Origin of the sequence: Erwinia sp. PPS120, assembly GCF_047918655.1 — a bacterium.
In the GTDB taxonomy this organism is placed as follows: Bacteria; Pseudomonadota; Gammaproteobacteria; order Enterobacterales; family Enterobacteriaceae; genus Erwinia; species Erwinia tasmaniensis_A.
Genome location: NZ_JBLREF010000032.1, coordinates 1 through 56,939, shown reverse-complemented (window position 1 = coordinate 56,939; position 56,939 = coordinate 1). Strand labels below are relative to the sequence as shown.

The following is a 56,939-nucleotide window of genomic DNA, read 5'->3' as shown; positions in this document are numbered from 1 at the left end:
TACCAGGATAACCGTCGCAACAACCCTGCCGGCCTGGCGCGCAACCAGTAGCTGGAGATCGCCGCTATTCAGGCTGGCGATGACCCCGAGCCAGAAATGGCGCATCGGTTCAGGATCCAGGCTGACAAAGCCCACGCTGGCTCCCTGCGCTACGCAGGCGCTGAGCACGTTACAGAGCTCAGCCTGCGCAGCGCAGGCCTGATCAGCAGTAAGTAAATCCCATGAAAGCGTCATATAAGCGGCCTCAGTAGTGTTGAGTGGATGATTACCGGCGGGCATCCGCCCTGTCAGAGGCGTTGCTCACCCGATCGGACAGACACCTTAAGCGCCCAGAGGCGAAGGCAGTTTATTGAGCACGACAGACCACCAGCGCGTAGTGCGCCCCTTCTGCTTCTGGCGCATGAAACGAAGAGCGCCCAAAGAGATGAAACCGCAAAGAGTCGCCCGCCTCCAGACGCCACTGCCGATCGTTCATGCTGAATAACAGCACGCCGCTAAGTATCCAGAGATGCTGCTCGATTCCGGCGACTGGCGGGGCATCGTAGTTGATCAGTGCGCCCGCCTTGAGCCGTGCTTCCACCAGCTCGCCCAGAAAGCCTGTAGCAGGCGGCGAAACGCTACGTCTTTCAAAGCCGCTCTCGCGATCGCACCAGACGTTTTGCGCCGCCGGACGCAGATGCACAGGCCCCTCCTCATCAACACAGCTCAGCAACCGCGACAGGGTTAAACCGTAGGCGATGCACAGTCGGTTAAGCAGCGAGGCGGTCGGGCTGGTTTCAGCGCGTTCAATCCTGGAAAGTGATGCGCGGCTAATGCCTGTCAGTTCGGCCAGTGCCTCCAGCGACCAGTTCCTCTCCAGGCGAAGCTGAGCCAGGCGTTGCGCAAGACGGTGTTCAGCGAGCGAAAATTGCACTAATTTTTCTCTTTTATGGGAAATATTCTCTTAGATGAGATATAGCCGGTTTTCTAATCCGCTTCAACTTGTACAATAAAAAAATAGTTGTACAGCCGGGGAGAGTCCGCTACGGTTAGGGTGAGTAGAGAAAGATAAGAGGAATTGCATGGCATTGTACAGTATTGGTGACGTTGCCGAACGCTGTGGGATCAATCCCGTAACGCTTCGTGCCTGGCAGCGCCGCTATGGCTTACTGAAGCCGCAGCGGACTGAAGGGGGTCACCGGCAGTTTGATGAAGATGATATTCTGCGCATTGAAGAGATTAAGCGCTGGGTGGGAAGCGGTGTGCCCGTTGGCAAGGTTAAGGCTCTGCTTGAGGGGGAAAATATCAGCGTGGATGATGCCTGGTCCACCCTGAAAGAAGAGATGATGACCGTTCTTCGCCATGTTAAGCCAGCTAAAATCAGGAACAGGATCGCAGCCATTGGCCGTGAAAATCCGGCGGATGCGCTGATCGACAACGTTTTTCTGCCCATACGGCAGCGGCTCGGACTGGATCAAAATACCGCCCGCGCCATGTGCAGCCTGCTGGACGGCGCGTTAATCGACTATGTTGCTTTCTGCCTCACCGGCTCGCGCAAAAAGGCGGGTAAGGATGCACTACTGATGGGCTGGGGAACGGAGGACCGTACGCGGCTGTGGCTTGAAGCATGGCGTTTGTCGCAGCAGGGCTGGCGGATGGACGTTATGGCCGAACCGCTGGAAATGCCCCGCCCGGAGCTGTTTCCAGGCCAGAAGATCTTTATTTTTACCGGAAAAGCGCTAACCCATCGACAGCAGGAGATGATGAATCACTGGCAGGAACAGGGATTTACCGTCTCACATATCGGACACTAGCGAAGGTCGTTAAAAAGCCAGCAAAGGCTTAACGCGAGGGTGGGAAAGGCGATATACTCGTGCCCTCAGCGCTTCAACAAACGGGCACCGGCATGAACTGGCAAAAAATTGGCGTAATTATTATCTTCCTGATGATGGCCCTCGGTGGCATTGGCGGCGTGATGCTGACTGGCTACACTATCCTTATCCGTTCTTAAAACGCCGTATCAGCCGCTCGAAAAGCCGATCGGTAACGATGGCCAGCAGGGCGACCAGGCAGGCGCCCTGGATAACATAGGCCGTGTTAAATCCGCTTAATCCGATAATCACCGGCGTTCCCAGGGTTTTCGCCCCCACGGTAGAGGCAATCGCCGCCGTGCCAATATTGATAATCACCGATGTCCTGATCCCCGCCAGAATCACCGGTGCGGCCAGCGGCAACTCCACCTTACATAAAATCTGCCATGCGCTCATGCCCACGCCTTCGGCGATCTCCCTGGCGCTGGCAGGCACCGCATCAATACCGGCCAGCGTCCCCTGCAAAATCGGCAGCAGGCCATACAGCAGCAGCGCAATAATCGCCGGCGCTTCACCAAACCCCATCACCGGCACGGCAATGGCTAACACCGCCACCGGTGGAAAGGTCTGACCCGCCGCGACCAGCGTTTCAGTCAGCGATCGGAACTCCTTTCCGGCGCTGCGCGTGACCAGTACCCCGCCCCCCATACCAATAATGACGGCAAAAAAGCTGGAAACGGCCACCAGCCCGATATGCGATAGCGCCAGCTGAACAAAACTGTCCTGCTGATACAGGGGGCGTTCCAGCTGCGGAAAGGCGCGGGCAAACAGCGGACCGCTCAGGGGCATAGCCATTAGCAGGGCCACAAATAGCAGAATCAGCCATAATAGCGGATCGCGGAGCCAGCGCATCTTAAGCCCCCTTCTGCCGTAACAGATCGGTAAAGTGCAGCACGCCAAGCGGTTGATGCTGCGCGTCCGTTACCGCCAGCCGGTCGGTCTGTCGGGCGATGAACTGCGACAGCGCTTCGCGCAGGGTCATACTTTCGGGAATGGCCTCTTCATCCAGCCACTCTCCCCGCCGCGCAGCCGATCCGGCGTTGCCAAGTGACAGTAGTCTGACGCCCAGTTCACTACGGCCAAAAAAGTCCTGTACGAAGGCGTTTTTGGGGCGGGTCAGCATCTCCAGCGGCGTACCCTGCTGAATCACTTTACCGGCGTCCATAAGCACCAGACGGTCCGCCAGCGCCAGGGCTTCATCAATATCGTGCGTCACCAGCACGATAGTGCGGCCAGAGATCTGATGAATACGTGCGATCTCCTGCTGGAGCGCCGCTCGCGTTACCGGATCCAGCGCGCCGAAAGGCTCATCCATCAGCAGGACTTCGGGATCGGCCGCCAGCGCGCGGGCTACGCCTACCCGCTGCTGCTGCCCGCCCGAAAGCTGATGAGGGTAGCGGTGACGAAAATGATCCTCAAGATTCAGCAGCGCCAGCAGCTCGCTGACCCGTTCGGTAATGCGCGCCTTCGGCCAGTTCAGCAGCGAAGGCACGGTGGCGATGTTCTTCTCCACCGTCCAGTGAGGAAACAGCCCTATTGACTGAATGGCATAGCCCATACGACGACGAAGCACCTGAGGATTGAACTGGCGGATCTCTTCTCCGGCAAACAGGATCGACCCCTCATCATGCTCAATCAGGCGGTTAATCATCTTCAGGGTGGTGGACTTCCCCGACCCCGATGTGCCAATCAGCACCGTAAATTCCCCGTCGGCAATATTTAGCGTCAGATCGCTGACGGCCGGTATGCCGGCAAAATATTTACTCACTCCGTTAAAATGGATCATGGGCGCGTTGCCTCGGTCAGCGAAAGGAGAAATTTAAACAGCGCATCAACCACCACCGCCAGCGCAATGACCGGAATGACGCCCAGCAGTACCAACTCCAGCGCGCTGCTGAGAAGGCCCTGAAAAATGAGGGCACCAAACCCACCAGCCCCAATCAGCGCGGCAATCGCCGCCATGCCCACGGTCTGAACCGAAATAACCCGCAGTCCGGAAAGCAGCACCGGCAGCGCCAGCGGCACTTCGGCATGCCAGAAAATCTGTGCCGGGGTCATGCCCATGCCACGCGCGGTTTCAACCACCTCACGGGGTACCTGCTGTAAACCCGCTACCACGCTTCTCACCAGCGGCAGCAGCGCATACAGTACCAGCGCGATCAGCGCGGGCGCTACGCCGATACCGCTGATGCCTATTTCAGAAAGCGCCGGAAAGGCCTTTGCCAGGCCGGCCAGCGGGGCGATCAACAGGGCGAACAGAGCGATAGAGGGCACGGTCTGAATGATGTTCAGAACCGCGAAAACCGGGGACTGCGCCGATTTTTTTCGATAGCAGAGCCAGCCCAGCGGAATACCTATAATCAGGGTCGGCAGCAGCGTACCCAGCAGCAACAGCAAATGGCGGCTAAGCGCCTCATTAAAGACCTCATGCCGGTTGGCGTACTCCTTTAGCAGCGCCAGCTGATCGAGCTGTCCGCTCAGGATTAAAACGATGACCGGGATCCAGAGTTGTCCGTTCAGCAGCAGTCGCCAGAGAGGATTTTTCGTCAGCCGGGTCACGGCATCCGCTGCAGCCAGCAGACAAAGACCCAGCGCCAGCCAGCAGCCGCTGCCGAAGGCGCTACGAGCCAGCGGGCTGCCCTGCTGCGCGAGCCGGGCGGCCAGTTCGCCTCCCAGCGCGATCAATCCCACCAGCAGCAGTTCGCTCAGTAACAACGTCAGCAGCAGATTGCGTCGGGAGAGCGGCAGAAATGCCAGCAGCGGCAGCAGTAACAGCGCGGGCAGCCACCACCACCCGCCGCCACCGGGCATCAGCTGATACAGGGCAAAAGGCTGACCGGATACCAGCCGATTGGGCGCGTAGTTAAGGAACGGCAACAGGAGTAGCGCCGCGACCAACAGTAGGCCCAGCATCAGCAATACGCGATTATAAACAGTGAGGCGCACATTTTCCCCGCGATAACCGGCCATCAAACCGGCCTTTACTTAGCCTGTAGCAGCTGCTTTTGTTGCAGATAGTCCGCAGCCACTTTTTTTGCATCCTGCCCCTCAACGGCGATTTTTGCATTAAGCGATTGCAGCGTTTTTTCGTCGAGTGAAGCAAAGACGGGTTTTAGCCACTCCGCGATGCCCGGATAGCTTTTCAGTACCGCATCACGGATCACCGGGGCCGGTGCATAGACTGGCTGCACGCCCTTAGGATCGCTAAGCGTTTGCAGGCCAAGTGCGGCTACCGGGCCGTCAGTGCCGTAAGCCATCGCAGCGTTAACGCCAGAAGTATGCTGCGCGGCGGCCTTCACGGTAACCGCCGTATCGCCTCCGGCCAGCGACAGGAGCTGGTCCTGCTTAAGCGTGAACCCATAGGCTTTCTGAAAGGCCGGAAGCGCATCGGGCCGCTCGATAAATTCGGCTGAGGCCGCCAGCTTGAACTCGCCACCCTTTTTCAGCCAGGCGCTCAGGTCGTCCAGTGATTGCAGATGACCTTTCTTCGCCAGATCGCCGCTGACCGCAATGGTCCAGGTATTATTGGCCGGTGAAGGGGTAAGCCAGGTCAGATGATTTTTTCCCTCATCCAGTTTTTTTACTTTTTCATAACCCGCCTGCGCGTTTTTCCAGGCCGGGTCCTGTTCGTCATTAAAGAAGAACGCGCCGTTACCGGTGTATTCCGGGTAGATATCCAGTTCGCCCGCCGTTATGGCACCACGGACGACCTGCGTGGTACCCAGCTGGACCTTATTGATGGTTTTTACGCCGTGATTATCCAGAACCTGGAGGATAATATTGCCGAGCAGCGATCCTTCCGTATCAATTTTCGACCCCACTCTCACCGGATCGGCGGCCGTCGCCGATCCGGTCAGTGCCAGTAGAACGGCCAGCGTGATTACGCCGCCGCGCGCGGTTACCTTTGCCATTTTCTTTTCCTTTTCGTCAGGTTAGTAACAAGCGTAGCCTAATAAATTAACGGGTGAAGCCGGACGGCAAAAAACCGCGCGGGCCATCACCCTGCTGTTGTCCGGCGGGGAGTTTTTGTTAACTGAAGCCACTAAGGTTAAGGATATGAAGTATTTCCCCCGGCAGCGCTCGCGTGTATTCTCAGCGCTTATTCTAATAAAACTGAACACAACATTATGACGCTTTCAACCACCCCGGCGCACGTCGCCATGGCAGGGAATATCCCAACGGGCGAGCCCGTTATTATCCGCGAGGCATCCGATGTTTCGCAGCTGATTAATACCAGTACGCATTCGCGAAACAATGCGCGCATTGTTATTGGCATCGCGCTGGGCGGCGTTTTTCTGGATGCCTATGATCTAGGCTCGCTGGCTTTCGGTATGAAGGATATTACGCGGGAGTTTGGCCTCTCTCCGGGCGGCGCAGGAATGGTGGCATCGGCGATTGCCTTCGGCGCCATTGTCGGCGCGCTGGCAGGGGGCTATCTGACCGATAAAATCGGGCGCTATCGCGTCTTTATGGCCGATATGTTCTTCTTTGTGGTCGCCGCCATCGCCTGTGCATGTGCCCCCAACGAGTATGTACTGGCGGGCGCGCGCTTTGTAATGGGGCTGGGTGTCGGCATTGATTTACCGGTAGCGATGGCTTTTTTAGCCGAATTTTCGAAGCTAAAGGGGCGGGGGAATAAAGCCTCCAGTATCGCCATGTGGTGTCCCACCTGGTACGCCGCGATCTCGATCTCCTGGCTACTGGTGCTGTTTTTCTATGCGGTGTTGCCCGCTGAATATGCCGGCTGGCTATGGCGTATTATTCTCGGCTTTGGCGCGGTGCCTGCCCTGCTGATAATCGCTATTCGCAGTCGGTATATGAGCGAATCGCCCGTATGGGCGGCCAATCAGGGCGATCTGCAAGGGGCGGCGGCGATCCTGCGCAATGCCTGGGGCATTAACGCGCAGGTGGCGGCAGCGTCGGAACGGCCGCCCGTTAAGCCGGTGCGTGCGGCAAGCTGGCGTAATTACGGTGAACTGCTGAGGGGGGTTTACCTGCGCCGCACGATTCTGGCCACCGTCACTGCGGTAGCCTCGGCTTTCGCGTATAACGCCGTGGCCTTTGGCCTGCCGGTGATTATCTCCAGCTTTCTGGCGCAGTCAATGCTGACCACTATTCTGGTGTCACTGGCGCTGAATTTGCTTTTTGCCTTTACCGGCGGCCTGCTCGCCGTACGGCTGGTCCCACGCTTTGGTGCCTGGAAGATGACCGTGCTGGGCTACAGTTTCCAGCTGGTGGCGCTGGTGGGTCTGGCGCTGGTGGGCAAGCCGGACAGCGGCGCAGAGGCGGCCCTCTCTGTTGCCATGCTGGCGCTTTTCCTGCTGGGTCAGGGAGTCGGTCCGGGGTCCCATACCATGACCTTCGCCTCACTCAGCTACCCCACTTCGCTGCGCGGCGTTGGCGTTGGTTTTAACCAGACGCTGATGCGCGCCAGCTCGACGGTTTCGCTGTTTATGTTCCCGCTGCTGGCCGCCGCCCTCAGCACCCGCGTCTTCTGGATTATTGCGCTGGCACCGCTGGCGGGGCTGCTGGCGTTACTGATCGTTCGCTGGGAGCCGTCGGGCTATGATGTGGATGCAGAGGATTTCACTTCTGCCAGCCAGTGATGTGTTCATCTGAGAACTGGCGCTGGCCCGGCAACAGAAGCGGCGTGGCGGAATATTATCCGACCATCTGTTTTTGGCTGAACTGCTGAAACTGGGCGGGAATACGGGAAAAGGTGTGCAGAAACCACGGCGTAAAGCGTTCGGGATGCTGCACCATCTCAGTTTCCAGCTCGCCCAGTGAGATATAGCGGTAATCTTCTGCTTCGTCGGCATTCAGCTGCGGCAGCTCATCGCTAATCGCGAAAAAAACGTGACCGTACTCGTGTTCGGTCAGGCCGTTACTGAGCGGCAGGTTGTAACTCAGTTCAAATACCGGTTCCAGCGAAAGCCGCATACCCATCTCTTCGCGCAGGCGTCGCTCGGCGGCGTGCCGGGTTGCTTCTTCCGGATAAGGATGACCGCAGGTGGTGTTACTCCACAGCCCGCCGCAGTGGTATTTCCCACTGGCGCGCTGCTGTAGCAGCAGCTGATGCCGCGAGTTGAAGATATAGATGGTTACTGCGCGGTGCAGCAATCCCTTTTCATGAACCTCCAGCTTTTCCATGCGGCCCGTAGGGCGATCGTGACGATCGACCAGTATCACTTCGATTGCAGACATTCACCCTCCTTAAGATAATTCCCAGTTAGTGTGGCACATCTTTTTATCCTGATAACGTAAAATTCGTGCGAAATGAGAAAGGTTACGCAACTTTAACAGGATTGCGCGGGTAGAGACGTCGCTCGCAAGAGAGCGGATGGTGAGTCCGATCACCGTAAAGTATTGCAGCACGGGTGTCATCCCACTGGCAGGATCGCATCCAGACTCACGGGTAGTACCGGAGAGTTTTTATCGCGCCTCGCAATATTTGTATTTGCATCGATTGTCATTTTGATATGATGGCTGCCGATAATTTAGCCGGACAGGATAAGTAGAATAATGCTCCTTGTCTGCGAATGGCTCCAGGGACCAAATACGTAAGGTTTTTTTGTTTTGTCGGTATTAAGAAATTTCCAGCCGGTGCCGATAACGAGGAAGTTAATTTTTATTTATTAAATGGAGGTTTATATGTCTGGGATGGTTTTTTGCCGGGGTTGCGGTAAGGAAATTCACAGTTCTGCCAGAGCCTGTCCACAGTGTGGCGCGACGCAGGGTGCGGTGACGGGAGAAAAGAGCCGGATTGCAGCAGCACTGTTAGCCTTTTTCCTCGGCGGATTTGGCGTTCACAAGTTTTATCTTGGCCGGATTGGGCAGGGGTTTCTCTATCTGATTTTTTGCTGGACGTTCATTCCAGCGCTGATCGCCTTTTTTGAGTTTATTATTTACCTTTGCACATCTGATGAGAATTTCGCCAAAAAATATGGCTGATGGGTCAGGGCAACATAATTATCAACCGTACTGAATTGCATTATATCTGGGTAGTTGTGCTGGCTGCACTATATGCGCTGCCGGTGGATAATCCCAGCGTTTGCCGGGCGTCACAGCTACAGGCTTTGCCGGGTGCCTTTGGCTCCGACTCCAGGCCGGACGGCCCGGTCGCGAGCGGGCATCCCTGCCCGCCGCACCCTGAGTGCAGCATCCCTGCTGCCCTCGCCTGACCTTCCGTCTGCGCCGCAGCGCTGTGGATTGCCCGTCAATCGCAGGGATTATCCCCCTCTCAGGCTGATGAGCTGCTTTGAGTAAAACCGTTTATCTGTCCGCAGGTTTCCGAGCCTATCCCAGTTAAGATTTACTCGCGCGCAGGATTCGGCTCACTTTTCGATTTAGTTTTTGGTGCCGCTATTCAGGTCATTTATCTGCACCACGAAAATACCCGTCACAATAAACTGTGCACTCTCAGTCTTCTGAGCTTCTTCAAATCCCAACTATTTTGGTAATTGCATACTTCCTGTACGCATTCATATCTGGCAAAGCGTTTCCTGGAATCTCCGACACCGCCCTTAACCGCAGCCAGCACAATGCAATAAGCCGGCGGGTGGGGCCCTGTGACAGGCAATCCGCAGCGCTGAGCGCAGGGAGGAAGACCCGGATGGGCCAGCAGGGAGGCTGGCACCGGGCACCACACGTTGGCGACTACCCCAGCCTTGCAGCGCCAGGCACCGGGCACAACCCCCAGGTGATAGCACTAAGCCAGTAACGCGCAAGGCAATGCCCGTGCTTAACTCTCTGGATCGACAATTTGCTGGCGGGGCCGGAAAATATGACCGGCACCGGATTGCATCAGCCGCTCAACCAGCTGATACCCCCCATTCTCATCGGCCTGCGCAAACTCACGCTCGGCAGTGGTCACCGGCGTTGCCCATAGCAAATTAACCTTATCATCCTCGCGCTTAGGTAAGGCAAACTGCCCCTCCTCACGGCCCAGCTCACCCGACAGCAGAAAACCTTCAAAACCCACCGGCGCGACCGCCGACTCCAGCGTATGCCCCTCCCCCAGCCAGCTAAGCCGTGCCCAGGGAAAATGTACAAAACCTGCCAGCGCACTGGCCATCTGCACCGCATTCTCCTCGGTCATCACTTCGGCATCAATCGCCATCGCCAGCTCGGCGCGGCGATACTGCGGAGCCAGCTCCTGATACAGATAATCGACCCAGGGCATCGGGCGAATGCTCATCCCCAGCGTCAGGAAAAACCAGCTCCCCTGATGATAGTGCTGGGAAATGGCCATCGGCGGCCAGCTCCCCTGATCGATAGCATAATACTTAAGGGATCCGCCGTAGTGGGATTCATAACACTTAAGCAGATCGCGCTGCATGGGCTCCCACAGATGTGTGTCATGCCAGTCACGCCAGAAACGGCGGTTTTTTTCAGCCTGAGCATAATTAGCATTGGTCGATGCCGACCCCAGCGGCGCGGTCAGACGGTTTTCCCGGATGCAGCCGGCCGAAAAGCTCACCTGCTTATTCTGATACAAACTCCAGCCGGGTATCACGGCCAGCAGCTGCCCCTGATACCAGAGCGCCGCGCCGTCATCGGACGGCTCCCAGATGATGTGTAAACCGGCCGGGTCAAGAGCCGGTTCCGCCTCCAGCGTACGGCAGAAGCCGGCGCTCAACAGTGGCGCGATGCCCTGCTCCATGGCCTCTACGTCTTCGCGGGCAGGTGCGGGCAGAAGATTACGTAGCCAGCAGCCACGTACGGCAAACTGACTGCGGAAAGGCTCGGCGGGCCACAGGTAGAAATAAGCCGTGCGCTCATCCTGTTCAACCCTGGCGATCAGCGTTTGTTGCTGATTAGCCACTTCAGCAATCAGGTACGACGGTGTCATATAGCCTCGACGATGGTGGGAAGGATCCCTTTTCCGGAGAATAGAGCAGGATGTCCTGTTACGCCACGTCGCGACAAGAGGAAGAGTCTCAAAATCGGCCTTAGCGCCTGATGTCTCGCTTAGTCACGTCCCATTCGCTGCATGGCCCGATGGTAGGCCCCACGACGGATACACCAGCGCAGAACCCCGGCCAGCAGGCCAAGGCGCTGACGAATCAGCCGATGCCGCAGCGGCGAGAAGCGAAAGCCAAATGCCTGCTGCGCCCACTCGGGAAGCAGTTCAATACCGGCCATCATCATTGCGTGCATCGCCGGCTTTGCCTGCCAGCTGGGCGCAGGGGCATCCATCAGCAGAGCAAGCACTTCGCGGGTACGCGCATCGCAGCGCAGTTCGGGCCGCATACGCGCCAGATAGTCTTCTACCGCTGCCGCCGTTTTCGGCACGTCCTCCGCGCCCAGCGCTTCTGCGACTCTCGCCGCTTCCGCATAGTAACGGTCCTGCTCTGCCAGGCTCAGCTGCGGATTTTTATAGCGCAGGTGGGCAGCGAGAAAGCGGCTGGTTTCTGCCACATGGACCCAGGTCAGCAGCGCCGGATCGCTGGCTGCGTAGGGCGTACCCGCGGCGTCCACGCCGGTCACCCAGAGATGGATGCGCTTCACCCGCTCAATCAGCGTGGCGGCATCCTGGGTGTTCCCAAAAGTGGTTACGGCAATAAACTGGCTGGTGCGCCGCAGGCGACCCATCATGTCTTCCCGGAAGCGGGAGTGATCCCAGACGCCTGCCAGCGCCAGCGGATGCAGCATCTGCATCAGCAGGGCTGATATGCCGCCGCACAGCATCGACGAGAAGTCGCCGTGAACGCGCCATATTACGCTGTCCGGGCCGTAAAGACCCGGGTCACCAGCCGGTTGAGAAAGATCAAACTCATTCATCGCCAGCCCGTTCAGGCGAAAAACCTGCTGCTGGATCCTGTCGCGAACCGAAAGCATAGGAGTTCCTGATTAATACTAAGTCAAAATAATAAGGGGCGAAAATTCGCCCCTTATCCCGACCATTACCCCGGGTGATGTCAAGGGTAACCGCAGAGATTATTGGTAGGTGAACTCTGCATCCTGGGTCCGAACCGAGTCCAGGCCGATCATCACGCCAAATTTGCCCGGCTCGGCAGCGTACTGCATCTTCGCGTTCCAGAAGTTCAGCGCCTGCACGTCAATCGGGAAGGTCACCTGTTGTGATTCGCCTGCTTTCAGCATGATGCGCTTAAAGCCCTTCAGCTCTTTAACCGGTCTGCTGATGCTGGCAATTTCATCGTGCAGATACATCTGCACCACCGTAGCGCCGTCCCGCTTACCGGTGTTGGTTACCGTCACGCTGGCGTTCACCGTACCGTTATGCGTCAGGGTTGGCGCCGACATCACCACTGGCGACACCGTAAAGGTGGTGTAGCTCAGACCATAGCCGAAAGGAAACAGCGGACCGTTAGCCGCATCGTAGTAATGCGACGTGTACTTATTCGGCTTGTTGGCGTCGTAAGGGCGTCCGGTATTAAGGTGATTATAGTAAATCGGGATTTGACCTACCGAGCGTGGAAACGACATCGGCAGCTTACCAGAAGGATTGTAGTCGCCAAAAAGCACGTCGGCGATGGCATTTCCGCCCTCGGTGCCGCTAAACCAGGTCTCCAGCAGCGCATCGGCCTGCATATTCTCCTTCACCAGCGCCAGCGGCCGACCATTCATCAGTACCAGCACCAGCGGCTTACCGGTTGCTTTCAGCGCGTCGATCAGCGCCAGCTGGCTGGGAGGAATAGTAATGTCGCTGCGGCTTGATGCTTCATGCGCCATACCCTGGGCTTCTCCGACCACCGCAATAACCACATCCGCTTTCTTCGCGGTGGCAACCGCCTCATCCAGCATTTGCTGCGGGGTGCGCGCGTCGACGGTGACCGCTTTTTCATACAGATTAAGGAAATCCTGGATGCCTTTGTTGTCGGTCACGTTAGCGCCTTTGGCATACAGTATCGTCGCCTTGCCAGCGGTGGCGTTTTTCAGCCCCTGCAACACGCTTACCGACTGCGCGGCAACGCCCGCCGCCGACCAGCTCCCCATAATGTCACGCTGGCTGTCGGCCAGCGGCCCAATCAGCGCCAGGGTGCCGGACTTTTTCAGCGGCAGCGTATCCAGACGGTTTTTCAGCAGCACAATGCTTTTACGCGCCACATCACGCGCCTCTGCCCGGTGCAACCGGCTTTCGGCGTTGGTATCGGCAGGGTCGCTCCCTTTCGGTCCCAAATGGCTGTATGGGTTATTAAACAGCCCCATATCATATTTGACGTTCAGCACGTGGCGGACGGCGTCGTCGATTTCATTTTCACTTACCGCCCCGCGTCTAACCAGGCCCGGCAGATACTTACTGTAATATTCATCGCTCATGCTCATATTGACGCCAGACTGAATGGCGATGCGCACCGCGTCTTCCGGATCGCTGGCGACCCCATGCTTAATCAGCTCTTTGATCGCGCCGTGGTCGCTGATGGTGATGCCTTTAAACTTCCACGCGTTACGCAGCAGATCTTTTAACAGCCAGCCGTCTGCTGTAGCGGGTACGCCATTCAGCGAGTTAAGCGCCACCATCACGCCCCCGCTGCCCGCATCCAGCGCAGCTTTATAAGGCGGCAGATAGTCCTGCGCCAGACGCTGCGGGCTCATATCGACCGTGTTGTAATCGCGGCCCCCTTCCACAGCGCCATAGGCGGCAAAATGTTTTACGCTGGTCATTACCGAATAGCGATCCGCCGGGCTTTTACCCTGCATGGATTTAACCATGGCCCGCCCCATTGCTGAGGTCAGGAAGGTGTCTTCCCCAAACCCTTCGGAGACCCGACCCCAGCGCGGCTCGCGCGTGACGTCGACCATCGGCGCCCAGGTCATGTTCAGGCCATCATCTGCGGCTTCATAAGCGGAAATCCGCCCCACGTCAGCCACCGCCGCCAGATCCCAGCTGGCCGCGAGAGCAAGTGGGATAGGGAAGACAGTGCGCTGACCGTGCACCACGTCAAAGGCAAAAAAGAGCGGGATTTTCAGGCGACTGAGCTGCATCACCTGGTCCTGCATCGCGCGAATATCCTGTCGGGTCACGGTATTGAAAATTGCCCCCACCTGCTCATGCTGGATCATCTCACGGATAGCCTCTTTCGGATTATCCGGCCCGACGCTAATCAGTCGCAGCTGACCAATTTTTTCATCGAGGGTCATTTTTTTCAGCAGGTTAGTCACGAAGGCATCGCGGGCTTGCGGCGTCAACGCATGGGGAGCCGTAAGCTCCTCAGCAAAAGCCGGGTGCAGCGCCAGGGCGGCAGCAAGGCTGACAGAGCACATCCATTTCATCAGGTTGGTTTCTCTCAAATAACTGCGGAGCAGTGAGTGATTGCACGACAGGACACGGGTACGCCAGTGTGCCATAAGTTGATGATAGCAGATAGTATTCAAGCCACTGGCGGGATCGCGATCGATTTTTTTTAGCCCACCAATACCCGCGGAGTGGTGCTAAGGTTAAGCGGTGATTATGAAAAGGACAACGCTCATGCTTAATTCTTCCCGCCCGGACTCTCAGCAGCTGGTAGCAGAACTGAAGCGCATCGTCGGGCGCACACATCTTCTTACCGATCCTGGCGACACTGAACGCTATCGTCGCGGCTTTCGCTCAGGCGAGGGTGACGCGCTGGCGGTGGTTTTTCCCGGTACGCTGCTGGAACAGTGGCGCATTCTCCAGGCCTGCGTCAGCGCAGAGGTGATTATCCTGATGCAGGCGGCGAATACCGGCCTGACGGAGGGATCGACGCCGAATGGCAACGACTATGACCGCGATATCGTGATTATCAGCACGCTGAGGATGGACAGGATCCAGCTGCTGGACGGGGGAAAGCAGGTGCTGGCGATGCCGGGCAGCACGCTCTATCAGCTGGAGAAGCTGCTGAAGCCACTGGGGCGCGAACCTCATTCGGTGATTGGCTCCTCCTGCATCGGCGCGTCGGTGCTGGGCGGCGTCTGTAATAACTCAGGCGGATCGCTAATCCGTCGCGGCCCCGCCTACAGCGAAATGGCGCTTTACGCGCAGATTGATGCGCAGGGCGTACTCAGGCTGGTGAATCACCTGGGTATCGAGCTGGGTAGCAGCCCTGAACAGATCCTCAGCCGACTGGATGATGAAACCTGGCAGCCGGGCGATGTCCGTTACGATTCGCGCCACGCCTCCGACCATGACTATGCCGAACGCGTGCGCGATATCGACGCCGATACGCCCTCGCGCTTCAATGCCGATGCCCGACGCCTGTATGAGGCATCCGGCTGCGCAGGCAGGCTGGCGATCTTTGCAGTGCGGCTGGATACCTTCCCCGCTGATGCGACTCAGCAGGTTTTCTACATCGGCACCAACGATACGGCCGTACTGGATACGCTTCGCCGCCATATCCTCAGTGAGTTTCGCGAACTGCCCGTTGCCGGCGAGTATCTGCACCGCGATATCTTCGATATTGCCGAAGTGTATGGCAAAGACACCTTTATGATGATCAACCGCCTCGGCACCGATAAAATGCCGCTGTTCTTTAGCCTTAAGGGACGCGCCGATGCGCTGCTGAGAAAACTCGCGTTTGTTAAACCTGGCTTCACCGACCGGCTGCTACAAAAGTGCGCTAATCTGCTCCCCTCGCCGCTGCCAAAACGCCTTAAGCAGTATCGCGACCGCTTTGAGCATCACCTGATGCTGAAAATGTCCGGTGAAGGTATTGAGGAAGCACGTCGCTATCTTGAAGCCTTTTTCCAGCAGGCGGACGGCGCCTATTTTGAGTGTGATAAAGAAGAGGGGGCAAAAGCGTTTTTGCACCGTTTCGCTGCCGCGGGTGCGGCGGTCCGCTATCATGCCGTCCATCGCGATGAGGTGGAAGATATTCTGGCGCTGGATATTGCCCTTAAGCGCAACGATCGCGACTGGTTCGAGCGTCTGCCTGCCGAATTCGACGATGTGCTGGTACACCGCCTCTACTATGGCCACTTTTTCTGCCATGTGTTCCATCAGGACTATATTGTGAAAAAGGGCGTGGACGCCCATGCGCTAAAAGAGAAGATGCTGGCTATTCTGGCGGCGCGCGGGGCTGAGTATCCCGCCGAGCATAACGTCGGCCACCTCTACGAGGCGAAGCCGCAGCTCAGAGCGTTTTATCAGCAGCTCGACCCCACCAACAGTTTTAATCCAGGAATTGGCAAAACCACTAAAGCGAAGCACTGGGCAGCGCGCGGCTGCGAAAGTCACCAGAAGTGAGATAAATATGCTGACGCTGACTCAGCATCAGCATCTCAATTTGAGCCAGAGTCAGCTTATAAACCAGATTCAGCGACGACGCTGGGCCAGAGCCAGAAGCCATATTATCCTTCAGTCGCTGGCCCTTCCGGCTCTTTTACCACCAGGTTACCGTTACGCTGCTCGACGATCATCGTCTGCGGCGTGGAGAGGACCACCCCCTCTTTACGCAGACGGGTCAGAATATCAAACAGCAGATCGCTTTTCGCACCCGAGACCTGGCGCGGGCTGGCGACGTTACCGGTTACTGCCAGCACAATCCCTGCGGAGGTCAGATCCTTGAAGGACACCGAGGGTTCCGGCGTTTCCAGTATGCGCTCATTTTCGTTATAGACGTCCAGCAGCAGCTCACGCACCTTTTCAGGATCGATATCCAGCGGGAAGGTCAGCGTAATGGTGGCTACGCCCTGCGCATTGCCCATGGTGGCGTTACGTACGTTTTGTGAGATCAGCTGTGAGTTAGGCACAATCACCGTTGACTTGTCACCCAGCTGGATTTCGGTCGCGCGCACGTTGATGCGGCGGATATCCCCTTCTATGCCGCTAATACTCACCAGATCGCCCACCTTCACCGGTCGCTCGGTCAGCAGGATCAGACCCGAGATAAAGTTCTTCACAATCTCCTGCAGGCCAAAACCGATACCCACCGACAGGGCGCTGACGATCCACGCCAGCTTGTTCCATTGCAGCCCCATAATGGAGAGTGCCAGCAGGAACACCACCACGTAGCCGAGGTTGCTGAACAAGGTGATCAGCGAAACGCGCATCCCCACATCCATGGTGGTTTTCGGCAGAAAGTCATGTTCCAGCCAGCGCTTTACCGAGCGCAGTACGTAAATCCCGACCACCAGGCTGAGCAGCGCATTCAGCACGTGCGCCGGAACAATATTCAGCGACTCCAGCCCCTTTCCGCCCCAAAACTCAATGGCTTTTTGCACCAGCTCAATCGGCGTACCGCTCCCGAAAGTGCCGTTGAGCGCGGCCATTGCGGCGGCCAGCACCAGGACCGTTTTACCGATGGCGCCCAGCAGGGTCGAAACCTGCGCCAGGTGGCGTTCATCAATGTTCAGCGATCGCTGAATGCTTTTACCGGTAGAAGTATTGGTTGAGAAGAAGGTTTCACAGGCGTCGGAAACCAGCTGGCTGAGAATATAGAACGAGCCAAAAACAATACCAATCCAGATAAGCTCGTAGCTCAGGAAGCGGGCCAGCGTAATATAACCGATCAGCAGGGTGATCATAATCGCAACGCCGACCAGAGTTATCGCCATCTGGATCAGACCGACCAGGGTCGATTTCGCCTCCGGCTGTGCGCCAGAGAGGATGATTTTGCGACGCACTCGGTTGGTACGCAGGCTGATGGAGAGCGCCGTTGCCCCAATCAGCAGCGCGGTCAGGCCGTTAGCAAATACGGTGGTGCTGACGCTGGTATTGGCGCTGCTGTTAAGAATTTCAATCGTCTGGAAAACAAACACCAGCACCGCGGTCAGCGGCGGGAAGGGTTTTAAGGCCAGGGCCACTTCGTTGGAGATATTAGGCAAACGCCATGAGGGACGGCGGGTGGATAAAAATGCCCTGCCCAGCCCGGCAATCAGCCCGCATAAAATGCTCAGGTTCACCAGCTTATCGGCAAAATCCCTGACGTCGTCCATTACGTTGTCATGGCGGGTAAAGGCCAGGTTAAGGAAGTTAAAGGCCAGCACAATGGCCAGCAGGCTGGTCAGCGCGGTCGCGGCGGCCAGGAAGCTGCGGCGCAGGCGACCTTCGGGTAAGTGATTAATCCCCACCCAGGCGAGGAACTGCTCGAGATAGCGGCGCCCCAGCGTGGCCACCAGCACCGACAGCACTATCCATAGCACGGTGCCCAGACGCCAGCCGGGTTCCCATGACATTGCCGCCGTTTGCGCCAGTTCATCACAGAAGTCCCTGACCTTCTGGTTATCATCGCTCTGCGGCGTAAACAGCGGCGACCAGAAATGTGGCCCCAAAAGACTGCCCGCATTAAGCGCCAGCTGCGTTTTCAGCGCATCCCGGCGCAGGTTGACGATCTGCGCCGAAAGGTTAATGGCGCTGCTTTTAATCGACTCGGCCTGGGTGATTTGATCGTCAATTTTGCCTTTCTGGTTTTCCAGATTTCTACGCTTGCTGGTGACCTCACTGGTCTCTTTTACGCCGCTTTGCGGTTTCGGCGGCGGGCCGAGAACCGCCAGCTGCGCCACCAGCTGGGCGCGCTGTGGCGTGATCCCCTGCGTCAGCGTATCGGCGTCGCTGGACAGCTCCAGCGCCATATCATTAAGGGCGCTCAGCTTGCTGTCATTGGTCTCCCCCGACACCTGCTGCTTAATTTTATCAAGGACTTTCTGCATCTTTGGCAGTTCAACGGCGGCATTGACCTTCACCGGTGCGTCCTGACTCTGCGCGGATGCGTCATCGGCTGCCTGCGCCACCACCGGAGAGAGCGTCACCAGCGCCAGCAAAAACAGGCGAAACCAGGTTAATAACGTAGACATGAAAATTTCCAGATATCAAACAATGGATGGCACCGAAGACAGTACCCGTTAAAACCTGCGCCAGTTTAGGCGTTTGACAAAACTGGCACTATAGGATTACTCACGAAAAGGCGGCTGCGTAACACTCTGCTGATGCAAAAAATCTTAACGCCTTCGCCGTGGCAGGGGAAGGCTGTTGCCCTACTCGACGTCGCTGCCTGCGGCCCCATTGCTGGCTATCTCTGCCGCCTTCTGCTTTTTATAGCTTAGCGCAGCGGCAGGAACGGGGGAGGCCTTACCGGTTTCTACCCAGGTACGCAGACGATTGGCATCGGCAAAGTGGGTATATTTTCCAAACGCATCCATCACTACCAGCGCCACCGGACGGCGGTTGATCACCGTCCGCATAACCAGGCAGTGTCCCGCCTCATTGGTAAAGCCGGTTTTGGTCAGCTGGATATTCCAGTCGGGGCGATACACCAGGTGATTGGTGTTGCGAAACGGCAGCTGATAGGGAGGGTTGCTGAAAGTTGCCATCTCTTCGTGCGTGGTGCTTAGCTGGCCGATCAGCGGATAGCGCTTCGTGGCGATCAGCAGCCGGGTGAGATCGCGCGCGGTGGAGACGTTTTGCGTCGACAGGCCGGTAGGCTCCACATAGTGCGTGTGCATCATGCCCAGCTCGCGCGCTTTCGCATTCATCGCGCGAATAAAGGCATCATAACCGCCCGGATAGTGGTGGGCCAGGCTGGCTGCGGCGCGGTTTTCCGAGGACATGAGCGCCAGCAGCATCATATTTTTGCGGCTGATTTCGCTATTCAGGCGCACGCGAGAATAGATACCGCGCATCTCGGGCGTGTGGCTGATATCAACGTTAAGCTTCTCATCAAGCGGCAGATGCGCATCAAGCGTCACCATCACCGTCATCAGCTTGGTTATTGACGCCATCGGGCGGACCAGGTCCGGGTGATTAGCATAAATCACCTTGTTGGTATTAAGATCGACGATCATCGCACTACCAGAGGCGATCTGCGGCTGCGATACAGGCACAGCGTCGGCCCTGAGCGGACGGGCTACAGCCTGATTCAGGATGACCTGACCAGAAAAAAGTAGAGCTAACGTCAAAAGAGATAAGCGGATTTTCGCAGGCATCGTTAAAAACTTAATCGAAAGGTGATTCTGGTACGGCGAGCCGCACGTCGTACCCGCGCAACGGCACTCTGGCGGGAACTGACCCGCGCATCATACTCTGCAGAATCGAAAATTTACTACATGATATTCGTTTCCGGGCGTTACCGAATTGCCGCCGGCGGCCCGGCGGCGAATTCATCATATCAGTCGGTAACCATAACCCCATATCACCACGGTCAGGGCCAGTAAAACTTCAAAAACCAGAATGCCAATCGCCAGCGTGGAGCCGGAGAATCGCAGGCTCTCTTCACGATCGATATTGAGAAATAGCGGAATGCCGACGTAGAGCAAATAAGCGGTATAGAGCAGCGCCAGCGCACCCGCCAGCACGCACAGCCACACCAGCGGATAAAGGGCCACCAGCCCACTGATAAACAGCGGGGTACCGACATAGCCCGCGAACACCGTGCAGCGTTGCAGGCTGGGTCGCTGAGGATACTCCCGCGCCATCCAGTAGATAACCCGTCCCATCAGCGCCACGCCGCCTAAAATCAGCGCATAGAAAAGTATACCCAGCCCGACGGCGGTGGTTAGCGAGAGCGTGATGGTATGCCGCGCGCCGAAATCCCAGCCAATCTGCGTGGTGCCAATCAGCGCACAAATAACCGGGATCAGCGCCATCAATAAAACGTGGTGCGTGTAATGGTGAGAGATCGTTTCGTTCTCTTGCTTAATATCACGCATCTCACGATCGGGATGCGCAAGAAGTCCCCAGACATGGTTCATCTTTTCATTCCTCTGCTATGACGCTTCGACGAGCCTGATACGCGCAGGCGGTGGATGCTAATGAGTATAAGCGCTGTTTAACTGTTTATTTTCCAGGCGGGGCCTGTTTTACTTAATTGCCTCATTATTCAGCAAATAAAAAACAATTCATCACAACTTTCGCGGCGGTTTATTCCACAGCGGTTAAACTTAAGGGTTTACGCGCATCAACCGCAGGAGATTACGCATATGGATGTTAACGGGCTGATATCACAATACGGTTATCTGGCGCTCTTTATCGGCTGTATCGCCGAAGGGGAAACTTTTACCCTGCTGGGCGGCGTTGCAGCGCATGAGGGACTTTTGCACTACGGCTGGGTGTTACTGGTGGCGATGCTCGGCGGCATTCTGGGGGACACCGGACTCTTCTTTATTGGCCGCTACTACGGTAGTGCCATTCTTAAACGTTTTAAGAAGCATCAGAAGCAAATTGCCAGGGCCAACCGACTCATCCGTAAACGGCCAGTACTGTTTGTTATCGGCGTCAGATTTATGTACGGACTGCGCATCGTAGGACCGATCATTATCGGTGCCAGCAAGCTGAAACCTCAGAAGTTCCTGGCGCTGAATATTATTGGCGCGATGCTGTGGGCGGTTATTTTTGTCTCACTGGGCTACCTTGGCGGAGAAGTTATCGCGCCCTGGCTGCATACGCTGGATCGCCATCTGAAACAAATTTTCTGGGTCGTGCTGATTTTCGGGCTGGTCTGGGCGGTGCGAATTTACTTTAAGCGGCGCGCGGTGCGCGAGAAAGAGGCAGAATGAGTCAGATAAAGCGAAAGATTGAAGATCACGGGGTGATAGGTGACCTGCGTACCTGCGCCTTAATTGCCAACGACGGCACCATAGACTATTTCTGCTGGCCTGACCTCGACAGCCCCTCCGTCTTCACCGCCCTGCTGGACGGCGACGAGGCGGGTGTTTTCAGCATTCAGCCCGACTGGCCGGATGCCCGTCGTCAGCAGCTCTACCTTCCCGATACGACGCTGCTGCAAACCCGCTGGCTGGACAGTAAGGGCGTGGCGGAAATCACCGACTACATGCCCGTCTGCCAGGAAGACGAGGATCGTCCACGCCTGATCAGGCGAATAAAGGTGCTGCACGGTGAAGCCACCATCACCCTGCGCTGCGCACCCGTTCACGACTATGCCCGCGCGGCCACCTCCGCCAGCCTGAGCGAAGGCAGCGTACTGTTTACTGCCGCCGATCAGCCCACCCTGCGGCTGTGCGGCAACGTCGATTTTACCCTGGACAGCAGCGCGGCCATCGCCCGCTTTACCCTTAAGGCGGGCGAACACCGCGAATTTATTTTCGGCAGCGCCGAGGATAAATCACTTGATGATGAGGCCACGCTGAACTGTTTCCAGCAAACGCTGAATTTCTGGCGTCGCTGGAGTGCAAAAAGTTCCTACCACGGTCGCTGGCAGGAAATGGTCAACCGCTCAGCGCTGACGCTTAAGCTGCTGACCTCGCGCCGGCACGGGTCTATTGCGGCCGCGGCCACCTTTGGGCTGCCTGAGGAGCTGGGGGGCGAGCGTAACTGGGATTATCGCGCTTCCTGGGTCCGCGATGCCTCATTCAGCATGTATGCCCTGATGCGTCTTGGCTATGTTGATGAAGCCAAACACTTCACCCACTGGGTGGGGCGCTGCGTGGAAAACAGCCATAAGGATATTGAAAAGCTCCAGGTGATGTACCGGCTGGACAGCGGCACAGAATTGCAGGAGAGCGAGCTGCTAAATCTGTCCGGCTATGCCAACTCCACGCCCGTCAGAATTGGAAATGGCGCATGGAATCAGTCTCAGCTGGATATCTATGGCGAGCTGATGGATGCCATTTATCTGGCGAATAAGTATGGTGAAGCTATCTCCCACCGGGGCTGGATGCACGTCACTACCATGATCGATTATCTGTGTGACAACTGGAATCAACCGGATGCCGGGATCTGGGAGATGCGCGGTGAGCCGCAGCATTTTCTCCACTCCCGCCTGATGTGCTGGGTTGCCCTGGACAGGGCGATCAGGCTGGGTGAGAAGCGCTCGCTTGAGGTACCCTGGACGCGCTGGACGGAAACCCGTGATGCTATCCGTACGGATATCTGGACTAATTTCTGGAATAAGGATCGCGGCCATTTTGTCGCCACGCAACACGGCGATTACGTGGATGCTTCGATGCTGCTGATGCCGCTGGTGCGCTTTGTAGGCGCTACCGATCCTGACTGGCTGTCCACGCTGGATACCATCAAAGAGAAGCTGGTGAGCGACGGATTAGTGCGCCGCTATAACCTGGCGGAAACGCCCTCTGACGGACTGGAGGGTACTGAGGGTTCCTTTGTCGCCTGCTCCTTCTGGTACGTGGAGTGCCTGGCCCGTGCGGGACGGGTGAACGAGGCGCACTTTGAATTTGAGAAGCTGCTGAGCTACGCCAACCCACTGGGGCTTTACGCTGAGGAGTTTGACAGCCAGGGTTATGCATTAGGAAATACGCCCCAGGCATTAAGCCACCTGGCGCTGATTAGCGCGGCATTTTTCCTGAACCGTAAGCTGAGCGGTGAGGACCCACTCTGGCAGCCGTGATCGCCAGCGAAATAGCATTAACATCGTTTCTTCCGATCGGCTTGCGCACGCCAGGTTTCCATCTGCCGTCGGTCAGGGCCGGGAAATATACGTAAAGTTACCGCAATAGTTAAAATCCCGGTTTATTCCCCGGGGCTATGACCATATAATGTGCAGCCGCTCACACTAAGCGGCACAGGTTCATCTATCCACCGTTTACATGGCGCAACATCTTAGAAAATATGAAAAAGAGCATCCGCGCATTAGCCGCTTTAGTCCTGACCGTTACGGCATACAGCCATTCAGCCTTTGCCGTGGTTTATCCACTGCCCGCGGCAAACAGCCGCCTGATTGGTCAGAATCTGGAAATTACCGTGCCTCAGGACAGCAAACTTCCGCTGGAAGCCTTTGCGGCACAGTATCAGATGGGCCTGAGTAACATGCTTGAAGCCAATCCTGGCGTGGATGTTTATCTGCCCAAGCCCGGCACCAAATTGATTATCCCACAGCAGCTGATCCTGCCTGACGCCCCGCGTGAAGGTATTGTGGTGAACAGCGCTGAGATGCGTCTTTATTACTATCCTAAAGGCACCAAAACGGTGGTTGTGCTTCCGGTTGGCGTCGGTGAACTGGGTAAAGACACTCCAATGAACTGGACGACGGCGGTCGAGCGTAAAAAAGACGGCCCGACCTGGACGCCAACCAAGAAAATGCACGAAGATTCGGTAGCTAACGGCTCGCCGCTGCCAACGATTTTCCCGGCTGGCCCGGATAATCCCATGGGGCTGTATGCCCTCTATATCGGTCGTCTTTACGCGATCCACGGGACTAACGCTAACTTTGGCATCGGGTTACGCGTGAGCCACGGCTGTGTGCGTCTTCGTGCTGACGATATTAAATGGCTTTACGATAATGTGCCGGTAGGTACGCGCGTGCAGTTTATCAATCAGCCGATTAAAGCCAGCGTGGAGCCCGATGGTTCACGTATGGTTGAGGTGCATAATCCGCTGTCGCAGACCGAGGAGCAGTTTAATTCTCGTGAACCGGTGCCGCTGACCATTACGCCAGTGGTGAGTAAAGTTGTCAGTGATGCCAGCGTTGACAGTAACGCCATGGACGCGGCCATGAAGAGGCGCAGTGGTATTCCTACCCGGGTCAATGGCGGTGCCGACTATACGGCTCCTGCGGCGATTGCCGTGCAGGAGATGAGTGGTGCAGTGCCGAAGGAAGAACCCATGACCCCTGCGACGCAGCAGGGTGCCAACGTGGTTAATCAGGATGCAGCGTCTGCCGCGCCGACAGTAGACGGTAGCGCCGCGCCGGTTGAACAGGCTCCGACCAATGGCGGTGCAGCACCGACTCAGCAGGCTCCGGCCGATGGCAGTACAGCTCCGGCTCAGCAGGCTCCGGCCGACGGCAGTGCAGCACCGACTCAGCAGGCTCCGGCCGATGGCAAAAGTTCGTTTGTGGTACCCGCTCAGCCAGGCCCGATTTATGACAATAAGTCAACGTCGGTGAAAACCGCGACGCAGAGCAGTGTAACGGCGGGTTAATCGTTTTAACCTGCGGTAAAGCGGGCGAGTGGCTGGAGCTGTAGTCATTCGCTTCAGCTGCCGATCAGCGTTTCGCCAGCTTAGAATGGAAGGGTTCATGTTGATCATGAGCCCTTTTTTATTTGCGGCATCTGGTGGAAAGTTTTTATGGGTTGCAGGCTGTGATATCTGCGGTGATGGTGGGTAATCCCTGCGGTTGCCGGTTGGATATGCTGGCTGAAATATCTGCGGTGACGGTGGGTAATCCCTGCGGTTGCCGGGCGTCCTCACGCCACGCGTTGCGTGGTGCCTTTGGCTCCGACTTCAGGCCGTACGGCCCGGTCGCGAGCGGGCATCCCTGCCCGCCGCTCCCTGAGTGCAGCATCCCTGCTGCCCTCGCCTGGCCTTCCGTCTGCGCCGCAGCGCTGCGGATTGACCGTCAACCGCAGGGATTACCCACCTCTCTGGCTGCTGAGCTGCTCTAAGTAAAACCGCTTATCTGTCCGCAGTTATTATCAGCACGACGTCCAGTTAAGCACCAATAACATTGAGGCTTTTGAGCTGTTGCAATGCTCATCCATTTTCTTATTTGCTGAGTTCTTACTTTTAAAACTTGCCGAAAGATTTTTTGTAACCCCCGAAACCGCACTTACCCGCAGCCAGCACAATGCAATAAGCCGACGGGTGGGGCCCGGTGACAGGCATTCCGCAGCGCTGAGTGCAGAGAGGAAGACCCGGATGGGCCAGCAGGGATGCTGGCACAAGGGTATGTCGGGACAGGGATGTCACGTCATGCCCGGTCCGAAAGGTCGACGAGCGGAGCGAAGGCGCCACGCGCGGCGTGAGGAAAGCCAGGCACCGGGCCCCACCCGTAGGCGACTACACGGGCCTTTGTCGCACCGGCCATCACACGTAGGCGACTACACAAGCCTCTGCCACACCGGCCACCACACGTTGGCGACGGCACAAGCCTCTGCCACACCAGGCGACGCTCAGCGCGGGATGATATTCCCGCTCCGAAAAAACGACTGAACTACCACTTAACCCCCAGCCCGGTAATAAAACTCCGCTCGTTAAGCGTATCACGTGTGCCGCTAATCAGGTTATGACCGTAGGTAATATTAAGCGATGACCAGCTGGTGAGCTGATAGCGCACACCTACCTCCGCATCCATACTGAAAATAGCATCATCATCCAGCGAATGTCCCACTTCACCGTGCGTGAAAAGCGACAGCGTCCTGCCCCGAAGGAAACGCTGATAGTCCCAGCGTACTGAAGCCCCAAAATGACTATCTGAACTGCCATCGCTGTAACCGTAGGCAAAAGCGCCGCCCAAAAGCGACATCGAAAATGAACCCAGCTCATCATCCCAGAACTGGTAGCCAGGACCGGTGCCGATCAAACCCTGCTGGGAAATATCCTCTACCCAGTCACGCTTATAGCTCGCCCTGCCCTGCCAGAAATACTGTTCGCGAAACATATAGTCCAGCGCATAGCGCAGACTGTAGTTATCGGTATTCATCGTGCCGTCTTCTTCTTCGCGGTTGTAAGTCCCGCCAAAGTCGTTACGCCACTTACCGACATTTACTTTGTTGTTATAGGCGAGGTTGTAATCCTGAGTTCGGGTAGAGGCCTTTTTCAGGCTGACACCCGCATCAATATTACCCGTCCAGCTCAGCGCAGCCGTTTTCGGCTTTGGTTTGAGAAATTCTTCAAATCGGGCGACCGGCACGCGCTGCCGGGTTTCTCCCTGATGTACGATAATGTAGCCAGCATCGGTGGCTTCAAGGCGGGCTTTAAAGGTTTTACTGCTTTTACCGCTGCGGACGTCAAAATCCTTTTCGCTGGACAGGGTACTCACTGCATTCCAGTTTAGCGATACCGTTCCCGCATAGCCGGTGTCTATAACCAGCTTGCCGTCGCTGAGCGAGCGCACCGTGCCGCTGACCCGATCGCCGTTTTTCATCCAGACGGTATCAGCGGTGGCAAAAGGTGGGGAGACCAGCAGGCAGGTTAGCAGACCAGCCCGGGCAGGGCCGCCGCGAATAGTGTGGGGCATAGTGGTGAGTTAACTCCTCAACTTACATCATCAGGACCATTTTCTTTATAGAGTACGGGATCGGGCTGGACAGAGTGAGAGGGAAAGGTCTGATAGATAAGCTTATTGCGCACGAAAGGTTCAGGCACTCATAGGGAGTGATGGGCAGGCTTACGCCCGTCGCGGCAACCTGATATGGCCCAGCGCTAATCGGCTGGGCTGAAAAGCCGCCGCGCCGCCTGACCCTGCACAGGGTCAGGCGGCGCATCTGCGGCTACTCTTCCGGTTAAATCCGATGCGCCTGTTCCCCGGGCTGGCAGACAGCAGGTTGGCTCAGGCGGGATCCTCATTTGGCGGCGTGATTAGTCGAAGCCGCACGGTGATAAACAGCGCCACCATCACTACCAGGGCGGCCGCCAGGTAGATTGAATCCACGCCCCAGCGCCCAATCAGCAGTCCGGCCACCGGGCCGGTGATGCCCAGGCCAAAATCCAGAAATGCGGAATAAAGCCCCAGCGCTGACCCCTGATTCTGCGGCGCCACCCGGCGAATCGCCTCCACGCCGAGGGCGGGAAACACCAGCGAGAAACCGGAGCCGGTAAGGAATGCGCCCACATCGACCATCCAGGATGAGTGGCCCTGCCAGATCAGTAGCAGACCAATGCACTCAATCACAAACGAGACCAGCGACACCCGAATGCCGCCAAAGCGCCCGATAAAGCTGCTGAAAATTAACCTCATCACCACAAAGCCAAGGCTGAACAGGGTCAGGGAGAAAGCCGCCCCGTGCCAGCCGTGGCTGGAAAAATAGAGAGTGATAAAGGTGGCAATGGTGCCAAAACCGACCGTCCCCAGTCCCAGGCAAAGCCCATACAGCCAGATGCGCGAAAATACCTGGGTAAAGGGAATGCGCTGCCCGACTGCCACCACCACCCCCGGACGGCGGGTCGCCAGCCAGAAGCCAAAAATCGCCATCAGCATAATCAACACGGCAAAGCCGGGGATACCAAATGCGGAGTTGAGCATCACGCCAAGCGGCGCACCCAGGGCCATCGCCAGGTAGGTTGCCACACCATTCCAGGAGATCACCCGCGCGCTCTGGAGCGTGCCGACGATATTTATCCCCCACAGAATCGAACCGGTTGCAGTCAGGCTTTCACCCAGGCCCAGCGCGATTCTTCCGGCAGCCAGCAGCAGCAGGCTGGTGAGCGTACTGCCGTGGACCGTCACCGCCAGCAGGGTGAACAGGCCGCTAATGCCACAGAGTAGCAGCCCCATCAGCACCACCTTTTTGGGACCGAGAAGATCGGCATAGCGCCCCGCCTGAGGTCGGCTGATCAGCGTGGCGAAATATTGCAGACTGATAATCAACCCGGCCATAAACGAACTGTAGCCCAGATCGTTATGCACATAGCCGGGCAATACTGCCAGCGGCAGGCCAATAGAGAGATAGCAAAAGAAGGTGAAAATGACTACCGAGATAATGCGCTTATTGAGCTGGGCGCTGGATAAGGCTGCTGAGGACATGACGGGACCAGAAATAGGTGTGATGTGAGTCACATCATACCCTTAGCAGACTAAGAGATCTCGTTAAGAATATTGGGAAATGTGACAGCCGCCGCCTCAATCGCTCGCGCAATATCAACGGAACGTTTATGCGGTCGGATGTCCGCAAACAGCATATCGGCCTGTGGATACACTTTACGCAGATATCCCAGCCACTGCTTAATACGCGCCACGTGGTACAAACCGGTATCACCCTGCTTTTCCAGCCGGACATATTTTTGCAACAGCCGGACCACTTCCGGCCACGGCATGGGCGGCGCATTATCCTTTATCACGCGGCTCAGGTTGGGTACGTTCAGTGCGCCGCGACCGATCATTACCGCATCACAGCCGGTCACCGCCAGGCAGTCCTGCGCGCTCTGCCAGTCCCAGATCTCCCCGTTAGCGATCACCGGGATGGTCAGCCGCTGGCGAATTTCACCAATCGCCTCCCAGTTAATGCACTCAGCTCTATAGCCATCTTCTTTGGTACGACCATGTACGGCCAGCTCTGTCGCTCCGGCCTGCTGAACCGCATCGGCAATTTCAAACTGGCGATCGTGGCTGTCCCAGCCCAGACGCACTTTTACCGTCACTGGCAGATGGGCAGGTACCGCATCACGCATCGCTTTCGCACCACGGTAAATCAGCTCCGGATCTTTTAACAGCGTGGCGCCGCCGCCGCTGCCGTTGACCGTCTTCGACGGACAGCCACAGTTAAGATCGACGCCCCACGAACCCAGCTCCGCCGCGCGAAAGGCGTTTTCAGCCAGCCATTCAGGCGACTGGCCTAGCAGCTGAATGCGCACGCGCGTGCCCGCAGGTGTGCGGCTGGCATGATTGAGTTCGGGACAGAGTCGGAGGAAAGATTTAATCGGGAGTAGCTGGTCCACGACCCGAAGAAATTCAGTGATGCAGAGATCGTAGTCATTAACTTCGGTAAGCAGTTCGCGTACCAGCGAGTCAAGAACGCCCTCCATCGGGGCCAGTAAAACACGCATGTCACAACCCATTGCGTTAATAAGGGGGATCTGGGCGATCCCCCCTGGTTAGAAAGCGTTGATGCCTGCTTAAATTACGCGCCTGAAATCCGGCACGGATTAAGCGCGTTAATATCAGCTCGGATTTGAGCGGCGCTGGCGGGTCACGCCACGCGGTGCGGCGCTGCCGCCTTCTGGCCTGGCGCTGCGGCCACTGCCATTCCCCTGTCGACGCTGGCCGTTACCCTGGCTGCGCTCACCCGAGGCTGCACTGCGTTCGCCGCCATTGCCGCGATTGCCACCCTGACCACGCTCACCGCCGCGGTTGCCCTGCGGCGCACCGCGTCCACGGCCTGCACCGCCGCCACCGCCACGCTGCTGACGACCATTCTGGATCGGATCGGCTTTGATAGACGGATCCGGCTCATAGCCGTCAATGGCAATGCGCGGGATTTCACGCTTCAACACGCGTTCAATGTCGCGCAGTAGCTTGTGTTCGTCTACGCAGACCAGCGAGAGCGCTTCGCCCGTTGCCGCAGCACGGCCGGTACGACCAATGCGGTGAACGTAGTCTTCCGGCACGTTTGGCAGCTCGTAGTTCACTACGTGCGGCAGCTCAGAGATATCAATACCGCGCGCGGCGATATCCGTCGCCACCAGTACGCGAATTTTACCCTCTTTGAAGTCGCTCAGCGCACGGGTACGGGCACCCTGGCTTTTATTTCCGTGGATGGCCGCAGAGCCAATGCCGTCTTTATTCAGCTGCTCGGCAAGATGGTTGGCACCGTGTTTGGTACGGGTAAAGACCAGTACCTGCTGCCAGTTATCGCGGCCAATCAGGAACGACAGCAGCTCTCTTTTGCGTTTCTTATCAACGAAATGCACATGCTGTGAAATCTGCTCGGAGGCCGTGTTGCGGCGCGCCACGGAGACCTGCTCCGGGTTGTGCAGCAGCTTCTCTGCCAGACCTTTGATCTCGTCAGAGAAGGTCGCGGAGAACAGCAGGTTCTGACGCTTAGCAGGCAGTTTGGAGAGCACGCGACGGATATCGTGAATAAAGCCCATATCCAGCATACGGTCGGCTTCATCCAGTACCAGAATCTCAACCTGTGACAGGTCTACCGCATTCTGATGTTCCAGATCCAGCAGACGACCCGGCGTAGCGACCAGCACGTCAACGCCGCCACGCAGCTTCATCATCTGTGGGTTGATGCTGACGCCACCGAAGACCACCAGCGAACGAATATCGAGGTATTTGCTGTAATCCTGCACGTTTTCACCCACCTGAGCCGCCAGTTCGCGGGTCGGGGTTAAAATCAGTGCACGAACCGGACGACGGCCCTTAGGATGAGGGGTCGCGCTGCTCAGCATTTGCAGCAGGGGGAGCGTAAAGCCGGCCGTTTTACCGGTACCGGTCTGCGCGCTGGCCATCAGGTCACGACCGGCTAAAACAACCGGGATAGCCTGACGCTGGATTGGCGTTGGCTCGTTATAACCCTGCTCTGTAACAGCACGCAAAATGTCGGCATTAAGGCCGAGAGAATCAAATGACATAAAATTGACTGACTCCGGATCCGCCCTGACCGCATTTAAGGGTGTAGTTTCCAGGGGGAGAATATGACGTCAGGCTTCGCCAGACGCTTGAAAGGGAGCACAAACCACGGTGCGTAAGCGGCAGATTATAACAGATGTTATCCCCACACAGAGAGCGTTTCTTTGCGGGCCGCTAAAAACGACGTTTTTACATCAGGAGCGGTCCCATCGATCAGGCTTTGGGCCCGCATTCTGCGTCTGGTGCAGCATATACAGGCTGGCCGTAGCCTGAGTCTTATGCAGCAAGGTGTAATGTTGATGGTGTGGTGAGATCTTATGCAGCCAGGTGTAACGTCAATGGTGCGGTGAAATCTTGTGCAGCAAGGTGTAACGTGAATGCTGTCGTGAGATCTTATGCAGCGGGCGTGAAGGCTGGCGGTGGGGTATTGCGCAGTAGCATGAAGCCGAGAAATGACTTTAATAAAACGGGCCGCGCATGCGGCCCGTTTCGTCTCAACGATGGCGTGGCCTGACGGTACGACGAACCGGCTCTTTCGCCAGCAGTGAAACCAGCGCCGGTCCGGTCAGCATCAGCACACCCACACACCCCAGCAGCAGGTTGTGGTGAATAACGCGTGACAGCAGGTAAAGTACCAGCATGGCCGCCCCAAAATAGTAGGTGGTGGTGACATCCTCAAGGAAGTCGCCAACGCGGCGCAGATGCGGCAGACGCTGAGTCAACAACATGGCGGTAAATACACAGGCATAAAGCGCCAGTAAAACCATGGTGACATGCAGCAGGCTTTGGTGTTTCCATCCCCACACCAGCGCCGCAATCAGCAGCAGGTGCAACATGATATGTACGCAGGCTTGTCCGGTGACAATCTGGATACGATTAGACCATTTCATTTTATTCTCCTGGCACACCTGACATCGGTCGCCCAGTTTGGCTATCACAGTAAGCAATAGTCCATTCTTCAGACTACCCCACTTTTCGGATAATGCCGCAAACCTTGACGCTGTCCGGCACTATTTTGTGACAAAGACTACACTTTATTCTTCGCACGACGAAAAGGAGAGCGCGCACAGTATGTCACAAATAACGCAAGGATTTTCATTAAAAGTCCTGACGATCAATACGCACAAGGGGTTTAACGCCTTCAATCGCCGCTTTATCCTGCCAGAATTGCGTGAAGCCGTTCGGGCTACCTCAGCGGATATTGTTTTTTTACAGGAGGTGATGGGCAGTCATGCCGTCAATCAGTTGCAGATTGAACACTGGCCTGACACACCTCATTACGAATTTTTGGCTGATACCATGTGGAATGATTTTGCCTATGGCCGCAATGCCGTCTACCCCGAAGGACACCACGGTAATGCGGTGATGTCCCGTTTTCCTATTGTGGCCTATGAAAATCGGGATATTTCCGTAGAGGGTACGGAGAAGCGCGGGTTGCTGCACTGTAAGGTGACCCTCCCTCACCTCGATATTACACTGCATGCCATCTGCGTCCATTTGGGGCTTCGCGAGGCGCACCGTCACGCTCAGCTGATTATGATGTCTGAACTGATTAACAGCCTTCCCGCCAATGCGCCAGTGATTGTGGCGGGTGATTTTAACGACTGGCAGCAAAAGGCCAACAGGATCCTGCAGCGGGAGGCGGGCATGGAGGAGGTGTTTAGCCGACACTATGGTCGTCCGGCCAGGACCTTTCCCGCCCGCTTTCCGCTGCTCCGGCTGGATCGCATTTATGTAAAAAATGCCACCGTCAGCCACCCACAGACTATTCCGCTCCGGCCCTGGTCGCACCTGTCCGATCATGCCCCTCTGGCCGTGGAGATTCATCTATGAAAATGCGTTGGCGTGAAGGTAACCGGCTGAAACTGCTGGAAAATGGTGAAAACTATTTTCCCAGGGTATTTGAGGCCATTCGACGGGCTAACACCAGCGTGCTGCTTGAAAGTTTTATCCTGTTTGAAGATGAGGTCGGCAATGAACTGCATCAGGTCGTTTATGATGCGGCGAAGCGCGGAGTAAGAGTCGAAATGCTGCTGGACGGCTATGGCTCCAACAACCTGTCGGACAATTTCACCCATCAGCTGACCGCGGCGGGCGTACGCTTTATCTATTACGACCCCCGCCCGCTGGTGTTAGGCATGCGCACCAATATCTTCCGCCGCCTGCACCGGAAAATCGTGGTCTGTGATGGCGAGATTGCGTTTGTCGGCGGCATCAATTTCTCTTCGGAGCATAACACCAGCTATGGCCCGGCAGCCAAGCAGGATTATGCCGTTGAGGTGAAAGGCCCAATCGTGGAGGACATCGCCCTGTATGTACAGCAGGCGATCAACAGCAAACAGGTTACCCGCCGCTGGTGGGGTGGCCGCTCCCATCGCCCGGCGCAAAACGCCACGCCCGGCGACGCTCAGGTCCTGTTTGTCTGGCGCGATAATGACGAACACCGTGACGATATTGAACAGCACTATATTGATATGCTGAGCGAGGCAAAAAAAGAGGTGATCATCGCCAACGCCTACTTTTTCCCCGGCTATCGCCTGCTGCGCGAAATGCGCAACGCCGCTCAGCGCGGCGTCTCCGTTAAGCTCATCGTGCAGGGCGAGCCGGATATGCCGATTGTTAAGACGGGTGCCGAGCTGCTGTATAACTTTTTGGTCGAAGGTGGCGTGGAGATTTATGAATACACCCGGCGCCCCCTGCACGCCAAGATCGCCGTACAGGATAGCTACTGGTCTACCGTCGGCTCCAGCAACCTTGACCCGCTAAGCCTGTCCCTGAATCTGGAAGCTAACCTGATGATCCACGACCGAACTTTTAACGAGGTCATGCGCGGCACGTTGAATCATCTGCTGACGCAGGACTGCCGACGCGTACAGAAGAGCGAACTGCCGAAGAAAAACGGCTGGCAGTTTATGAAGAGCTTGCTGGTGTTTCACTTCCTTCGCCATTTCCCGGCGATTGCAGGCTGGCTGCCCGCCCACACGCCAAAGCTGGCGCAGGTCACCGCGCCCGTGAAATCAGATCAGGCTGACTCCCCGGTACAGTCCGAGCTGGAAACCCAGGATCGCGTCAAACCGGAGTATGATGCTGTGAAACCTGCGCATGACGCTGTGAAACCGGAGCATGACGCTGTTTACACTGAACATGAACATAAGCATGAGCACGAGCACGAGCACGAGCACGAGCATAAGATAATAAAGACAGAGAATGGAAAGGTGAAACGCTGATGCCACAATCACACCCTCGCTGGCGGTGGATAAAGAAGATCTTCACCGGGCTGTTTTTTGTCGCCGTGGTCGTGCTGCTGGTTATCTATGCCCGTAAGGTCAACTGGCACGATGTTGCAGAGGTGATCACTCACTACAATCGTCTGGCCATTCTCTTATCGGTCACGCTGGTGATTGTCAGCTATCTGACCTACGGCGTATACGACCTGATTGGTCAGGCCTATTGCGGGCATCGTTTGCAAAAGCGTCAGGTGATGCTGGTCTCCTTTATCTGCTATGCCTTTAATCTGACGCTCAGTACCTGGGTTGGCGGTGTGGCGATGCGCTACCGGCTTTATTCACGGCTGGGGCTGGACGGCAGTACCATTACGCGCATCTTTTCGCTCAGCATCGCCACCAACTGGCTGGGCTACGTTCTGGTGGCAGGCGTGGTGTTCAGCACGGGTCTGGTGCCTGTCCCGTCAGGGTGGTTTATCGGGGAAGGTACGCTAAGGACTATTGGCATCTGCCTGCTGGCGTTTGTAGTGGTCTATCTGGCCTTTTGCGCGTTTTCACGACGGCGGCGCTGGACGGTGAAGGGCCATACGCTGGCACTCCCCTCTTTGCGTATGGCGCTGCTCCAGTTCAGCGTATCCAGCGCAAACTGGCTGGTCATGGGCACCATTATCTGGCTGCTGCTGGGGCAGAAGGTCGATTATCCGCAGGTACTGGGCGTGTTGTTGATCAGCAGTATTGCAGGGGTGATTATTCATATTCCAGCCGGGATCGGCGTGCTGGAAGCGGTATTCCTTGCGCTGCTTAGCGGTGAACACCTTACCCACGGGGCGATAATTGCGGCGCTGCTGGCCTACCGCGTGGTCTATTTTATTGCCCCGCTGCTGCTGGCGCTGGTGCTTTATCTGTGGCTGGAAAGCCGGGCGAAAGCCCTGCGGCAAAAGAACCAGCAGGCGATGCAAAAGATCTGAAGCCTGGCTGAGATGCAAAAATCAAAGCGATCGGCAGCTATAACCCATTGGGGCGCTGATGGACAGAAAAGCGTAAAGGTCGGGCTTGCTATCCGGATGATGGCCGCATAATAAGTAGGATAAAAAAAAGAGGTGGCCGCTGCAAAGCGGGCACCTCTTTTATCACCGCGCTGCCTCAGGCAGCAAATTCTTACCTTAGTAACACCTTTCGGGCGCTGACAAAACAGCGCCCGCTCAGGCAGCACGGGTGCACTTTTAGCGACGGTTGCCAAAAATACGCAGCAGCATCAGGAACAGGTTGATGAAGTCCAGATACAGCGTCAGCGCACCCATGATTGAGTAGCGACGCAGATTCTCTTTATCCTCAACGTTGATCCCTTCACCAATATTTTTTAGCTTCTGCGTGTCATAGGCGGTCAGACCCACAAACACCAGCACGCCAATATAGGTGACGGCCCACATCAGCGCCGTACTCTTCAGCCAGATATTCACCACCGACGCCAGCACAATACCAATCAGCGCCATAAACAGCATGCTGCCCATACCGCTCAGATCGCGTTTAGTGGTGTAGCCCCAGAAGCTCATGGCGCCAAACATACCACCGGCCACCAGAAAGGTGCTGGCGATGGAAGAGTAGGTATAAACCAGGAAAATACTCGCCATGGTCAGCCCGGTAAGAGCCGAATAGAGCATAAACAGGCCGGTTGCCGCCGCTCCGCTTAGCTTGTGCACCATACCTGACAGCACAAATACCAGGCCCAGCTGCACAATAATCAGGCCAAAAAAGGTAATGCGGTTAGCAAAAACCAGTTCCATAACCGCTGGCGTATTGGCCGCAAACCACGACACAAACGCCGTCAGCAGCAGACCGCATGTCATCCAGCCATAGACTTGCGCCATATAGGTCTGAATGCCACTGCTGGCCTGCGATACGATTGACCCATTAGAGCGTGGGTATCGATCCATGATTTTCTCCTTATTCTCACGTGAACGGAATTACCACAAGGTAACCGCAAGTCTGGCACAGTCCGGGGAGATTAAGCCAGCCCCGCACACACCTTTTTCTTCGCCTGGAACCTTTGCCGCAGGCTCATCAGGTAAAACGCGCCGCCCTGCTTAAAGAAGCGTCAGTTTATGCCGATAGAACGTAAACAGGGAGATCGCTAAACAGGAAGTCTGCTTATGCTGCACCTTTTTACGCCGGGGAACCTGAATGAAAACGAAACCAAACACTAAACGCAAGATGAGCACCCGCACGTTGATGCTGGTGACCGGGGCGCTGATCATCACGCTCGGCTTTACCATTACCATTGGCCTGCTCAGCTGGCAGTCAGCCAGACAGCAGCGCGAGCTGGCCGGAGAATATTTGGGGCAGATTGCCGAAAGCCAGGCCCTCAGCGTGCAAAAAGAGCTGGATTATGCCCGCACGGTAGCAAAAGACCTCGGTCAAAGCCTGATTGCCCTGCCCCCCTCCGGCATAACCGACCGCGCCACGGCTGAAAACCTGATGAAATATTCGCTTAAGCAGAACCCCGACTACCTTTCGATGTCGGTGATCTTTGAAGCGAACGCCTGGGATGGAAAAGACGCTGAGTTCGCTAAACTGCCCGGTGCCGCGCCAGAGGGCCGCTTTGCCCGCTTTGTCGATCGCGATAAGTCCGGCAACTTTGCGATGCATAATCTGGACTCTTTTCTCACGCCAGGTCAGGGGGACTACTACCTCATACCGCAAAAACGCCAGAAAGATGTGCTGATTGAACCTTATACCTATGCCTATAACGGCGTTGATACCCTGCTCACCTCCGTTGCCGCCGTGATCATCGACGACGGCAGGCTGAAAGCGGTGGTCACCTCGGATATTTCTCTCGCGTCGCTGCAAAAAACGGTCGGGGCCATCCACCCCTGGCGGGGAGCTGGCTATGCGCTGCTGATTTCTCATGGCGGGCTGGTGGTGTCCGGCACCGATAAAGCGCAGGCCGGGAAGCCTTATACCGGAAGCTTCGGGCAGCGTACGCAGAACATTGTGGAGCACTATGACAGCGCGCTGGGGGAAAAAGTGCTGGAAACCTGGCGTCCGGTGGCCGTTGGTAACAGCGACAGCCCCTGGTATCTGGGCATTGTCGTGCCGGTAAGCGCGGTGATGGCGGAAGCAAACCGCCAGCTTTACTCGGCGCTAATTATGATGCTGCTCAGCATCATTATCGTCTGTACCGTGCTGGGCCTGCTTTTCAGCCGCAAAGTGGCCAGGCCGATTGGGGGAGAGCCTTTGCAGGCGGCAGAAATTGCGCTGGGTGTCGCGCAGGGAGACCTGAGCGCGGCCATTCCGGTTGCGGCACAGGATCGGCAGAGCATCTTCTTCGCCATGCACACGATGCAGCAGCAGCTGCGTACCATGGTGGGGGAAATTATCTCCGCCAGCCACGCGGTAAGACAGGGGGCCGGAGAGATTGCCACCGGGAACCTGGATCTCGCCTCACGGACCGAACAACAGGCGGCTGCGCTGGAAGAAACGGCGGCCAGCATGGAACAGCTCACCGCCACCGTAAAGCTCAATGCTGATAACGCGCATCAGGCGACCGCCCTGACCCGCACCGCCACGGATATCGCCAGCCGCGGTGAGGACCTGGTGCTTCAGGTTGTGCAGATCATGCAGCAGATTGACGAAAGCTCACGGAAAATTGGCGCCATCACCAGCATCATAAACGGTATCGCTTTCCAGACTAATATTCTGGCGCTGAATGCAGCGGTAGAAGCGGCGCGCGCCGGAGAACAGGGACGAGGCTTTGCGGTCGTTGCCGCCGAGGTTCGCAGTCTGGCCCAGCGAAGCGCCAATGCGGTGAAGGATATCTCCGCGCTGATCGGCGAATCAACCCAGCGCGTGGGCCAGGGCGTATCCCTGGTGCAGGACGCTGGAAAAACAATGCAGGAGATGAGCGCGGCGGTAGACTCGGTTAAGACCATTATTACCGAAATTGTCCACGCCTCTGATGAGCAGTCGCAGGGCATTGGTCAGGTAACGGTAGCCGTTAACCAGATGGATGGCGCTACCCAGCAGAACTCGGCGTTGGTTCAGCAGATGTCGGCCGCCGCCGCTTCGCTGGAAGATCAGGCGAAGCAGCTGGCGGAGACGGTCGAACGCTTTCAGCTGGGTGTGGTTTAGCCGAGGGTGAACACATCCGGCCGGGCGTGTCACCTGCGCTAATTCACCCGCTTGTGGCCGGGCGTGCTACCTGCGCTATTTTGCCCGCGTCAGACAGCGTTGATAACGCCCGTCCACCCGCTGGGCATACCAGGCAGTCGTGAGATTACGGGTAATTTTCGGGCTTTCCAGCTGGATGCCGGGCAGCCTTTCCCCCGGTAAGCGTACGCCGGCGTTTTTATCGGCCAGCGTAAACACCTTTTCCCACAGCGCGCTTTGTTCAAATGCCAGGGTTTCCCCCTGCTCCAGCGCGCGCCGGATACTGCTATTACTCATGTCCAGCTGCCTGCTCAGGGTACGGACAGCCAGCTCAGTGGCCCCCGGCGTGTCTGAACCATAGCGGATCAGATCGCCATCCAGCGCCAGCTTAATGCCGGTCAGCTGCGCCACCGCGGCCTGGAAAGCCGCGTTGCGGCTGGCATACCACCCCGCATTGAAATCGGCAAAGCGATAGAGCGGCCTGCTGTAGTGGGTGGGGTATCCCAGCAGGTGTCGGGTGCCAAACCAGACGCCGCCGCGCCGGGTAAACACCTCATGTCGCAGCGTGCCGTCGACCGGATACGGGTAGCCTTTTGACTGCGCCTCAGCGAAGTCAATACTCACCTGCATCGGGCCACCGGTATGGATAGGGTTCAGATTACCAAACAGCCTCTGCCCCATGGGAGCCATATTGATAAAGTCATCAAAAATGGCACTCAGCTCTTTTTCGCTGCGTACGTGATCCAGCCGCCAGGCGTAGCTTTTGCCGCTGGGGGAATTGATCATCAGCGCGGTACGGACCACAAACGCCGGAATATGCAGGCTGGCGGCGCGGCGGTCAATCTCACCCCAGGCGATTTTAGGCAAGCCCGCCACCCTGGCATCCACGTTGAAGTTGGACTCCTGATCGGTCACCGCAATGACCGCACAGAGATTGCTGGCGGACGCATCAATGCCCTGGCTGTTGAAGGCGGCAAAAATATCGTTTGCCCAGCCCTGCCTGTCATTCACCCCGGCGGGGATCAGCCGGACGATCTGTGCTTTGACGTCGGCGGGCCGTCGCTCTGGAAGGGTTTTATGCGGCTGGCTGGTACAGCCAGCCAGCACCAGCAGCGCCAGCAGCAGCCCGCGCTTAAGGGGGGAGCGAATCATGACTTTCCTTGTAGTTTATTTCCAGCGCGCAGCGGCCTGGTGGTCACTGTCGCGGGATTCAACCCAGCGGTTACCGACGGGCGTGGCTTCACGCTTCCAGAACGGGGCGCGGGTCTTAAGATAGTCCATAATAAATTCGGCGGCGGCAAAGGCGCTGCCACGGTGGGCACCGCTTACGCCTACCATTACAATTTCGTCACCGGGAAACAGTTCGCCGGTGCGGTGGATGACCGTTACGCGCTGCATGGGCCAGCGCTCACGCGCCTCGGCGACAATCTCCGCCAGCGCTTTTTCCGTCATCCCGGGATAGTGCTCCAGCGTAAGCGCGGAGACGTTATCGCCGAGGTTATGGTTACGCACCTTGCCGGTAAAAGTCACGACTGCGCCATCTTCATCACAGGCTGCCAGCCAGCGATACTCTTCTGCCATATCAAACGGGGCCTGGCCAACCCGGATCCGCGTTTCCATTTTATCCTCCGGTGACCGGTGGGAAAAAAGCCACCTCATCACCATCCTGAAGCGGATGCTGAGGCGCAACCAGCGTCTGGTTGACGGCGGAGAGCAGCTTACCGGCGGTCAGCGCCAGCGCCCAGCGATCGCTTCGCTGAGCCAGCGCAGCCCGCAGCGCCTCAACCGTGGCGTACTCCTGGGGCAGGGTCAGGCTGTCGGTGCCGGTTAACTCACGGACCTGGGCAAAAAACAGCACGTTAATCATGGTCAGCCGCCCTGAAGTTACCCGACTTGCCGCCGCTTTTACTCAGCAGCCGACAATGCTCGATGGAGATATCCTTCTGTACCGCTTTACACATGTCGTAGATGGTTAAGGCGGCGACCGACGCCGCGGTCAGCGCCTCCATCTCCACGCCGGTCTTGCCGGTCAGACGACAGAGGGATTCTATTCTCACCCGCTGCCTGGCGACATCAGCCGTTAAGGTGACTTCAACCTTGCTGAGCAGTAGCGGATGGCAGAGGGGGATCAGCTCCCAGGTGCGTTTAGCCGCCTGGATACCGGCAATGCGCGCGGTGGCAAAGACATCGCCCTTGTGGTGGCTGCCATCAATGATCATCTGTAGCGTATCGGCATGCATCAGCACAAAGGCCTCTGCACGGGCTTCGCGTACGCTCTCCGTTTTGGCGGAAACATCCACCATATGCGCCTCACCGGCGGCATTAATATGTGTGAGTTGTGACATCTGTTCAGGGCTTCTTAACGTGTGAAACAAAATTGCAGGGGCGGGTGCGGGCATCAAGCTGATCCTGAATAATCCGTTCCCAGGCGCTCTGGCAGGCACTGGTCGAGCCGGGTATGGCGAGGATCAGAGTCTGATTTGCCATGCCTGCTACCGCGCGCGACTGGATGGTTGAACTGCCGATCTCCTCCCAGGAGACCATGCGAAACAGCTCACCAAAGCCCTCGATTTCGCGATCGAACAGCGGCAGAAGCGCTTCCGGAGTGCTGTTTTTGCTGTTAAAGCCCGTCCCGCCGTTAATCAATACCACCTGCACATCCGTGCTGGCGATCCAGCTGGAGACGACAGCGCGAATACGATAGCGATCGTCTTTTACGATAGCCCGGTCACAGACGCGATGGCCGGCCCCGGTCAGCGCTTCACGCAGATAGTCCCCGGAGGTATCACTGGCGGCGTCGCGGCTGTCAGAGACGGTGAGAACCGCTACGTTAAGCGGGATGAATTCTGCTGTGGGTTTACCCATGTTGCGCTCCTTACTTAACCGCCGATAAATGAGAGATTCTGCGTAATGCCGGTGTTGCCCTGATGCAGAAAGTGCGTCTGCTTTTTGGTGCTCAGGCTGGCCGCAATGCGCGCCTGCAACGCATCCTGCTGATCGTCGCTTTGCAGCAGATCGCGCAGCGATACGCCGCCGTCGCCAAACAGGCAGAGATGCAGCTTACCGACCGCCGAGACGCGCAGGCGGTTACAGCTGGCACAGAAATCTTTTTCATAAGGCATGATCAGACCAATTTCACCCTGATAATCAGGATGGGTGAAGACCTGCGCCGGGCCATCGCTTCGCGCGCGCGGCTGACGAACCCAGCCCTGGAGCAGCAGACGTTCGCGGATCACCTCGCCGGAGATATGGTGCTGACGAAACAGCGCCCCTCCCTCGCCGGTTTCCATCAGCTCAATAAACCGCAGCTGGATGGGGCGGTCACGGATCCAGTTCAGGAATGTCTCAAGGCTGTTATGGTTGATGTCGCGCATCAGCACGGTATTCACTTTCACCTTGCTGAACCCCGCATCAAAGGCAGCGTCTATGCCGCTCATGACCTGATGAAATTTATCCTGCCCGGTGATGGCATGAAACTGGCGGGCGTCAAGACTGTCGATGCTGACGTTAAGCGCGGTCAGGCCGGCGGCGCGCCATGAAGCGACATCGCGGGCCAGCCGGTAGCCGTTGGTGGTGACCGCCAGCTGGCGGATGGCGGCATTCTCGCGAACGGCCGCGATAATGTCGGTGAAGTCGCGGCGCAGCGAGGGCTCGCCGCCGGTGAGACGCACTTTTTCCGTCCCGGCTGCCGCGAAGGCACGGGTAACCCGCCGGATTTCATCCAGCGTAAGGAAGCTTTTATTGGTGATACCCTGCGGCTTATAACCGTCGGGCAGGCAGTAGCTGCAACGAAAATTGCAGACGTCAGTGATCGACAGCCGCAGATAATAAAAGCTGCGGTCGAAGCTATCAGTAAATTGTTGCACCAGAACACCTTTCCAATTCGGGAGATGCAGGCATTTCTTTCTGCACCCTGGCAACGTATCGTTGCGGCCAGGGCACCCTATCCGAAGACGTAGGTGCCAGGGCTAAGTGTGGTCTACCGACATCGGTAAACCATGGTCTGTAAATTCTACCGCTAAACCCTGCGGGATTCCAACATCATATTTCGCTATGTATTTTGATATATAACGTATTTTAGCCACCTTTTATCGACGCGTTTAGGGTAAAATGGCACAAATACGTATTGCCCATCCAGGGTCAATAAACCGCTTCAACACAGAAGGAATTCTATGCGTAATCGCACACTGGCCGATCTCGATCGCGTGGTGGCTATTGGTGGCGGGCATGGCCTGGGTCGCGTAATGTCTGCGCTATCCCCGCTTGGATCGCGGCTTACCGGCATCGTCACCACCACCGATAACGGCGGTTCAACCGGACGCATTCGTCGCGACGAAGGGGGCATTGCCTGGGGCGATATGCGTAACTGTCTGAATCAGCTGATTACCGAGCCGAGCGTGGCCTCTGCCATGTTTGAGTACCGCTTTGCCGGAAACGGCGAGCTGGCCGGACATAATCTCGGTAATCTGATGCTAAAAGCGCTGGATCATCTCAGCGTGCGCCCGATTGAGGCCATTAATCTGATCCGCAATTTACTTAAGGTCGATGCGTTTCTGATCCCCATGTCAGAGCAGCCAGTAGACCTGGAAGCCATTGATGAAGAGGGGCAGCGGGTGCACGGCGAGACGGAAATCGATCGGATGTGTCGTCCCCCGCGCGAGCTGAGGCTCTCTCCTGCGGTGACGGCCACCCGCGAAGCGGTTGAGGCCATCGCCGAGGCCGATCTTATCCTGATTGGGCCGGGCAGTTTCTACACCAGCCTGATGCCGGTACTGCTGTTGCCCGATATGGCACAGGCGCTGCGCCGTACCCCGGCCACGATGGTGTTTATCGGCAATCTGGGTAAAGAGCTGAGCCCTGCCGCCGCTCAGCTCACGCTGGCCAACAAGCTGGCAATTATGGAGGAGTACATCGGTAAAAAGGTCATTGATGCCGTCGTCGTCGGCCCCGGTACCGACACCCACAACGTCACCGATCGCCTGATCATCCAGGAACCGCTTGAGGCGGCAGATATTCGCTATCGGCACGACCGACAGCTGCTCCACATTGCGCTGGAGCATGCTATTCAGTCGATTGTTTAAGCGGAAACCTGGTCAGTCGATGGTTTGAGCAGAAACGCGCGGCTAGGAAGCTGCAATAAATAGCTCGCGCGCCTCGTGTAACCGATCGCGTACGCGCGCGGCCTCCTCGAATTCCAGGTTCTGCGCGTGCTGCTGCATTTCCGACTCCAGCTCGTGGATCTTCTTCTGCAGCGCCTGCGGCGTCATTGCCAGGTACGGGCTGTCGTCCTCAACAACAGGATGGGAGGATTTCCCGCCGCGCCCCCGGGTTTTGGTCTTGCTAATGCCCTGCCCCAGCTCAAGAATATCGGCGATTTTCTTGTTAAGCCCCTGGGGTACGATGCCCTGCTCCTTATTGTGCAGCTCCTGCTTTTCCCGACGGCGTTCGGTTTCACCAATCGCCCGCGCCATGGAGGGAGTAATTTTATCGCCATACAGAATGGCCTTACCGTTAAGGTTTCGCGCGGCACGGCCAATGGTCTGGATTAGCGAACGCTCGGAGCGCAGGAAGCCCTCTTTGTCGGCATCCAGTATCGCGACCAGCGACACTTCCGGCATATCCAGCCCTTCCCTCAGCAGGTTGATCCCCACCAGCACATCAAATTTGCCCAGCCGCAGATCGCGGATAATTTCCACGCGCTCAACCGTATCAATGTCCGAGTGCAGATAGCGTACGCGCTCGCCGTGCTCTTCAAGATACTCGGTAAGGTCTTCCGCCATCCTTTTAGTCAGTACCGTCACCAGCACGCGCTCATTGATCACCGCGCGCTTGCGGATTTCAGACAGCAGGTCATCAACCTGGGTGCCGACCGGACGCACCTCAATCACGGGATCGAGCAGCCCGGTAGGACGCACTACCTGGTCAATTACCTCACCGCCCGATTTCTCCAGCTCGTAGTTACCCGGCGTGGCAGAGACGTAAATGGTTTGCGGCGCCAGCGCCTCAAACTCTTCGAATTTCATTGGGCGGTTATCCAGCGCGGACGGCAGGCGGAAACCATACTCCACCAGCGTCTCTTTACGCGCCCGGTCGCCGCGATACATCCCGCCGATCTGCGGAATGGTGACGTGTGATTCGTCAATAACCAGCAGGCCGTCAGCAGGCAGATAGTCGAACAGAGTGGGTGGCGCTTCGCCCGGTCCGCGCCCGGAGAGATAGCGCGAGTAGTTCTCGATACCCGAGCAGTAGCCCAGCTCGTTCATCATTTCGAGATCGAACTGGGTACGCTGGGTGATGCGCTGCTCTTCCAGCAGCTTGTTGTTTTCCAGCAGCACGCGTTTGCGGTCGACCAGCTCCACCTTGATCTCTTCCATCGCCTGCAATATGCGTTCACGCGGCGTCACATAGTGCGTTTTGGGATAAATGGTATAGCGGGGGATCACCGATTCGATCTGCCCGGTCAGCGGGTCAAATATTGACAGCCGCTCCACCTCTTCGTCAAACAGCTCAACGCGCAGGGCATAGTCATCGGACTCCGCCGGGAAGATATCAATCACCTCGCCGCGTACCCTGAACGTCCCGCGCTGGAAAGCCTGATCGTTACGGGTATATTGCAGCTCGGAGAGCCGACGCAGGATCGAGCGCTGGTCTATCACCATGCCACGCGTCAGATGCAGCATCATTTTGAGATAGAGGTCGGGATCGCCCAGACCATAAATGGCCGACACTGAGGCCACCACAATCACGTCGCGGCGTTCCAGCAGCGCTTTGGTCGCTGACAGTCGCATCTGCTCGATATGCTCATTCACCGAGGCATCTTTTTCAATGAAGGTATCGGAGCTGGGCACATAGGCCTCAGGCTGATAGTAGTCGTAATAGGAGACGAAGTATTCCACCGCATTATCGGGGAAAAACTCTTTCATCTCGCCGTAAAGCTGAGCAGCGAGCGTTTTATTGGGTGCCAGCAACATGGTTGGGCGGTTCAGATCGGCGATGACATTTGCCACGGTGAACGTTTTACCCGAGCCGGTTACGCCCAGCAGCGTTTGATGAGCCAGCCCATCCTCCAGCCCCTCTTCAAGACGGCGAATCGCCTCAGGCTGGTCACCTGCGGGCTGGAAATCGGAGTTGAGTTTAAAGACTTTGCTCATTGGATTGCTACCTGATAATGAATGCTCGCGGACAGGAGATTAATTTTACTCTGCCGTGGCGATTTTGCCAGCAAAAATAACTGGATATATCCCCAGTTATTTTGCATGATGAAGTGAATCCCTTGATCAGCCTTGCCGGAAAATCGGTTAAATCCTTCATCGCTCAGAGATTCTCGTGGTTATCCCCAGATGGGTCTGGCGCTTTAACATTTGTCAAGCAAGGCTGACAAAATGCGGGGCGCGGCAGGCTGGTTTTTCTGTGCGGCTTGATTTTCCCCAAATCGTTGAAAGTGTTATGAATTCATTGCCAGATGAGTTTCACAGCAACTCGTTCCCAGGCCGCGCTGGCTCTCGCCTGGCGTGAGTTTTAAGCCACTCATGCACATGGTTATCCACAGGAATGGTGGATAACTGATTTGAGCGCCCGAGCCGTCTGCTGTGCATAAAGCTGCGCTGCCCGTAAAAAAGGATGCTAAAATTTTTTTTTTGCTTTTTTTCACTGTCACCCTTCAGCACAGGCATGATGAATGAGCACAGTTTACGTGCTGCCGCCAGCCTTATTTACGCCTTATTTACTTATGTCATTTCCTCCCTCATTGCTTCTCAGACAGGCAGCTGCACCAGCATTAACCTGCACAGGGCACCGCCTGAGTGCAACGCCAAATCACCACCGGTAATTATTAAATATTCATTATCAATTATCGCGGCAAATTCCCAGCTTTTTACCTGATTGCCAACGGCGCTTAACAACCTGGCCTGCCAATTGCAAGGCACTACGTAGCAGGTCACCATCCGGCGCGCGACTTACACCAGAACGCAGCCTGGCGCCGCAGATTTCTTATAGAAGGCATTGAAGACTGTTTGACAAACGACGGAGAGCGGATGCAATCAGGTGCGATCGATAACTGTCTGAAGGAGAGTGTCAGATGCTCAGCTTACGTGCAATTAATCAGTTTTACGGACAAAACCATATTTTGTGGGATGTCGATCTTGAATTACCTGTTGGCACCTGCACCGGCGTGCTGGGCCGCTCCGGCATGGGCAAAACCACCCTGGTTAACTGTATTATGGGTAATCTGCCCATCAACAGCGGCTCGATTATCTGGCAGGAGGGGAGCCTGCCGCCGCAGGATCTGCTGCAACAACCCGTGGAACAGCGGGCCGCGCTGGGGATTGGCTATGTGCCGCAGCGGCGTCAGCTTTTTTCACAGCTTAGCGTTGAGGCCAATCTGCAAATCGCGCTGCTTGCCGGAACCGGTCCCGACAGGCATCGGGCCATCCCCCCGATGGTGTACGATCTCTTTCCGGCGCTATGGTCCCTGCGCCACCAGCGCAGCGGCGATCTGCGCCCCGATCAGCAGCAACAGCTGGCCCTGGCGAGAGCCCTGGTACTGGAGCCCAGGCTGCTGATCCTGGATGAACCGATGGAGGGAATGTCCTCCTGGCTGGAGGAGGAGATGGGCAACCTTATCCACCGCCTTAACCATGACTTCGGCCTTACCATCCTGCTGCTTGAACAGCGCATCTCGTTTATTCGCCGGGTGGCCGACTACTTTCTGCTGCTGCACCAGGGCCGCAACGTGGCGCACGGCACCGTTGCTCAGCTTGATGAGACGATGGTTAACACCTGGCTGGCGGTCTGAGCGCTTGCGGCGCGTTATACCGCTCCAGCATGCTGTGTGTCCCGGTGCGCGCTGCCGCCGCGATTCAGACAGGTAGCCTGACGTATTGCCCCAGCTGCTCAAAGTCCTCTGGCTCTGTCAGGTACGGGATTTCGCCCAGCATCGGAGCCGGAAGCCGCTGCGTCAGCGTGGCCAGGTACTCCTGATGCCGCTTGCCCGGCGGCTGGACAGTGTTAGCTATCCAGCCTGCCAGCCTCAGACCGCTGGCCAGAATCGCCTGTGCGGTGAGTAGCGCGTGGTTGATACAGCCCAGCCTGATCCCCACCACCAGTACAACCGGCAGCTGTTCAACCCGCACCCAGTCGGCGAAAGTCGCGCTGTCGGTGAGCGGGGTGAACCAGCCGCCCGCCCCCTCGGTCAGCACCCAGTCCGACTGCTGCGTCAGGGCCTTCAGCCCGGCCGAAAGCTGCTGAAAATCGATAGGCCTGCCCTCCTCCGCGCTAAGGATATGGGGAGCGGTAGGCTCCACAAACGCCAGCGGATTAATGCTGTCGTAAGGGAGATCCACCGCAGACGCCTTTTGCAGGGCTAAGGCATCCTCATTGCGCAGCCCCTGTGGCGTGATGTCACTGCCGGAAGCGACGGGCTTGTATCCCACGCAGCGAAAACCCGCCTGCCTGGCCGCCTGTAGCAGGGCGGTGCTGGCGACGGTTTTTCCCACTTCGGTGTCCGTTCCGGTTATAAACCAACGTTCAGTCACGGTTAATCACTCCATAAATCAGATGGTAGCTCAGCAGGCAGCCGCGCGTGTCGCGGGGCCAGACCTGTTCAAGCTGTTGAAGATGACGGCGGGTCAGCAGGCCGCCATGCCGTCCCTGATGCAGATGCGTTGCACCAATCCCCTTCAGCGAGCGCAGCGCGCTCAGCACGTCGGGAAAGGCCAGGGTCAGCGTCTGTCGGTGTAACGTCAGCGCCATTCCCTCTCCCGCTTCGGCAATCTGCCCTGTGGATAAAAACCGGTTAACCGGCGCGGGAAGGTTGAGATGCTGCCAGGCGAGCTGCACTTCCCCAAGTGAGCCCGCTTCCAGCGTGGAGAACAGGACCTGCCCTCCCGGACGCGTTACCCGGCACAGTTCAGCCAGGGCCTGGCGCAAATCACTGCACCACTGCACCGCAAGGTTGCTCCAGCAGAGATCAAACTCTGCTGCGTGAAAGGGCAGCGCTTCGATATCGCCCTGGCGGTAGACACTGGCGGTCTTTTCCGCTCGCGCCCGCTCCAGCATCTGGGCTGAAAGGTCGAGCGCGGTAACGTGGTTTCCCGCCTCGCGCCAGCGCTGGCTGAACCAGCCGGTGCCGCATCCTGCATCCAGCACGTCCAAATCCCGCTGGAGGGTGGCAAACCCTGCCAGCGCCTCGCCGCTCAGACGCTGAAGTCCGGCATGCTGGTTGTAACCGTCTGCGGCGCGGCCGAAGGCCTGGGCGATGGCCTGTTTATCAACAGCGTGCGTCATGCTGCTCCTCCGCCGACGGCGTGAGTCGTGACGCCAGCCGGTAAACCGATCTCAGTAAGGCTCGCCTGATGCAGCAGGTCCAGTAGTTGTTCAATATCCGCCGACTGATGCGCCGCGCTCAGCGTAATACGCAGTCGGGCCGTGCCGGGGGGCACCGTCGGCGGTCGGATAGCCGTCACCCAACAGCCGTGCTGACGCAGCCTCTCTGCCAGTGCCAGCGCACGATGTTCATCGCCGATAATCAGCGGCTGAATGGCGGTCAGGGAGGGGAGCAGCGACAGACCTCGCTCCTGCGCGCCATCGCGGAACTGAAGGATATTCTGCGCCAGCCGCTGGCGGCGATCGTCGCCCTGCTGAACGCAGGCCAGTGCGGCTGTGAGCGCACAGGCCTGGGCGGGCGGCATGGCGGTGCTGTAAATCAGATGCCGGGCGAATTGCAGCAGGTAGTCGGCGGTATCCTGCTGGCAGAGTACCGCCGCGCCGCTGACGCCAAACGCTTTGCCAAAGGTTACCACCAGCAGCTCGGGATAAACGTTTTGCTGCCAGCAGCTGCCGCGCCCCTGCTCTCCGAGGGTACCGATGCCGTGTGCGTCATCCACCATCAGCCAGCCGCCATACCGACGGGTCAGCTGGTGAATCGGTGCCAGCGGTGCGCTGTCGCCATCCATGCTGAATACCCCCTCCGTGACCACCAGCGTTTCTCCCGCTGCGTTGCCCGCCAGCATTGCGCCCAGGGCGTCAGGCTGGTTATGCGCGAAGCGGCGCAGCGTCGCCGGGCTGAGCACCGCCGCTTCCAGCAGCGAGGCATGGCTAAGCTTATCGGCGAAGAGCCGATCCCCTTTCGCCATCATTGCCGCAATAACCGCCTGATTAGCGGCAAAGCCCGAAATAAACAGCAGCGCGCGGGGAAAGCCCAGCCACGCGCCCAGCTGCGCCTCCAGCGCCGCACAGGGGGCGCTGTAGCCGGTGACGTGGCCGGATCCGCCGGCCCCCACGCCATACTGCTCCGCCCCCTGCTGCCAGGCACGAATAATCCGCGGCTCGTGGCTCAGCCCAAGGTAGTCATTAGCGGAAAAGTTGAGGTAGCGACGCCCGTCGATCTGTAATGTCCGCGCATAACCCTGCTGGTTGACCCGGCGCTGGCGAAACTGCCCCTTCTCCCGGCGTTCAGCGAGGGCGATATCGATCCGTTGCTGCCAGCTCATACAGACCACCGTACACGTAAATGACAGCCTGTCAGACTCATACAGGCCACCGCGAAATCAAATCACATCCAGGACGCATTCAGACCGCCGCGTTATAGAACAGCCCGGTATCGGCGTTCATCAGTTGCCCGGCCAGAGACTGCTGCTGCTCGTTATCGCCCGCCTCGGTGGTGGTGTGCTGCGGATTGAGGCCCAGCTTGCGGAAGAGGAGCATATCCTTGTCCTCTTCAGGATTAGGGGTGGTCAGCAATTTACAGCCGTAAAAGATGGAGTTGGCGCCCGCCATAAAACACATCGCCTGGGTCTGCTCGCTCATCTGTTCACGCCCGGCAGAGAGACGCACGTGCGAGGACGGCATCATGATGCGGGCGACAGCAATGGTACGGATAAAGTCGAAGGGATCGACATCGTCATTGTCCGCCATTGGCGTGCCTTTGACCTTGACCAGCATATTAATCGGTACGCTTTCCGGCGGCGTGGGCAGATTTGCCAGTTGAACCAGCAGCCCGGCGCGGTCGCTGACGGTTTCACCCAGCCCGACAATGCCGCCGGAGCAGACCTTAATCCCGGCATCGCGGACTTTGCCCAGCGTATCCAGACGCTCCTGATAGCTGCGGGTGGTAATGACGCTGCCATAAAACTCCGGGGAGGTATCCAGGTTATGGTTGTAAAAATCCAGCCCCGCTTCAGCCAGACGCTGCGCCTGGCCGTCGCTCAGCATACCCAGCGTCATGCAGGTTTCCAGCCCCATCGCCTTCACGCCCTTTACCATCTGCTCCAGGTAAGGCATATCGCGGTCATTGGGGTTTTTCCACGCGGCACCCATGCAGAAGCGATCGGATCCGGCGGCCTTCGCCTTACGCGCGGAGCTGAGCACCTCCTCCACTTCCATCAGCCGTTCGGACTCCAGCCCTGTTTTGTACCGCGCGCTCTGCGGGCAATATTTGCAGTCCTCCGGGCAGGCCCCGGTTTTAATCGACAGCAGCGTACTGACCTGCACCTGACGCGGGTCGAAGTGCTGACGATGCACCTGCTGCGCTTCAAACATCAGTTCGAGAAAAGGCTTATTAAACAGGGCCTGAGCCTGTGAGACCGTCCAGCGAGTTGCCATTGCTTGCTCCAAAAAAGTACTGTCGTGTCGGGTCGTTGCCCGGTTATACTTGTAAACTAATTTTTTTGAAATTGGTTTACAAGTAATTTTATGACCCCTTCAGACCTTGCCTTCGATCGCAGCCACATCTGGCACCCCTATACCTCGATGAGTCAGCCGCTGCCGGTTTACCCGGTGGTCGGCGCCCAGGGCACCTCGCTTCAGCTGGCCGATGGCCGTACGCTGGTGGACGGCATGTCCTCCTGGTGGGCTGCGATTCACGGTTATAACCATCCCCGGCTTAATCAGGCGATGACCGCGCAAATAGCCCAGATGTCGCACGTGATGTTTGGCGGCATTACCCATCCTTCTGCGGTGTCACTCTGTCGCAGGCTGGTCGACATGACGCCAGCCGGGCTGGAGTGCGTGTTTCTGGCGGATTCGGGATCGGTAGCGGTAGAAGTGGCCATGAAAATGGCCCTGCAATACTGGCAGGCACGCGGTGAGAAGCGACAGCGTTTTTTGACGCTGCGAAATGGCTACCACGGTGATACCTTTGCTGCCATGTCGGTGTGCGATCCGCACAATTCGATGCACAGTCTCTATCAGGGCTACCTGCCCAGCCATCTGTTCGCCGCCGCACCCGCCTGCCGCTTTGATGAGGCGTGGCGCGACAGCGATGCCGATGATATTGAGAGGCTGATCGCTCATCACGCTGGCGAGGTAGCCGCGGTGATCCTGGAGCCGGTAGTTCAGGGCGCGGGCGGCATGCGGTTTTATCACCCGCGCTATTTGCAGCGCGTACGGACGCTGTGCGACAGGTACGGCATCCTGCTGATTGCCGATGAGATTGCCACCGGCTTTGGCCGTACCGGTAAGCTGTTCGCCTGCGAACATGCTGATATTGCGCCCGATATTCTCTGCGTGGGTAAGGCCCTGACCGGCGGAACTATGACGCTCTCAGCCACGCTGACCACCCGTCACGTCGCCGATACCGTCAGCAACGGCGAGGCGGGCTGCTTTATGCATGGGCCAACCTTTATGGGTAATCCTCTGGCCTGCGCCGTCGCCAGCGAGAGTCTGGCGATGCTCCAGGAGAACCAGTGGCCGCAGCAGGTTGCGGATATTGAAGCACAGCTTCGCCGATCGCTTCTGCCGCTTGCCGACCACCCAGGCGTAAAAGACGCGCGCGTACTGGGCGCTATCGGGGTAATTGAAACCCATCAGCCGGTCAATATGGCCGCTTTGCAGGCATTTTTTGTCGACTGCGGCGTGTGGATACGCCCGTTTGGCCGACTGATCTACCTGATGCCGCCTTATATTATCAGCCCTGAAGCGTTGCAGCGCCTGACGGATGCCATTGCCGGGGCGCTGGAACAGCCCGGTCACTTTATCGGGGCGTAACGGCACCTTATGCGGTAATGGCACAGGGCGCCAGGCATCAGGTCCGCTGATGCACTACGCTTTTACCAGGCCGTATTCCGCATTAAGGAGAAAATTATGCCGCAAGATAAACAGACTAATCGCCGCATCGTACTGGCATCCCGCCCGCACGGCGCACCGACAGAAGCCAATTTTCGGCTTGAAACCGGGCATGTCCCGACGCCATCAGCAGGACAAATCCTGCTGCGCACCGTCTGGCTTTCGCTGGATCCGTATATGCGGGGACGGATGAGCGAGGGCCCCTCCTATGTGCCGCCCGTGGCAATTAACGAGGTTATGGGCGCAGGCACCGTCGCCATCGTCGAACGCTCCGATCACCCGGACTATGCCGAGGGTGACTGGGTGGTCAGCAACAGCGGATGGCAGGACTTCGCACTCTCTGACGGCAAGGATTTGTTTAAGCTGAGCGGCCCGGTATTGAAACACCCCTCATGGGCGCTCGGAATGCTCGGTATGCCGGGCTTCACCGCCTATATGGGACTGCTGGATATCGGTCAGCCGCAGCCGGGTGAAACCGTGGTCGTTGCCGCCGCCACCGGCGCGGTAGGATCCATCGTCGGGCAGATTGCGAAACTGAAAGGCTGCTACGTGGTGGGCATTGCGGGCGGCGCCGATAAGTGCCGCTATGCAGAAGAGTCGCTGGGCTTTGACCGCTGTCTGGATCACCGCGCCGGCGATTTCGCAGAATCCCTCAAGCGCCACTGCCCCGAAGGAATTGACGTCTACTTCGAAAGCGTTGGCGGCAAGGTATTCAGCGCGGTACTGCCGCTGATGAATACTAAAGGGCGCATACCGGTTTGCGGACTGATTGCCGACTACAACAGTACTGAACCTGCCGTCGGCCCCAATCAGCTGCCGCAGTTTCAGGGAACAATCCTGCGCAAACGCCTGCGCGTTCAGGGCTTTATCATAACCCAGGACTACGGCCACCGCTTCGGTGAATTCTTTAGCCAGATGAGTCAGTGGGTGGCAGAAGATCGCTTTGTTTTCCGTGAAGATAGTGTGGAGGGTCTGGACCATGCGCCGGAGACCTTTATCGGCATGCTCGAAGGTAAAAACTTCGGCAAGGTGCTGATTCGCGTGGCCGGTGACCAACCCTGAGGATGAGAAAATGAAAGTATTAATGGTGCTGACTTCGCATGACAGGCTGGGCGATACCGGTAAAAAAACGGGGTTCTGGCTGGAAGAGTTTGCCGCGCCCTGGTATGTCTTCCGTGATGCGGGGATAAACGTGGTGCTGGCCTCGCCCGCCGGGGGACAGCCCCCGCTCGATCCCAAAAGCGACGAGCCTGACGCCCAGACCCTGGACACCGAACGTTTTCGCCAGGATCTGGTGGCTCAGCAGGCGCTGGCTAACACGCAGATGCTGGCCAATATCGAAAGCAGCACGTTCGATGCGGTGTTTTACCCCGGTGGACACGGTCCCCTGTGGGATCTGGCAGAGGATCGTAAAAGCATTGAGCTGATAGAGAACTTTTATGCCAACGGCAAGCCGGTAGGTGCCGTTTGCCATGCGCCGGGCGTTCTGCGTCACGTTAAAAAACCTGACGGTACCCCGCTGGTCGCCGGTAAACGGGTCACCGGCTTCACCAACAGCGAGGAAAAAGCCGTCGGCCTGACAAATGTGGTACCTTTTCTGGTCGAGGATGTGCTGAAAGCGCTGGGCGCGGACTATGAAAAAACCGATGACTGGGGCGTGTTCACCCTGACGGATGGGCACCTGGTGACCGGTCAGAATCCCGCGTCCTCGGCCGCCGCCGCCGAAGAGCTGTTAAAACTGCTTCACCAATAACAGGGAGATGGAATGAAACTGACCAGTCTGGATTTTAACGATGGCGATAAACTGCCCCTTCGCCATGTGTTTAACGGCATGGGCTACCAGGGAGATAACCTCTCCCCGCATTTAGCCTGGGACGAGGTGCCGGAAGGCACCAAAAGCTTTGTCATAACCTGCTTTGACCCCGATGCACCTACCGGTTCAGGCTGGTGGCACTGGGGAGTGGCGAATCTGCCCGCCGACGCGCGCACGCTGCCGCAGGGTGCCGGTTCAGGCGTGGCGCCGCTTCCCGCCGGTGCGGTACATACCCGCACTGACTTCGGCAGCCAGGGCTACGGCGGCGCGGCACCGCCAAAAGGCGAAAGCCACCGCTATATTTTTACCGTCTATGCGTTAGACGTGGATAACATCGAGGTGGATGAACAGGCCAGCGGCGCGATGCTCGGCTTTAACGTTCATTTTCACAAGCTGGGCAGCGCCTCGCTAACCGCGCTTTACGCGTAACCAACAAGGCGCTTCAACAGGGCAGATATCTGCCCTGTCTCCTTTCTCAGTCAAGCCGGTGAATCACCACCCACATTGGGCCCTGCCCAACCGCGTAGCGTGCCAGCGGCGTGAGTGCGCCCTGCTCGCCGTGGATGCTGTACACTTCAATATGATGTGACTTCTGCCCGGCCGCCACCAGATATTTCCCGCTGTGATCAATGCTGAAGCCGCGCGGCTGCGTTTCGGTTGGCTGATAGCCGGTTACCGTCAGCAACCCTCCGTCTTCACTGACGCTAAAGTGCGTCAGGATACTGGCGGTGCGATCGCAGCTGTACAGATGGCGGCCATCCGGCGTCAGGTGAATATCCGCCGCCCAGCGGGTGTCGCTGAATCCGGCAGGCATCATGTCCAGACTCTGCACGCGTTCGACCGTGCCATGCGCATTCGCCAGCTGCCACACGTCCACGGTACTGTCCAGCTCATTGACGCAGTAGGCGTACTGCTGATTGGGGTGGAAAACCATATGGCGTGGCCCGGCACCTTCTACGGTAGTCACCTGCGCCTGGCGGTGCGGCTGAAGCTCACCGCTGCTTTGCAGATCAAACAGGCAGATACGATCCTGCTTCAGCGCCGGAACAAACAGCGTTTTATTGCTGAGATCGATATTGGCTGAATGGCAGCCCTCCAGCCCTTTAATCACCTGGAGCGGCTCGCCCGGCAGGCCATCCGCGCCGATCGGCGACACGCTGACGCAGGCATCGTTATAAGAGCCAACGAAGATAAAGCGCCCCGCTTTGTCGGTTGAGATATGCGTTGGGCTGCCGGGCAGCGGCGCCTGTCCGGCTTCGGTCAGCTTACCCTCGGCGTCAATGCGGTACGCTACGATACGAAATCCCGGGCGCACGCCCACATAGAGAAACTGCTTATCGGGGCTGACCACCATCGGCTGCACCTGGCCGGGGGCATCCACAACCTGGAGCAGCGTGAGCGCGCCCTCGCTGTCAAGCTGCCACGCGTGGATCTGGTGGCTCTCCGGGCTGGCGGTATAGACGATCTGTTGCATAAATTCTCCTTTTAGTGGGAAACCTGGCTGCCGCAAAGCGTAGCGTATTTTCAGGAAATAATAACGCGACGATCCCCTCTGCGGGGCGTGTGATTTTGTGGCCGGCGGCACAGGGTGTAGACTACTGGCGTTTATTTAACCCCATTCGGAACTGATTATGAGCTATCGCGTTATTGCGCTGGACCTGGACGGCACCCTGCTGACGCCGCAAAAAACTATTCTGCCTGAATCGCTGGACGCGTTAAACAAGGCCCGGCAGGCAGGAGCAAAGGTGGTTATCGTTACCGGACGCCACCACGTGGCTATCCATCCTTTTTATCAGGCGTTAACCCTTGATACACCTGCAATCTGCTGTAATGGTGCGTTATTGTACGATTACAACGAGAAAAGAGTTATTTCGGCCGATCCGTTACAACCAGACCAGGCTACACAGTTAGTTGACCTGCTTGATCGTTATAATGTTCATAGTTTGATGTATGCCGATGATGCGATGTTTTATAAGGAACCAACGGGGCATATTATCCGCACTGAAAATTGGAGTAAATCATTGCCTGAATCGCAACGTCCAGTATTTAAACAGGTACGTTCGCTACGTGAAGCAGCATATGAAGTAGCCGGAATTTGGAAATTTGCCCTTACTGACGCTGATAAAGTTAAATTAGATAAATTCAGTCAGATCGTTGAACGTGAACTTGGGCTTACTTGTGAATGGTCATGGCATGACCAGGTTGACATAGCACAATTGGGAAATAGCAAAGGTAAACGATTAGCACAGTGGGTTGAATCACAAGGTTTATCAATGAACCAGGTTATCGCTTTTGGGGATAACCATAACGATCTTAGTATGCTAAAAAATGCTGGTCTTGGCGTGGCTATGGGTAATGCCGTAGATAAAGTGAAAGAATGTGCCGATATGATAATTGGCAATAATAGCGAAACTGGAATTGCCGAGACAGTTAACAAGTACTTTGAATATGTTCCGGCACAAGAGGCTGTGTAATAGGTGAGTGAATAAGGGCTGCATTGGACTGACCCCACCCCGGTAGACGATCCTGCCCTATAGTTTGAGCATAGGAGGAACGTATGGGCACACCACGATTTACACCTGAATTTAAGGAAGAAGCCGTCCGTCAGATAACGGAGCGCGGCTATTCCGTCGCTGAAGTTTCCGATCGGCTGGGTGTTTCTGCACACAGTCTCTACAAGTGGTTACGGGCGATTAAACCCGATAACAGCGGGCAGCATGCCCGTGATTTACTGGAAGCAAAAAGTGAGATCCTGAAGCTCAGAGCGCAGCTAAAGCGTACTGAAGAAGAACGGGATATTCTGAAAAAGGCCGCGCGGTACTTTGCAAGGGAGCCCGACTGAAGTACCGCTTTATCAATGAACACCGCTCTGTATGGGGTGTCATGACGATGTGTCGGGTATAGATTGGCTCGCACGTAACGTAGTGGGCTGGTCGATGAAACCGACACTCTCACGTGAGCTGGCGCTGGATGCGCTGATGATGGCCGTCTGGCG

At 57.2% G+C, this 56,939-nt stretch carries 51 protein-coding genes, 2 pseudogenes and 1 riboswitch (1 of these 54 running past the window's edge); of the genes and pseudogenes, 22 read left to right on the top strand and 31 right to left on the bottom strand.

Annotated features, from left to right (window positions below):
* Positions 1-234 carry the 5' end (the start) of a GNAT family N-acetyltransferase gene (locus ACLRGG_RS15550; RefSeq protein WP_416250620.1) on the bottom strand. It extends 282 nt beyond the left edge of the window, so only the first 234 of its 516 coding nucleotides appear in the window; the start codon lies at positions 232-234; its stop codon lies off the left edge, out of view.
* Between the two features lie 112 nt (positions 235-346).
* Positions 347-913: a helix-turn-helix domain-containing protein gene (locus ACLRGG_RS15545; RefSeq protein ID WP_416250619.1), complete on the bottom strand. Its 567-nt coding sequence runs from the start codon at positions 911-913 to the stop codon at positions 347-349.
* Between the two features lie 148 nt (positions 914-1,061).
* On the opposite strand from ACLRGG_RS15545, the gene ACLRGG_RS15540 reads away from it, so the two are divergent.
* Positions 1,062-1,793, top strand: coding sequence for a MerR family transcriptional regulator (locus tag ACLRGG_RS15540; protein WP_416250618.1), 732 nt, complete (start codon positions 1,062-1,064; stop codon positions 1,791-1,793).
* Positions 1,794-1,885: 92 nt separating this feature from the next.
* On the top strand, positions 1,886-1,990 hold the full coding sequence (locus tag ACLRGG_RS15535) for a protein YohO (RefSeq protein ID WP_073980957.1): 105 nt from the start codon (positions 1,886-1,888) through the stop codon (positions 1,988-1,990).
* Here ACLRGG_RS15535 and ACLRGG_RS15530 read toward each other — a convergent pair.
* From ACLRGG_RS15530 to osmF, 4 genes are read right to left on the bottom strand one after another with little or no spacing between them, the layout of a single operon-like run.
* Positions 1,977-2,702, bottom strand: a complete 726-nt coding sequence (locus tag ACLRGG_RS15530; protein WP_416250617.1) for an ABC transporter permease — start codon at positions 2,700-2,702, stop codon at positions 1,977-1,979. The two genes, ACLRGG_RS15535 and ACLRGG_RS15530, sit on opposite strands and share 14 nt — an antisense overlap.
* A gap of 1 nt (position 2,703) precedes the next feature.
* Complete coding sequence (locus ACLRGG_RS15525; RefSeq protein WP_416250616.1) at positions 2,704-3,636, bottom strand: ABC transporter ATP-binding protein; 933 nt, start codon at positions 3,634-3,636, stop codon at positions 2,704-2,706.
* Positions 3,633-4,820: an ABC transporter permease gene (locus tag ACLRGG_RS15520; RefSeq protein WP_416250615.1), complete on the bottom strand. Its 1,188-nt coding sequence runs from the start codon at positions 4,818-4,820 to the stop codon at positions 3,633-3,635. Before ACLRGG_RS15520 ends, ACLRGG_RS15525 begins: the two co-directional genes overlap by 4 nt.
* Positions 4,821-4,831: 11 nt before the next feature.
* Positions 4,832-5,761: a glycine betaine ABC transporter substrate-binding protein OsmF gene (gene osmF, locus ACLRGG_RS15515; protein WP_416250614.1), complete on the bottom strand. Its 930-nt coding sequence runs from the start codon at positions 5,759-5,761 to the stop codon at positions 4,832-4,834.
* 216 nt (positions 5,762-5,977) lie between these two features.
* Here osmF and ACLRGG_RS15510 point away from each other — a divergent pair, with 216 nt between their 5' ends.
* Positions 5,978-7,456: an MFS transporter gene (locus ACLRGG_RS15510; protein ID WP_416250613.1), complete on the top strand. Its 1,479-nt coding sequence runs from the start codon at positions 5,978-5,980 to the stop codon at positions 7,454-7,456.
* A 55-nt stretch (positions 7,457-7,511) separates the two neighbouring features.
* Here the strand turns inward: ACLRGG_RS15510 and idi are convergent, their stop codons facing one another.
* On the bottom strand, positions 7,512-8,054 hold the full coding sequence (idi, locus tag ACLRGG_RS15505; protein WP_416250612.1) for an isopentenyl-diphosphate Delta-isomerase: 543 nt from the start codon (positions 8,052-8,054) through the stop codon (positions 7,512-7,514).
* 447 nt (positions 8,055-8,501) lie between these two features.
* Here idi and ACLRGG_RS15500 point away from each other — a divergent pair, with 447 nt between their 5' ends.
* Positions 8,502-8,801 (top strand): TM2 domain-containing protein, encoded by a 300-nt coding sequence (locus tag ACLRGG_RS15500; RefSeq protein ID WP_416250611.1) that lies wholly within the window; start codon positions 8,502-8,504, stop codon positions 8,799-8,801.
* Positions 8,802-8,857: 56 nt separating this feature from the next.
* Entirely contained in the window at positions 8,858-9,031 is a 174-nt protein-coding gene (locus ACLRGG_RS15495; RefSeq protein WP_416250610.1) for a hypothetical protein, read from the top strand.
* Positions 9,032-9,591: 560 nt separating this feature from the next.
* On the opposite strand, the gene ACLRGG_RS15490 is transcribed toward ACLRGG_RS15495, so the two are convergent.
* The 3 genes from ACLRGG_RS15490 to bglX form a co-directional block, all read right to left on the bottom strand.
* Positions 9,592-10,701 (bottom strand): suppressor of fused domain protein, encoded by a 1,110-nt coding sequence (locus ACLRGG_RS15490; protein WP_416250609.1) that lies wholly within the window; start codon positions 10,699-10,701, stop codon positions 9,592-9,594.
* A gap of 119 nt (positions 10,702-10,820) precedes the next feature.
* A complete protein-coding gene (locus ACLRGG_RS15485; RefSeq protein WP_416250608.1) occupies positions 10,821-11,690 on the bottom strand; it encodes an oxygenase MpaB family protein in 870 nt (289 codons plus the stop codon).
* Positions 11,691-11,789: 99 nt separating this feature from the next.
* On the bottom strand, positions 11,790-14,087 hold the full coding sequence (gene bglX, locus ACLRGG_RS15480; protein WP_416250607.1) for a beta-glucosidase BglX: 2,298 nt from the start codon (positions 14,085-14,087) through the stop codon (positions 11,790-11,792).
* 196 nt (positions 14,088-14,283) lie between these two features.
* Here bglX and dld point away from each other — a divergent pair, with 196 nt between their 5' ends.
* Positions 14,284-16,017, top strand: coding sequence for a D-lactate dehydrogenase (gene dld, locus ACLRGG_RS15475; RefSeq protein ID WP_416250606.1), 1,734 nt, complete (start codon positions 14,284-14,286; stop codon positions 16,015-16,017).
* Positions 16,018-16,121: 104 nt separating this feature from the next.
* Here the strand turns inward: dld and ACLRGG_RS15470 are convergent, their stop codons facing one another.
* The 3 genes from ACLRGG_RS15470 to ACLRGG_RS15460 all read right to left on the bottom strand — a co-directional run bounded on the left by ACLRGG_RS15470 (position 16,122) and on the right by ACLRGG_RS15460 (position 20,459).
* A complete protein-coding gene (locus ACLRGG_RS15470) occupies positions 16,122-18,566 on the bottom strand; it encodes a DUF3772 domain-containing protein (protein ID WP_416250605.1) in 2,445 nt (814 codons plus the stop codon).
* Positions 18,567-18,746: 180 nt separating this feature from the next.
* Positions 18,747-19,694 carry a D-alanyl-D-alanine endopeptidase gene (gene pbpG, locus ACLRGG_RS15465; protein ID WP_416250604.1) on the bottom strand — a complete coding sequence of 316 codons (948 nt, stop codon included), beginning with the start codon at positions 19,692-19,694 and terminating at the stop codon, positions 18,747-18,749.
* Between the two features lie 177 nt (positions 19,695-19,871).
* Complete coding sequence (locus tag ACLRGG_RS15460) at positions 19,872-20,459, bottom strand: Yip1 family protein (protein ID WP_416250603.1); 588 nt, start codon at positions 20,457-20,459, stop codon at positions 19,872-19,874.
* Positions 20,460-20,687: 228 nt separating this feature from the next.
* Between ACLRGG_RS15460 and ACLRGG_RS15455 the strand changes: the two genes are divergently transcribed.
* The 4 genes from ACLRGG_RS15455 (at position 20,688) to ACLRGG_RS15440 (ending at position 25,070) form a co-directional block, all read left to right on the top strand.
* Positions 20,688-21,263, top strand: a complete 576-nt coding sequence (locus ACLRGG_RS15455) for a DedA family protein (protein WP_416250602.1) — start codon at positions 20,688-20,690, stop codon at positions 21,261-21,263.
* Positions 21,260-23,074, top strand: a complete 1,815-nt coding sequence (locus ACLRGG_RS15450) for a glycoside hydrolase family 15 protein (protein ID WP_416250601.1) — start codon at positions 21,260-21,262, stop codon at positions 23,072-23,074. The genes ACLRGG_RS15455 and ACLRGG_RS15450 overlap by 4 nt, the downstream gene beginning before the upstream one ends.
* A gap of 221 nt (positions 23,075-23,295) precedes the next feature.
* Positions 23,296-24,606 (top strand): L,D-transpeptidase family protein, encoded by a 1,311-nt coding sequence (locus tag ACLRGG_RS15445; RefSeq protein ID WP_416250600.1) that lies wholly within the window; start codon positions 23,296-23,298, stop codon positions 24,604-24,606.
* A gap of 209 nt (positions 24,607-24,815) precedes the next feature.
* On the top strand, positions 24,816-25,070 hold the full coding sequence (locus ACLRGG_RS15440) for a hypothetical protein (RefSeq protein ID WP_416250599.1): 255 nt from the start codon (positions 24,816-24,818) through the stop codon (positions 25,068-25,070).
* A 548-nt stretch (positions 25,071-25,618) separates the two neighbouring features.
* Here ACLRGG_RS15440 and ACLRGG_RS15435 read toward each other — a convergent pair.
* The 5 genes from ACLRGG_RS15435 to ACLRGG_RS15415 form a co-directional block, all read right to left on the bottom strand.
* The gene (locus ACLRGG_RS15435) at positions 25,619-26,644 is read right to left on the bottom strand and encodes a DUF481 domain-containing protein (RefSeq protein ID WP_416250598.1); all 1,026 of its coding nucleotides are present in this window, start codon (positions 26,642-26,644) and stop codon (positions 25,619-25,621) included.
* Between the two features lie 312 nt (positions 26,645-26,956).
* The gene (locus ACLRGG_RS15430) at positions 26,957-28,150 is read right to left on the bottom strand and encodes an MFS transporter (protein ID WP_416250597.1); all 1,194 of its coding nucleotides are present in this window, start codon (positions 28,148-28,150) and stop codon (positions 26,957-26,959) included.
* 50 nt (positions 28,151-28,200) lie between these two features.
* Positions 28,201-29,169: a tRNA dihydrouridine(16) synthase DusC gene (gene dusC, locus ACLRGG_RS15425; protein WP_416250596.1), complete on the bottom strand. Its 969-nt coding sequence runs from the start codon at positions 29,167-29,169 to the stop codon at positions 28,201-28,203.
* A 114-nt stretch (positions 29,170-29,283) separates the two neighbouring features.
* Complete coding sequence (rhlE, locus tag ACLRGG_RS15420; RefSeq protein WP_416250595.1) at positions 29,284-30,702, bottom strand: ATP-dependent RNA helicase RhlE; 1,419 nt, start codon at positions 30,700-30,702, stop codon at positions 29,284-29,286.
* A 492-nt stretch (positions 30,703-31,194) separates the two neighbouring features.
* Positions 31,195-31,590: a YbhQ family protein gene (locus ACLRGG_RS15415; protein ID WP_416250594.1), complete on the bottom strand. Its 396-nt coding sequence runs from the start codon at positions 31,588-31,590 to the stop codon at positions 31,195-31,197.
* Between the two features lie 181 nt (positions 31,591-31,771).
* Between ACLRGG_RS15415 and ACLRGG_RS15410 the strand changes: the two genes are divergently transcribed.
* From ACLRGG_RS15410 to ACLRGG_RS15400, 3 genes and pseudogenes are all read left to right on the top strand, one after another.
* The gene (locus ACLRGG_RS15410; RefSeq protein WP_416250593.1) at positions 31,772-32,533 is read left to right on the top strand and encodes an endonuclease/exonuclease/phosphatase family protein; all 762 of its coding nucleotides are present in this window, start codon (positions 31,772-31,774) and stop codon (positions 32,531-32,533) included.
* Positions 32,530-33,795: pseudogene (clsB, locus tag ACLRGG_RS15405) on the top strand (cardiolipin synthase ClsB); the annotation flags it as partial. The gene ACLRGG_RS15410 and the pseudogene clsB, both read left to right, overlap by 4 nt.
* A 131-nt stretch (positions 33,796-33,926) precedes the next feature.
* On the top strand, positions 33,927-34,892 hold the full coding sequence (locus ACLRGG_RS15400; RefSeq protein WP_416250592.1) for a lysylphosphatidylglycerol synthase domain-containing protein: 966 nt from the start codon (positions 33,927-33,929) through the stop codon (positions 34,890-34,892).
* 255 nt (positions 34,893-35,147) lie between these two features.
* Here ACLRGG_RS15400 and ACLRGG_RS15395 read toward each other — a convergent pair whose 3' ends face one another.
* Positions 35,148-35,858 carry a Bax inhibitor-1/YccA family protein gene (locus ACLRGG_RS15395; RefSeq protein WP_416250591.1) on the bottom strand — a complete coding sequence of 237 codons (711 nt, stop codon included), beginning with the start codon at positions 35,856-35,858 and terminating at the stop codon, positions 35,148-35,150.
* Positions 35,859-36,105: 247 nt separating this feature from the next.
* On the opposite strand from ACLRGG_RS15395, the gene ACLRGG_RS15390 reads away from it, so the two are divergent.
* Positions 36,106-38,052: a methyl-accepting chemotaxis protein gene (locus ACLRGG_RS15390; protein WP_416250590.1), complete on the top strand. Its 1,947-nt coding sequence runs from the start codon at positions 36,106-36,108 to the stop codon at positions 38,050-38,052.
* A gap of 75 nt (positions 38,053-38,127) precedes the next feature.
* On the opposite strand, the gene ACLRGG_RS15385 is transcribed toward ACLRGG_RS15390, so the two are convergent.
* The 6 genes from ACLRGG_RS15385 to moaA form a co-directional block, all read right to left on the bottom strand.
* The gene (locus ACLRGG_RS15385; protein WP_416250589.1) at positions 38,128-39,222 is read right to left on the bottom strand and encodes a DUF1615 domain-containing protein; all 1,095 of its coding nucleotides are present in this window, start codon (positions 39,220-39,222) and stop codon (positions 38,128-38,130) included.
* Positions 39,223-39,237: 15 nt separating this feature from the next.
* Positions 39,238-39,690, bottom strand: a complete 453-nt coding sequence (gene moaE / locus ACLRGG_RS15380; protein ID WP_416250588.1) for a molybdopterin synthase catalytic subunit MoaE — start codon at positions 39,688-39,690, stop codon at positions 39,238-39,240.
* Position 39,691: 1 nt separating this feature from the next.
* Positions 39,692-39,937, bottom strand: a complete 246-nt coding sequence (moaD, locus tag ACLRGG_RS15375; protein WP_416250587.1) for a molybdopterin synthase sulfur carrier subunit — start codon at positions 39,935-39,937, stop codon at positions 39,692-39,694.
* Complete coding sequence (moaC, locus tag ACLRGG_RS15370; protein WP_416250586.1) at positions 39,930-40,415, bottom strand: cyclic pyranopterin monophosphate synthase MoaC; 486 nt, start codon at positions 40,413-40,415, stop codon at positions 39,930-39,932. The genes moaD and moaC overlap by 8 nt, the downstream gene beginning before the upstream one ends.
* Before the next feature lie 4 nt (positions 40,416-40,419).
* Entirely contained in the window at positions 40,420-40,935 is a 516-nt protein-coding gene (moaB, locus tag ACLRGG_RS15365) for a molybdenum cofactor biosynthesis protein B (protein ID WP_416250585.1), read from the bottom strand.
* Positions 40,936-40,949: 14 nt separating this feature from the next.
* On the bottom strand, positions 40,950-41,939 hold the full coding sequence (gene moaA, locus ACLRGG_RS15360) for a GTP 3',8-cyclase MoaA (protein WP_416250633.1): 990 nt from the start codon (positions 41,937-41,939) through the stop codon (positions 40,950-40,952).
* Positions 41,926-42,057, bottom strand: a riboswitch (molybdenum cofactor riboswitch). Its footprint overlaps the gene before it by 14 nt.
* A 185-nt stretch (positions 42,058-42,242) precedes the next feature.
* Here moaA and ACLRGG_RS15355 point away from each other — a divergent pair.
* On the top strand, positions 42,243-43,151 hold the full coding sequence (locus ACLRGG_RS15355) for a gluconeogenesis factor YvcK family protein (protein ID WP_416250584.1): 909 nt from the start codon (positions 42,243-42,245) through the stop codon (positions 43,149-43,151).
* A gap of 42 nt (positions 43,152-43,193) precedes the next feature.
* Here the strand turns inward: ACLRGG_RS15355 and uvrB are convergent, their stop codons facing one another.
* Positions 43,194-45,221, bottom strand: coding sequence for an excinuclease ABC subunit UvrB (uvrB, locus tag ACLRGG_RS15350; protein ID WP_416250583.1), 2,028 nt, complete (start codon positions 45,219-45,221; stop codon positions 43,194-43,196).
* Between the two features lie 926 nt (positions 45,222-46,147).
* Here uvrB and ACLRGG_RS15345 point away from each other — a divergent pair.
* Entirely contained in the window at positions 46,148-46,864 is a 717-nt protein-coding gene (locus ACLRGG_RS15345) for an ATP-binding cassette domain-containing protein (RefSeq protein WP_416250582.1), read from the top strand.
* A 64-nt stretch (positions 46,865-46,928) separates the two neighbouring features.
* Here ACLRGG_RS15345 and bioD read toward each other — a convergent pair whose 3' ends face one another.
* From bioD to bioB, 4 genes are all read right to left on the bottom strand, one after another.
* The gene (gene bioD / locus ACLRGG_RS15340) at positions 46,929-47,603 is read right to left on the bottom strand and encodes a dethiobiotin synthase (protein ID WP_416250581.1); all 675 of its coding nucleotides are present in this window, start codon (positions 47,601-47,603) and stop codon (positions 46,929-46,931) included.
* Positions 47,596-48,354 (bottom strand): malonyl-ACP O-methyltransferase BioC, encoded by a 759-nt coding sequence (gene bioC, locus ACLRGG_RS15335; RefSeq protein ID WP_416250580.1) that lies wholly within the window; start codon positions 48,352-48,354, stop codon positions 47,596-47,598. The genes bioD and bioC overlap by 8 nt, the downstream gene beginning before the upstream one ends.
* Complete coding sequence (bioF, locus tag ACLRGG_RS15330) at positions 48,351-49,559, bottom strand: 8-amino-7-oxononanoate synthase (protein ID WP_416250579.1); 1,209 nt, start codon at positions 49,557-49,559, stop codon at positions 48,351-48,353. The genes bioC and bioF overlap by 4 nt, the downstream gene beginning before the upstream one ends.
* Before the next feature lie 79 nt (positions 49,560-49,638).
* Entirely contained in the window at positions 49,639-50,670 is a 1,032-nt protein-coding gene (gene bioB / locus ACLRGG_RS15325) for a biotin synthase BioB (protein WP_416250578.1), read from the bottom strand.
* 90 nt (positions 50,671-50,760) lie between these two features.
* Between bioB and bioA the strand changes: the two genes are divergently transcribed.
* From bioA to ACLRGG_RS15305, 4 genes are all read left to right on the top strand, one after another.
* Entirely contained in the window at positions 50,761-52,053 is a 1,293-nt protein-coding gene (bioA, locus tag ACLRGG_RS15320) for an adenosylmethionine--8-amino-7-oxononanoate transaminase (protein WP_416250577.1), read from the top strand.
* Between the two features lie 96 nt (positions 52,054-52,149).
* Positions 52,150-53,193 (top strand): NADPH-dependent curcumin/dihydrocurcumin reductase, encoded by a 1,044-nt coding sequence (gene curA / locus ACLRGG_RS15315; RefSeq protein ID WP_416250576.1) that lies wholly within the window; start codon positions 52,150-52,152, stop codon positions 53,191-53,193.
* A gap of 10 nt (positions 53,194-53,203) precedes the next feature.
* On the top strand, positions 53,204-53,884 hold the full coding sequence (locus ACLRGG_RS15310; protein WP_416250575.1) for a type 1 glutamine amidotransferase domain-containing protein: 681 nt from the start codon (positions 53,204-53,206) through the stop codon (positions 53,882-53,884).
* 12 nt (positions 53,885-53,896) lie between these two features.
* Positions 53,897-54,373 (top strand): kinase inhibitor, encoded by a 477-nt coding sequence (locus ACLRGG_RS15305; protein ID WP_416250574.1) that lies wholly within the window; start codon positions 53,897-53,899, stop codon positions 54,371-54,373.
* Positions 54,374-54,419: 46 nt separating this feature from the next.
* On the opposite strand, the gene pgl is transcribed toward ACLRGG_RS15305, so the two are convergent.
* Positions 54,420-55,418, bottom strand: a complete 999-nt coding sequence (gene pgl, locus ACLRGG_RS15300) for a 6-phosphogluconolactonase (protein ID WP_416250573.1) — start codon at positions 55,416-55,418, stop codon at positions 54,420-54,422.
* Between the two features lie 157 nt (positions 55,419-55,575).
* Here pgl and ACLRGG_RS15295 point away from each other — a divergent pair, with 157 nt between their 5' ends.
* The gene (locus ACLRGG_RS15295) at positions 55,576-56,418 is read left to right on the top strand and encodes a pyridoxal phosphatase (protein WP_416250572.1); all 843 of its coding nucleotides are present in this window, start codon (positions 55,576-55,578) and stop codon (positions 56,416-56,418) included.
* Positions 56,419-56,501: 83 nt separating this feature from the next.
* Positions 56,502-56,845, top strand: a pseudogene (locus ACLRGG_RS15290) (transposase); the annotation flags it as partial.
* Positions 56,846-56,939: the final 94 nt, after the last annotated feature.

Coding starts and splice junctions, on each gene's coding strand:
- bglX (WP_416250607.1), bottom strand. CDS start 14,087: ATGAAATGGATGTGCTCTGTCAGCCTTGCTGCCGCCCTGGCGCTGCAC.
- ACLRGG_RS15500 (WP_416250611.1), top strand. CDS start 8,502: ATGTCTGGGATGGTTTTTTGCCGGGGTTGCGGTAAGGAAATTCACAGT.
- ACLRGG_RS15410 (WP_416250593.1), top strand. CDS start 31,772: ATGTCACAAATAACGCAAGGATTTTCATTAAAAGTCCTGACGATCAAT.
- ACLRGG_RS15415 (WP_416250594.1), bottom strand. CDS start 31,590: ATGAAATGGTCTAATCGTATCCAGATTGTCACCGGACAAGCCTGCGTA.
- ACLRGG_RS15535 (WP_073980957.1), top strand. CDS start 1,886: ATGAACTGGCAAAAAATTGGCGTAATTATTATCTTCCTGATGATGGCC.
- bioC (WP_416250580.1), bottom strand. CDS start 48,354: ATGACGCACGCTGTTGATAAACAGGCCATCGCCCAGGCCTTCGGCCGC.
- ACLRGG_RS15390 (WP_416250590.1), top strand. CDS start 36,106: ATGAAAACGAAACCAAACACTAAACGCAAGATGAGCACCCGCACGTTG.
- ACLRGG_RS15525 (WP_416250616.1), bottom strand. CDS start 3,636: ATGATCCATTTTAACGGAGTGAGTAAATATTTTGCCGGCATACCGGCC.
- ACLRGG_RS15450 (WP_416250601.1), top strand. CDS start 21,260: ATGAGTCAGATAAAGCGAAAGATTGAAGATCACGGGGTGATAGGTGAC.
- ACLRGG_RS15530 (WP_416250617.1), bottom strand. CDS start 2,702: ATGCGCTGGCTCCGCGATCCGCTATTATGGCTGATTCTGCTATTTGTG.
- moaD (WP_416250587.1), bottom strand. CDS start 39,937: ATGATTAACGTGCTGTTTTTTGCCCAGGTCCGTGAGTTAACCGGCACC.
- curA (WP_416250576.1), top strand. CDS start 52,150: ATGCCGCAAGATAAACAGACTAATCGCCGCATCGTACTGGCATCCCGC.
- ACLRGG_RS15520 (WP_416250615.1), bottom strand. CDS start 4,820: ATGGCCGGTTATCGCGGGGAAAATGTGCGCCTCACTGTTTATAATCGC.
- ACLRGG_RS15310 (WP_416250575.1), top strand. CDS start 53,204: ATGAAAGTATTAATGGTGCTGACTTCGCATGACAGGCTGGGCGATACC.
- pbpG (WP_416250604.1), bottom strand. CDS start 19,694: ATGCCTGCGAAAATCCGCTTATCTCTTTTGACGTTAGCTCTACTTTTT.
- idi (WP_416250612.1), bottom strand. CDS start 8,054: ATGTCTGCAATCGAAGTGATACTGGTCGATCGTCACGATCGCCCTACG.
- ACLRGG_RS15455 (WP_416250602.1), top strand. CDS start 20,688: ATGGATGTTAACGGGCTGATATCACAATACGGTTATCTGGCGCTCTTT.
- uvrB (WP_416250583.1), bottom strand. CDS start 45,221: ATGAGCAAAGTCTTTAAACTCAACTCCGATTTCCAGCCCGCAGGTGAC.
- ACLRGG_RS15445 (WP_416250600.1), top strand. CDS start 23,296: ATGAAAAAGAGCATCCGCGCATTAGCCGCTTTAGTCCTGACCGTTACG.
- ACLRGG_RS15540 (WP_416250618.1), top strand. CDS start 1,062: ATGGCATTGTACAGTATTGGTGACGTTGCCGAACGCTGTGGGATCAAT.
- ACLRGG_RS15485 (WP_416250608.1), bottom strand. CDS start 11,690: ATGCTTTCGGTTCGCGACAGGATCCAGCAGCAGGTTTTTCGCCTGAAC.
- moaE (WP_416250588.1), bottom strand. CDS start 39,690: ATGGAAACGCGGATCCGGGTTGGCCAGGCCCCGTTTGATATGGCAGAA.
- rhlE (WP_416250595.1), bottom strand. CDS start 30,702: ATGTCATTTGATTCTCTCGGCCTTAATGCCGACATTTTGCGTGCTGTT.
- ACLRGG_RS15510 (WP_416250613.1), top strand. CDS start 5,978: ATGACGCTTTCAACCACCCCGGCGCACGTCGCCATGGCAGGGAATATC.
- ACLRGG_RS15440 (WP_416250599.1), top strand. CDS start 24,816: ATGCTGGCTGAAATATCTGCGGTGACGGTGGGTAATCCCTGCGGTTGC.
- pgl (WP_416250573.1), bottom strand. CDS start 55,418: ATGCAACAGATCGTCTATACCGCCAGCCCGGAGAGCCACCAGATCCAC.
- ACLRGG_RS15460 (WP_416250603.1), bottom strand. CDS start 20,459: ATGAACCATGTCTGGGGACTTCTTGCGCATCCCGATCGTGAGATGCGT.
- bioF (WP_416250579.1), bottom strand. CDS start 49,559: ATGAGCTGGCAGCAACGGATCGATATCGCCCTCGCTGAACGCCGGGAG.
- dld (WP_416250606.1), top strand. CDS start 14,284: ATGCTTAATTCTTCCCGCCCGGACTCTCAGCAGCTGGTAGCAGAACTG.
- bioA (WP_416250577.1), top strand. CDS start 50,761: ATGACCCCTTCAGACCTTGCCTTCGATCGCAGCCACATCTGGCACCCC.
- ACLRGG_RS15355 (WP_416250584.1), top strand. CDS start 42,243: ATGCGTAATCGCACACTGGCCGATCTCGATCGCGTGGTGGCTATTGGT.
- osmF (WP_416250614.1), bottom strand. CDS start 5,761: ATGGCAAAGGTAACCGCGCGCGGCGGCGTAATCACGCTGGCCGTTCTA.
- moaC (WP_416250586.1), bottom strand. CDS start 40,415: ATGTCACAACTCACACATATTAATGCCGCCGGTGAGGCGCATATGGTG.
- ACLRGG_RS15305 (WP_416250574.1), top strand. CDS start 53,897: ATGAAACTGACCAGTCTGGATTTTAACGATGGCGATAAACTGCCCCTT.
- ACLRGG_RS15385 (WP_416250589.1), bottom strand. CDS start 39,222: ATGATTCGCTCCCCCCTTAAGCGCGGGCTGCTGCTGGCGCTGCTGGTG.
- ACLRGG_RS15490 (WP_416250609.1), bottom strand. CDS start 10,701: ATGACACCGTCGTACCTGATTGCTGAAGTGGCTAATCAGCAACAAACG.
- moaB (WP_416250585.1), bottom strand. CDS start 40,935: ATGGGTAAACCCACAGCAGAATTCATCCCGCTTAACGTAGCGGTTCTC.
- dusC (WP_416250596.1), bottom strand. CDS start 29,169: ATGCGTGTTTTACTGGCCCCGATGGAGGGCGTTCTTGACTCGCTGGTA.
- ACLRGG_RS15430 (WP_416250597.1), bottom strand. CDS start 28,150: ATGTCCTCAGCAGCCTTATCCAGCGCCCAGCTCAATAAGCGCATTATC.
- ACLRGG_RS15395 (WP_416250591.1), bottom strand. CDS start 35,858: ATGGATCGATACCCACGCTCTAATGGGTCAATCGTATCGCAGGCCAGC.
- ACLRGG_RS15400 (WP_416250592.1), top strand. CDS start 33,927: ATGCCACAATCACACCCTCGCTGGCGGTGGATAAAGAAGATCTTCACC.
- ACLRGG_RS15295 (WP_416250572.1), top strand. CDS start 55,576: ATGAGCTATCGCGTTATTGCGCTGGACCTGGACGGCACCCTGCTGACG.
- ACLRGG_RS15470 (WP_416250605.1), bottom strand. CDS start 18,566: ATGTCTACGTTATTAACCTGGTTTCGCCTGTTTTTGCTGGCGCTGGTG.
- ACLRGG_RS15345 (WP_416250582.1), top strand. CDS start 46,148: ATGCTCAGCTTACGTGCAATTAATCAGTTTTACGGACAAAACCATATT.
- bioB (WP_416250578.1), bottom strand. CDS start 50,670: ATGGCAACTCGCTGGACGGTCTCACAGGCTCAGGCCCTGTTTAATAAG.
- ACLRGG_RS15435 (WP_416250598.1), bottom strand. CDS start 26,644: ATGCCCCACACTATTCGCGGCGGCCCTGCCCGGGCTGGTCTGCTAACC.